Origin of the sequence: Streptomyces tritici, from assembly GCF_048500665.1 — a bacterium.
In the GTDB taxonomy this organism is placed as follows: domain Bacteria; phylum Actinomycetota; class Actinomycetes; order Streptomycetales; family Streptomycetaceae; genus Streptomyces; species Streptomyces tritici.
This window is the reverse complement of sequence record NZ_CP183183.1, coordinates 4,489,284-4,543,991: the sequence shown is the minus strand read 5'-3', so window position 1 is coordinate 4,543,991 and position 54,708 is coordinate 4,489,284. Positions and strand designations below refer to the sequence as shown.

The following is a 54,708-nucleotide window of genomic DNA, read 5'->3' as shown; positions in this document are numbered from 1 at the left end:
GGTCAGCGCCCTGCGCGCGGAGGGGCTGCCGGACACCGTCGAGCACGGCGACCGGGGCCGCCGGTACATCGTGACGCTGGAGGACGGGCCGCCGCTCGACGTCACCGTCGTCGACCGCGAGCAGCAGGCGCACGGCTTCTTCTACCGGGTCTGGCGGCGGCTGACGCTGCGCGCCATCAGCACCCGCCGCTCGATCGTCTCGCTGCGCCAGGCCCTGGAGCAGGAGGCGCTGCTCGCGTACGCGGCGATCGCCGCCGGGGCGAACGCGCCCAAGCTGATCGCCACCTCCGAGCTCGGCCCGGACGCCGTGATGCTCGTGTACGAGCACCTCGGCGGACGGCCGCTGGACTCGCTGGAGGACAAGGAGGTCACCGACGAGCTGGTGCTCGGCGCCTGGCGCCAGGTGAAGGCCCTCCAGTCGCGCCGGATCGCGCACCGCAGGCTCGCGGGCGACGCGATTCTGGTGGATCGTTCCGGCAAGGTGATCCTGACGGATCTGAGCGGCGGGGAGATCGCCGCCGGCGATCTGGTGCTGCGGATGGACATCGCGCAGCTGCTCACCACCCTCGGTCTGCGGGTGGGCGCGGAGCGCGTGGTCGCCGCCGCCGTGGAGGTCCTCGGGCCGGACGCGGTCGCCGACTGTCTGCCGCTGCTGCAGCCGATCGCCCTGACCCGGTCCACCCGCGCGGAGCTGCGCCGACTGGCGCGGGAACGGTCGAAGCGGGAGCGCGAGGCGGTCCTGGAGGCGTCCGAGGCGGCGAAGCGGGCCCGGGCGGAGAGCGCCGCGGCGGCCGGTGCGCCGGCGGGCGGGTCGACGAAGGCGGACCGGAAGGCCGTACGGGCCGAGAAGCAGGCCGACAAGCGGGCCGAGAAGCGGGCTCTGGACACCGCGCTCGACGGGGCCCGCGAGGAGGATCTGCTGGCGCAGATCCGGCAGCAGGTGCTGCTGATCCGGCCGCAGGCGCCGGTGGAGCCGGTGCGCCTGGAGCGGATCAAGCCGCGGACGCTGGTGAGCCTGATCGCGGGCGCGGTCGCCGCGTACTTCCTGCTCTCGCAGATCGCCCGGACGCCGCTGTCCACGATCGCCGAGGCGAACTGGGGCTGGGTGGCCGCGGCGGTGCTGTTCTCCGCGCTGAGCTACATCGCCGCGGCGATGAGCCTGCTGGGCTTCGTGCCGGAGCGGGTGTCGTTCGCGAGGACGGTGGTGGCGCAGGTCGCCGGCTCGTTCGTGAAGATCGTCGCCCCGGCGGCGGTCGGCGGCGTGGCGCTGAACACCCGCTTCCTGCAGCGGTCCGGGGTGCGGCCCGGGCTCGCGGTGGCGAGCGTCGGGGCCTCGCAGCTGTTCGGGCTCGGGGCGCACATCCTGCTGCTGCTGGCCTTCGGCTATCTGACCGGCACGGAGAAGTCGCAGTCGTTCACCCCGTCCCGGACGGTGATCGCGGGTCTGCTGACGGTGGCGGTGCTGGTCCTGGTGGTGACGGCGATCCCGTTCATGCGGAAGTTCGTCTCGACGCGGGTGCGGTCGCTGTTCGCGGGCGTGGTGCCGCGCATGCTGGACGTGCTCCAGCGGCCGATGAAGCTGGTCACCGGCATCGGCGGGATGCTGCTCCTGACGGGCATGTTCGTGCTCTGCCTGGACGCGTCGATCCGGGCGTTCGGGCAGGGCGAGGCGGAGACGCTGAGCTTCGCGAGCGTCGCGGTGGTGTTCCTCGCGGGCAACGCGCTGGGCTCGGCGGCGCCGACGCCGGGTGGTGTCGGGGCGGTGGAGGGCGCGCTGACGTTCGGTCTGGCGGCGGTGGGCCTGCCGCTGCATGTGGCGACACCGGCGGTGCTGCTGTTCCGTCTGCTGACGTTGTGGCTGCCGGTGCTGCCGGGGTGGCTCTGCTTCAACTGGCTGACGAAGAAGGGGGCGCTGTAGCTCCGCGGGGCCGGTTGTCGCGTGCGGGTGGCCTGGGGCCCTGCCACCCGGTTGGGCCATCGCGCGCGCGGCGCCGGGCGGGGCGGACCACGATGGGTTCATGGTCCATGCAGCCCGTCGCGTCGTTCTGACCGCCGCCGCCTCCGTCGTCGCGCTGTTCGTCGCCGGGTGCTCGGACGGCGGTGGCGAGCCGGACGGCGACGGGCCGAGCGCCTCCGCCTCCGCGATGGCCGAACTGGCCGCGCAGAAGCTGGAGTGGGCGGTGTGCCCGCCCCCGTCGGCCGCCGAGGGCGGCGGGCCCGCGCCCTCGCCGCTGCCCGGCGGGGCCCGCTGGGAGTGCGCCTTCATGGACGTACCGCTCGACTACGCCGACCCCGGCGGCGAGACCATCGAACTGGCGCTGATCCGCGCCGAGGCGCGCGACCCCGCGCAGCGGATCGGCTCGCTGGTGTTCAACTTCGGCGGGCCCGGCGGCTCCGGGGTCACCGCCCTGCCGTCCTTCGGCGAGAAGTTCGACTCCCTGCGGGCCCGCTACGACCTCGTCTCCTTCGACCCGCGCGGCGTCGGCCGCAGCGAACCCGTGGAGTGCCTCGACGACCGCGAGCTCGACGCGTACTACGCCGTGGACGGCACGCCCGACGACGCCGCCGAGCAGTCCGCCCTCGCCGAGAACCAGAAGAAGTACGCGGCCGCCTGCGAGGACGACTCCGGCCCCGCGCTCCCCCACGTCGGCACCGAGAACGCGGCCCGCGACATGGACCTGATGCGCCAGGTCCTCGGCGACGACAAGCTGCACTACTTCGGTATCTCGTACGGCACCGAACTCGGCGGCGTCTACGCCCACCTGTTCCCGAAGAACGTCGGCCGCGCGGTCCTCGACGCGGTCGTCGACCCGAACGCGGGCACCCTCGACGGGGCCCTCGGCCAGGCGCGGGGCTTCCAGCTGGCCCTGGACAACTTCGCGAAGGACTGCCTGGCGCGCGGCGACGACTGCACCCTGCCCGGCTCCACCGTCGCCGAGATCGAGGCGTTCATCACCGGGCTGCTCGCCGAGCTCGACAAGAAGCCCATCGAGGGCCTCGGCGACCGCAAACTGACCCAGACGCAGGCCACGAACGGCATCGCGCAGGCCCTGTACTCCAAGGAGTACTGGCCCTACCTGGAGCAGGGCCTGGACGAGGCCGACGCGGGCCGCGGCGGGCTGCTGCTCGCCCTGTCGGACTCGATGAACGGCCGCAACGAGCAGGGCCAGTACAGCAACATCCAGGCGGCCAACGCGGCCATCAACTGCGTGGACTTCAAGGAGCGCTACAGCCTCGACCAGGCGAAGGCGAAGGTGCCCGAGTTCCGCAAGGCGTCCCCCGTGTTCGGGGACTTCATGGCCTGGGCGCTGTCGACCTGCTCCCAGTGGCCGGTGCCCGGCACCTTCGACCACCCGGACGTCTCGGCCCCCGGCGCTCCCCCGATCCTCGTCATCGGCACCACCGGCGACCCGGCCACCCCGTACGAGGGCGCCCGCGCCATGGTCGAGGCGCTCGGCGAGGGCGTCGGCGTGGAGATGACGTACCAGGGCGAGGGCCACGGCGCGTACACCAGCGGCAGCGCCTGCGTGAAGCGCACGACCGACGCGTACCTCCTGAACGGCCGTGTCCCCGCCGCTGGTACCGTCTGCCGCTAGTCATCCGCACGGGGGTTCGGGGGTCGTACGACACATGTCCACACGGGTACGGATACGGGCCGCGGCGCTGGGCGCCGCCGCGCTGCTGCTGGCCGGCTGTACGGGCGGCGGTGACGACAAGGCGGCGAGCGACCCGTCGACCGCGCCGTCGACCGCCGCGAGCGGGCCCGCGTCGCCCGCCGGGACGGCCCTGCCCGCCGCGCTCACCGGGCAGCGCCCCGACTGGCGGTCCTGCCCCGCCCCCGAGGGCGGCCGGAAGCCCGGCCGGGACTGGCGCTGCGCCGACGTGACGGTGCCGCTGGACTACAAGAAGCCGGACGGCGCGACGATGACGGTGGCGCTGATCCGCAAGGAGGCCCGGGACAAGGACCGCCGGCTCGGCTCGCTGCTGTTCAACTTCGGCGGCCCGGGCGCCTCGGGCGTGGAGATCCTGCCCCGCGCCGCCGTCCAGTACGGCGAGCTGAACGAGCGGTACGACCTGGTGGGCTTCGACCCGCGGGGCGTCGGCCGCAGCGGCGCGGTGGTCTGCCGGGACGACAAGGAGACCGCGAAGTCCGAGGCGGAGACGGACGTCACCCCGGACACCCCGGCCGAGGAGGCCGCGTTCCTCGCGGACGGCAGCGCGTTCGGCGCGGGCTGCGCCCGCCGCTCGGGGAAGACGATCGCGCACACCACCACGAGCAACACCGCCCGCGACCTGGACCTGGTCCGCCAGGTGCTCGGGGACGCGAAGCTGCACTACTTCGGCATGTCGTACGGCACCGAGCTCGGCGGCACCTACGCGCACCTGTTCCCGAAGAACGTGGGCCGTCTGGTGCTCGACGCGGTCGTCGACCCGACCGCCGACAACGTGGGCCACGCCCGCAACCAGACCATCGGCTTCCAGCGCGCCCTGGAGAGCTACCTGAAGGGGCGGGGCGAGTCCCCGAAGGCCGGCACGGCCCGGATCGCGGCCCTGCTCGACCGCCTCGACCGCCGCCCGCTGCCGGTCGGCGGGCGCAGGCTGACCGACGGGCTCGCCGTCACCGGCATCGTGATGCCGCTGTACTCCAAGGAGAGCTGGCCGCTGCTGACGTCCGCGCTGAGCAAGGCGGAGAACGGCGACGGCTCCGAGCTGCTGCGGCTCGCCGACCACTACAACGACCGCGAGGAGAACGGGCACTACGGCACCCAGTCGCACGCCCAGCGGGCGATCTCCTGCGCCGACTCCGCCGAGCGTCCGACGGCGGACCAGGCGCGGGCGCTGCTGCCGGAGTTCCGGAAGCTGTCGCCGGTGTTCGGCCCGTTCCTGGCCTGGGACACGGCCGGCTGGTGCGCGAACTGGCCGGTGAAGGGCGAGCGGACGACGCCGGTGGCGAGCGCCCCGGGCGCGGCGCCGATCCTGGTGGTCGGCACCACCAACGACCCGGCGACGCCCTACGAGGGCGCCGAGCGGATGGCGAAGGAGCTCGGGGCGGGCGTCGGCGTCCTGGTCGGCAACGAGGGCGACGGGCACGGCGCGTACGGCACCTCGTCCTGCGTGACGCGCATCGTCGACGCCTACCTGCTGGACGGCAAGGTCCCGAGGAACGGGCGCCGCTGCCGGTAGGGCAGCGGAAAGGCCCCGGACCTGACGGACAGGTCCGGGGCCTTCGCCTTGTGCAGACGTGTGCAGAGGTGCGGCCTAGTAGACCGGCTTCTCCGGCTCGATCTGGTGGACCCAGCCGATGACGCCGCCGCCGACGTGCACCGCGTCGGCGAAGCCCGCGGACTTCAGCACCGCGAGGACTTCCGCACTGCGGACACCCGTCTTGCAATGCAGGACGATCTTCCGGTCCTGCGGCAGGTCCTGGAGGGCGTTGCCCATCAGGAACTCGTTCTTCGGGATCAGACGGGCGCCGGGGATGGAGACGATCTCGTACTCGTTCGGCTCGCGGACGTCGATGATGTCGATGTTCTCGCCGTCGTCGATCCACTCCTTGAGCTGCTTCGGAGTGATCGTGGAGCCGAGCGCCGCCTCCTGTGCCTCCTCGGACACGACGCCGCAGAAGGCCTCGTAGTCGATGAGCTCGGTGACGGTCGGGTTCTCGCCGCAGACCGCGCAGTTCGGGTCCTTGCGGACCTTGACCTGGCGGTACTGCATCTCCAGGGCGTCGTAGATCATCAGCCGGCCGACCAGCGGCTCGCCGACGCCGGCCAGGACCTTGATGGCCTCGGTGACCTGGATGGAGCCGATGGACGCGCAGAGCACGCCCAGGACGCCGCCCTCGGCGCAGGACGGGACCATGCCCGGCGGCGGGGGCTCCGGGTAGAGGCAGCGGTAGCAGGGGCCGTACTCGGACCAGAAGACGGACGCCTGGCCGTCGAAGCGGTAGATGGAGCCCCAGACGTACGGCTTGTTCAGCAGCACGCACGCGTCGTTGACGAGGTAGCGCGTGGCGAAGTTGTCCGTGCCGTCGACGATCAGGTCGTACTGGCTGAAGATGTCCATCACGTTGTCGGCCTCGAGCCGCTCCTCGTGCAGGACCACGTTCACGTACGGGTTGATGCCCAGGACCGAGTCCTTGGCGGACTCGGCCTTGGAGCGGCCGATGTCGGACTGGCTGTGGATGATCTGGCGCTGCAGGTTCGACTCGTCGACCTCGTCGAACTCCACGATGCCGAGGGTGCCGACACCGGCCGCGGCCAGGTACATGAGGGCCGGCGAACCGAGGCCACCGGCGCCCACACAGAGCACCTTGGCGTTCTTCAGCCGCTTCTGCCCGTCCATCCCCACGTCGGGGATGATCAGGTGGCGGGAGTACCTGCGGACCTCGTCTACGGTGAGCTCGGCAGCCGGCTCGACCAGGGGTGGCAGCGACACGGGGACTCCGTTGGTCGGTATGTCAGTACGGTTGTTCCTCCCGTAACACTGCCACGCGACTTCTCATTCCGAGACACCTGGTCCGATCCGCGAGACGATTTCGTCCCAGTAGCCGGGCAGCGTCTGGAATGGATCGGTTTGTCCTCCACCGTTCGCGGCACGGTCACTGCGGTCGGTGAAGAAGATCGTCCCGGCCCCCTGCCAGCGGGCGATCCGCATCGCCTCGTCGAGGTGACTGCGCGGCACCCCGTGGACGAGGTGCACGAACCGCTGCGGCGGGTAGTCCGCGGTCCACTCGGCCACCTGCGACCAGCGGTAGTCCGCCCACGGCCCGCAGAAGGTGACGAGCTGGTCGGCCGCCTCGGCGTAGCCCGGGTACGGGTGGCTGCCGTGCCCGAGGACCAGATGGGCCGCTCCGTCGAGCACCGCCTCCAGGGTGGCGGTGGTGCGCCGCACCTCGGGCAGGTCGATCCGGTCCGTGGGACAGCGGTCCAGGTAGTAGCCGTCCACCTTGTACCAGTCGAGGTAGCGGTGGGCGTCCGAGACGAGTTCGCCGAAGTCCCGCGAGCCGTGCCGCATGTCCACGTGGCCGAGGACCCGGACCCCCGCGTTCCGCAGCCGCCCGGCGGCCTCCAGACAGTGCGGGTCGGGCCGGTCCCCCGGACCGCCGGCCACGTTGAGCACCGCCCAGTGCAGCGGGGTGCCCGGGCGGGTCAGCTCGGCCCACTCCACCGGGGCGAGCAGCGGGTGCGCGTAGCCGGGGACGCCGACGCCGGTCTCGCTCAGCGCCCCGGCGACACCGGCGCGGGTCGTCAGATGCGGCATGCCGCCTCCATCCAGATGTCGGCCAGGGACTCCTCGAGGTTGATCCGCGGCCGCCAGCCGAGCCGGTCGCGGGCGGTGCGCACGTCGGCCTGCTGCCAGGGGCCGCAGCCGTCGGGGTACGGGTACGGCGGCCCGGCGACGTGGTGCTCGGCCGCCAGGGCCCCGGCCTCGGTGCGGGGCGCGCCGATGACCGGCCGGTTCGGCGGGACGTCGAGCTCGTGCAGGGCTCCGGTGTAGCCGGCCACCCGGGCGAGCACGGCGGCGGCGTCGCGGAGCCGGACGGCGCGCCCGGTGCCGATGTTGACGACGCCCTGCGCGGCGGAGAGCGAGGCGGCGTGGACGGCGCGGGCCACGTCCCGTACGTCGACGAAGTCGCGCTGCACGCCGAGCCCGGCCAGCTTCAGCTCCGCGTCGCCGGACTGCATCGCCCGCCGCATCGCCTCGGCGAGCCGGCCCAGCGGCGAGCCGGCCGGGGTGCCGGGGCCGACCGGCGAGAAGACCCGCAGCACCACCGCGTCGAGGCCGGAGCCGAGGACCAGTTCGGTGGCGGCCAGCTTGGACACGCCGTAGGGGCCGCCGGGCCGGGGCACCGCCTCCTCGGCGGTGGACGAGCCGGGCTGGGAGGGCCCGTACTCCGAGGCGCAGCCGAGCTGCACCAGGCGGGCCCCGCAGCCGCTGCGGCGCAGGGCCTCGCAGACGGTGGCGACGGCGACCGTGTTGTGCCGGGTCAGTTCGCGGGCCCCGCCACGCGTGGCCCCGGCGCAGTTGACGACCACGCCGGGGTGGACGGCGTCCAGGAACCGGGTGAGCGCGCCGGGGCTGCCCCCGGCGAGGTCGAACCGGACGTCGGCGTCGTCGCCCCGGCCCAGCGCGGTGAGGTGCACCGCGGGGTCGGCGAGCAGCCGGTCGGCGACGAACCGGCCGAGGAAGCCGTTGGCTCCGAGCAGCAGCACCCTCATCGCGCGGCCCCTTCGTGCCGACCGGCCGGTGCAGGGGGTTGGGGCGTCATCTGTGGTGTCTCCTTGGGATGCGTGTGTCGCGGTGGGTACGCCCGCGGCGTCGGCTCCGCGGGTGCGCCCGTGGGGTCGGGTCAGGCGGTGGCGTCGGCGTGGGCCGAGGCGCGGCAGAGGGCGACGGCGGCGTGGGCCAGGAGGCCCAGCGCGGCTGCGCCGCAGACGAGGGCGGGGACCGCGCCGGGGCCCCCGGTGGCGAGGGCGGCGCGGACGGGTACGGCCAGCGGGTCGAGGCCCGGCAGCCGGGCGGCGAGCACGCTCGCCAGGGCGAGGGCCTCGGCGGCGCCCGCGGCGGCGAGCCCGGCCGCGGCCGCGCGGGCCCGACCGTGGACGGCGAGCAGCCGCGCGAGCAGCAGCAGGGCGCCGAGGGCGACGGCGGCGTACGGGGCTCCGGCGGCGGCCGTCAGGGCGGTGAGCACGGCGAGGTGGAGCCCGACCGCGGCGAGCAGCAGGGGCCGGACGCCGTACGCGAAGTCGTCCAGGCCGCGGCTGGCGGCGAGCCGGCGGCGGGCCCGCACGGCGAACAGCCGGGCGCACCAGGCGGCGGGGGCGACGGAGACCGCGAGGACGAGGAGCGGGGCGGGGGCGAGCGGCCAGGGCTCGTCGGGGCCTCCGGCGGCCAGGGCGGCGAGGAGTCCGTCGCCGCCGAGGGCGTAGGCCAGCAGCCAGACCGTCCAGAGGGCGGCGGCCCGGCTCCCGCGGGCGGGCGCGGCGCGCAGCGGCCCGCGCCGCACGGCGGCGAGCAGCGCCGCGCCGAGGGCGAGCGCGGCGACGACGCCGACGGCGAGGCGCGCGGGTCCGTGGGTGAGGACGAGCCCGCCGCCCGCGACGAGGGCGACCGCCCCGGGGGCGAGCACCAGCCCGGCCCAGTGGGAGACGGGCTCGGCGGGTACGGCGGGGGCGGTGCCGGCGGGCGCCTCGCCGCGCGGGACCCGCGCGTACAGCTCCTCGGCCAGCGAGAACACGTCGCGGTGGCGGAACCGGGCCGCGGTGCGGTCGGTGACGCCGTGGACCTCCAGCCCGGCCGCGATCTCCAGCGGGTCGACGGCCTGCTCGACGAGCTCGCGGTGCCGGTGCAGCAGGCTCTTCACGGGGTCGGTGGCCCCGCGCCGGGGGGCGCGCGCGGCGGCGGGAGCGGCCGCCGTGGCGGGCGGCTCGGCTTCGGCGGTCCGGGGGGCGGGGGCGCGCATGGGGGTGGCTCCTTCAGGCATCGGCGCTCACCGCGTGGTCGTCGGCGGAGGCGCTGCGGCTGGTCCAGTGGCCCGGGACGGACGCCTCGGCGGGGTGGGCGAAGGGGACGCCGTCGGCGGTGCGCCGCCGTACCGGGGAGTGGGAGAGCAGTTCCAGGTAGATGCCGCGGAAGGCGGCGAGATTCTGCTCCACGGTGAAGAGTTCGAGCGCGCGGGCGCGGGCGGCGGCGCCGAGCCTGCGGCGCCGTTCGGGGTCGCGCAGCAGGGCGAGGCAGGCGTCGGCGAGGGCGCGCGGGTTGCGCGGCGGGACGACGAGGCCGGTGCCGCCGATGACCTCGACGACGGCGCCGACGTCGGTGGAGACCGTGGCGCGTGCGCAGAGCATGGCCTCGACGAGGGTGAGCGGGAAGCCCTCGACGACGCTGGAGAGCACGACGACCACGCCGCCGGCGTAGGCGTCGGCGAGGCCGGGGGCCTCGGGTCCGCCGAGTTCCTCGAAGGAGACCGGGTTGTCGCCGACGGCGTACTCGTCGGCGGCCTCGTCCGGGAAGAGCTGGGCGGCGAGCGCCCGGCAGTGCGCGAGGTAGCTGTCGGCGCCGGGCTCCCGGGTGGGCACGGCCACGATCCGCAGCCGGGCGTCGGGCTGTTCGCGCCGGACCTCGGCGAAGGCGTGCAGCAGGGCGATGAGGTCCTTGGCGGGCTCGACGCGGCCGACCCAGACCAGGGTCGCGGGGTCGGCGCCCTCCTCGTCCTCGCTCACCTCGGTGAACCGGCCGGCCGCCATGCCGGGGTAGACGGTGCGCAGCTTGGCGCGGTCGGCGCCGCACCGTTCCTGCCAGCGCCGGGCGTGGGTGTTGCCGGGGGTGAGCAGCGCGGCCTGCCGGTAGATCTCGGCGGCGAGCCGTCCGTGGAAGGCGGCGAGCAGGGCGCGTACGGGCGCGGCGACGCCCGCCGTGGAGGCGGCGAGGTACTGGGCGCGGAGCTGGACGCCGTACTCGGTGACCAGGAGCGGAGTGCCGAAGAAGCGTTTGGCCAACAGGCCGGGCAGCGCCGCCGATCCGCCGGAGGCGGCGTGGCAGAGGTCGGCCTCGCCGAGGGCGTCCTCGGTGTACCAGTCGAGCGAGAGCGGGCGCAGGGCGCGCTCGACGCGGTCGGCGAAGGCGAGGTGGCCGGGGAGGCCGGCGGCGCGGACGCCGCGGCGGGCGCCGGGGGCACGGCAGGCGGACTCCAGGATGCGCACGGCGGTCTCGGAGCGGAGGACGCCGGTCAGGCCCCCGTGGCGGGCGAGTTCGGCGAGTCCGTACAGGCCGTCGGCGAACTCGGCGGCCCCGGCGGTCTCGTCGGCGGCGCAGATCCCGGCGGCGAGCGCCCCGAAGTGCGCGGCGAAGAACCGTCGTTCGCGGCGGCCGAGGCGGCGGTCGTCGTCCCCGGCGCCCCACAGCGACGCGGTGCTGACCCGGCGGACCTGCTGCGGGAGGTCGACGAGGCCGCCGTCCTCCTGGCGGGCGCTGCGGGCGAGGGCGTAGACGTCGAACTCGTGCGGGCCGAGCCCGCGCACCAGCCGGTCGCACCAGAGCCTGGACTCACCCGTGGCGTACGGATAGCCACCCTCGGTGAGCAGTGCGATGCGCACGAAAACACACCCCCGATCTCCCTTGTGCACGGCCGCCGTTCATTCCGGCGACTCGCAGCGGGAAGAACGTAAGCGGATATGCCGGTGGCGCGACGGACGGTTGTCCGTCGCGCCACCGGAAGGGGTGAATGCACGTAACTTTCCCCCCGCCGTCGCGTTCCGTCGCGGTACGAGGCTCCGCGACTACGCTCCGTCAGGCCGTGGGGAGATCAACTCCCGGGGTGCACCCAGGGGTTGGGACGGCATCTGACGCCGTCGATGTCCAGGGACTTGGTCTGCTGCTGCATCACGGGCGCGAGGGCGCCGGGCGTGCGGCAGATGACATGGCCGTGGCCGAGCCGGTGGCCGACCTCGTGGTTGATGAGCATCTGCCGGTAGGCGTGCATGGCCTTCGGACCGAAGGTCTCGGAGCCCTGCGCCCAGCGGAAGGCGTTGATCATCACGCGCTGCGTGGAGGCGGAGTCGCAGGACACGTTGTCGATGGTGGTGTCCAGGCCGGACTTGGCGCACCAGACGCCGGTGGTGCCGGGGCTGGCCAGGGTGATGACGAACTCGGGGTCCCCGCTGGAGATCCGCTCGAAGGTCATCGCCCCGTCGCCGGCCCAGCTGCGCCGGTCGTTGAGCGTCTTCTGCACGGCCTGCGCGAACAGCGTGGCGTCGAGCCCGAGGCCCTTCTCGACGTCGATCCGGTAGCGGACCTTGCGGCCCTTGCCGGGGGCCCGGTCGAAGCCGGGCACGGCCTCGAAGTCCCCGGACGCCTTCAGCTTCGGGTCGATCGGGAACTGGCGGCTCATCAGCTGCTCGTACGTCGGCGGCACGGCCCTGACCGGGGCCTGCTGGGTGGGCGTGGCCCGGTCGTCCGAGCGGTCGGAGCGGACGCCGTCGGCGCCCTCGACGGCGCGCCCGGTCCCGCTGCCGGCCCGGTCGGCCAGGGAGCGGGTGTCCGGGTCGACGACCTGGCCGGCGACGACGACGGCGAGCACGGTGGTGACGGCGGCGGCCGCGACGCCGGCGAAGGTGCGGCCCGCCCGGCCGCCCTTCCTGTCCTGCGGCTCCGCGGTCTCCTCGGCCGCCTCCAGGGGCTCGGCCGGTACGTCGTCGAAGGCGGCGACGTCCTCGCGGAGGCGCTCGTGCCGCTGTCCCGGTATGAACGGAGCGCCCTGCGCGGCGGCCCGTCCGTCGGCGGGCCGGCGGGGCACGCCCTGCCAGTCGCCGTAGCGCTCGGGCCGGGCTGCGCCCTCGGGGTGCTGGGGATGCCCGCCGCGCACCTCGGCGCCGGGGGCGTTGCCGTACGGACCGGGCGGCCGGCCGTACTGGGGAGTGCCGTGCGCGGGAGTCCCGTACTGCGGGGTGCCGTACGGGGGTGTCCCGTACTGCGGGGTGCCGTGCGGCGGGGTCTCGGTGGCCGTGCCGGCGGCGCGGCGGCGGCGTCCTGTGCCGGGGCCGGGCCTCGGCGCCTCCGGCTCCACGGGTTTGGGCGCGGGCGCGGGGCCCTTGCGACTATGTCGTCCCACCCCGGGTCAGCTCCCGCCCTCGTCGTCGTCGATCAGCTCGCGGATCGCCGCCGCGACCGTCTCCGGGTACTCCATCATGGCCACGTGTCCGGCGTCCGGCAGGGTCAGCAGCCTAGACCCGCGGAAGGCCGCGGCGGCCCTCCGGGCCATCCGGTACGAGACGAGCTGGTCTCGTCCGCCGTAGACGAGGAGCGTCGGGGCGAGCACCCGCTCGGCCTGCCGCCACAGTCCGTGCTGGCCGCCGAGGGTGTAGGCGTCCACGATGCCGCGGGCCGAGCGGGCCATGGCGTCCCAGAAGTACGGGAGTTCGAGGCGTCGCTCCATCTCCTCCACGGCGTGTCGCAGGCCGTCGGGCGTCACCCGTCCGGGGTCCCCGTAACAGAGCGCGAGTACTCCTCGTACGCGCTGTTCGGGCGTCCAGTCCCGGGTGAGCCGGGCGAAGAGCGTGGCCACGCCCGGCAGGGCGAGCAGCGCCGTCGGCCTCCTCGTACGCGCTGTTCGGGCGTCCAGTCCCGGGTGAGCCGGGCGAAGAGCGTGGCCACGCCCGGCAGGGCGAGCAGCGCCGTCGGCCAGGCGCCGCGCTGGGCGCGCAGCTCGGGCAGGGCGGGCGAGACCAGGGTGAGGGTGCGCACCAGGTCGGGGCGGACCGCGGCGACCCGGGTGGCGGCCGCGCCGCCGAGCGAGTTGCCGATGAGGTGGACCGGGCCGCGGCCGGCCGCGTCGAGGTAGCGGATGACGGCGCGGGCGTGGCCGGTGACCGAGTAGTTGCCGTCGTCCGGCGGCGGCGAGTCGCCGAAGCCGGGCAGGTCCACGGCCTCGCCGTCCACCTTGTCGGCGAGCAGCGGCATCAGCGTGGACCAGTTCTGCGAGGAGCCGCCGAGGCCGTGCACGTACAGCGCGGGCGGCAGGCCCTCGCGCAGACCGGGGCGGGCCCGGACGGTGAGCGTGAGTCCGGGCAGCGCGACGGAGCGCAGCTCCTCGCCCTCGGCGACCCGGACCGTCCGGGCGCGCGCGCCGGGCGCGACGGTCCGGGTTTCCGGCAGCTCGGTCGAAGACATGGCAGCGATATTACGAGACGATCACGCCGGGCCGCGTGTGTGTGGCGTCACAGGTTCGGCCCGCCGCCGCGTGCGGCCGACCGCCCATGCTCCTAGGCTCGGAGGAAAGGGATCCATCGGCCACCCGAGAGGAACCTGATGACCGTCGACCCGTCCGAACCCGAAACGTTCGCCGAGGATGCAGAGGAAGCTGAGGCCGAAGTGCTCGACGAGGAGATCCCGGAGGCGGACGCCGCCGAACAGCACACGGAACTGCAGCAGCGTTCCGACGACCGGCTCACCCACATCGACCACGACCGCGCCAGCGAGGGCGACGCGGCCGAGCAGGCGCGCGTCGTGACCCTGGACGAGGACGACTACCGCTGATTTGTTCGACTTGTCGTTGTTCAACATTGAATAGGCGACTGTCCTGGGCGTCCGGTCCGTGAAATTGTGAGTCCGCACCGCGCACAGCCGGGTTACCGAAACGTACGATGGCGGGCGCGACGCCACAGTGCGTAGGGATCGAACTTGGGAGGCGGCGTGAGCGCCATCGAGCAGACAGAGGCGGCGCGCCCGCGGGGCACGCGCCTGCCGCGCCGAGCCCGACGGAACCAGCTCCTCGGGGCCGCCCAGGAGGTCTTCGTCGCGCAGGGCTACCACTCGGCGGCGATGGACGACATCGCCGAGCGCGCGGGCGTCAGCAAGCCGGTGCTCTACCAGCACTTCCCGGGCAAGCTGGAGCTCTACCTGGCGCTGCTCGACCAGCACTGCGAGGCGCTCCTGCAGTCCGTGCGCACGGCGCTCGCCTCCACGACGGACAACAAGCTGCGCGTCGCCGCGACGATGGACGCCTACTTCGCGTACGTGGAGGACGAGGGCGGCGCGTTCCGTCTCGTCTTCGAGTCCGACCTGACCAACGAGCCCGCGGTGCGCGAGCGCGTGGACCGGGTCAGCCTGCAGTGCGCCGAGGCGATCTCGGAGGTCATCGCCGAGGACACCGGCCTGTCGAAGGACGAGTCGATGCTGCTCGCGGTCGGCCTCGGCGGGGTGTCGCAGGTGGTCGCCCGGTACTGGCTGAACAGCGGGTCGGGCATTCCGCGCGACAAGGCCGTGCAGCTGCTGACCTCGCTGGCCTGGCGGGGCATCGCCGGCTTCCCGCTGCACGGCGCGGAGCAGCACCTGAGCGCCGAGGGCCACTGACACACGGCCGGGCCGGTGCGTGGCCGGTACGTGTTCGCTCCTGGCGTTCTCGGAGCGACCGTGGCGGATCCCCTCACCGGGCTAATCTGTGCAGCGTACGGCGCGGGGAGTCGCGCACCACTGACCGTTCGGAGGGACATAGCCGTGGAGGTCAAGATCGGCGTGCAGCACGCACCCCGGGAGATCGTTCTGGAGAGCGGGCAGTCCGCCGAGGAGGTCGAGCGCCTGGTGGCCGACGCGCTGGCCGGCAAGGCGCAGCTGCTCAGCCTGACGGACGAGAAGGGCCGCAAGGTCCTGGTCCCGGCGGACCGGATCGCGTACGTGGAGCTCGGCGAGCCCGCGACGCGGCGGGTGGGCTTCGGCGCGCTCTGAGCCGACGAGGTGACATGCGAAGGGCCCGGCGGGCGACCGCCGGGCCCTTTGTCGTGTGCACGTGCGCGAGGGGAGGATTGCCTTCCGGGCCGCCCGGGTAGGACGAGCGTTGACCGTTTTGCCCGCCCCGCCCCGCCCGCGAGGTGATTCGCCGTGATCCTGGAAGCCCTCGGAGCCGCCGTGCTCGGACTGGCCCTGGCCTGGGCAGCCGTGCACCGGATGCCCGACCGCCTCCCCGTCCGCGGGGCCGTGCTCACGACGGGTTCGCTCGGCGCCGTGTTCGGCGCCCTGCTGACCCACGGGGCGCTCGGCCCGGGACACGTCACGGCCGTGCTCGTGGGCGCCGTCGCCGTCGCGGCGGTGCTGCTGTCGCTGCTGCTGCGCCCGGCGAACCGCCGGCTGCGCCGCTCAGCCGCGGTGTGACGGGGAAGGCGCGCCCGGCGGCGCCGCGGGGCCTTCCCCCGGCACGTCGTCTACGCCGCGAGGCCCAGCGCCGCCATGCGCTTGGTGTGGGCCTCGGTGATGCGGGAGAACATCCGGCCGACCTCGGCCAGGTCGAAGCCGTCGGCCACCCCGCCGACCAGCATCGTCGACAGCGCGTCCCGCTCCGCGACCACGCGCTGCGCCTGCGAGAGCGCCTCGCCCATCAGCCGGCGCGCCCACAGCGCCAGACGGCCGCCGACCCGCGGATCGGCATCGATCGCGGCGCGGACCTTCTCGACGGCGAAGTTGCCGTGCCCGGTGTCGTCGAGCACCGAGAGCACCAGGGCGCGGGTGTCGGAGTCGAGCCGGACGGCGACCTCGCGGTAGAAGTCGCTGGCGATCGAGTCGCCCACGTACGCCTTGACCAGGCCCTCCAGCCAGTCCGACGGCGCGGTCTGGCGGTGGAAGTCGTCGAGCGCCTTCGCGAACGGCTCCATGGCCGCGGTCGGGTCCTCGTCGACGGCGGTGAGCCGGTTCCGCAGCTGCTCGAAGTGGTGGAACTCGGCGGAGGCCATCTTCGCCAGCTCCGCCTTGTCCGCCAGCGTCGGGGCGAGCTTGGCGTCCTCGGCGAGCCGCTCGAAGGCCGCGAGCTCGCCGTAGGCCAGCGCGCCGAGCAGGTCGACGACCGCGGCGCGGTACTGCGGCTCGGCGGAGGCGGTGGCCCAGTCCTGGGCGGCGATCCCGGTGAGTTCGGTGGCGTTCTCGGCGTTGTCAGGCGTCTCCATGGACGGCACAATAGCCCGCTGGCGGACCCGTGGAAGGTCCCCAATCCCCAGGTCAGTCACTGTGACCTCGCACTCCCCACGATTTCCCCCGACACGCCTGCGCGATTAGGGGGTACAGTGGTAAAGCGCCTGCTGAGTATGCAGACAAGTTTTCGCATGTTCGCTCGTACTCGGTGGGCCGGCTCATGAATGAGGATGCCCGGTCGGTGGCCCGGCTGGCTCCGACCCGACAGCCCTCCCAGCACACATGCGGGAGGGGCCCTCAGCGGCACGACGCTCGAGCGACGGCAGTGGTCCCGCGCCACCCGGCTGTGATCGCACCGATCCCGCCGGAAGTGATGCGGCACGGTACGACCCCCAGCGTTCGCCTCGCGCCGCGTCTCACAGAAGAGGCAGCACCCTGACTACCACGTTCCGAGAGCTCGGGATCCTTCCCGAGACCGCCGAGGCGCTCGAAGCCGTCGGCATCGTGAATCCCTTCCCGATCCAGGAGATGACGCTCCCGGTCGCCCTCTCCGGCACCGACGTCATCGGCCAGGCGAAGACCGGCACGGGCAAGACCCTCGGCTTCGGTCTGCCGATCCTGGAGCGCGTCACCGTCCCCGCCGACGTCGAGGCCGGCCGCGCGAAGCCCGAGCAGCTGACGGACGCGCCGCAGGCGCTCGTCGTCGTCCCGACCCGCGAGCTGTGCACCCAGGTCACCAACGACCTGCTCACCGCGGGCAAGGTCCGCAACGTGCGCGTCCTCGCCATCTACGGCGGCCGCGCGTACGAGCCCCAGGTCGAGGCGCTGAAGAAGGGCGTCGACGTCGTCGTCGGCACCCCCGGCCGTCTGCTCGACCTGGCCGGCCAGAAGAAGCTCGACCTGTCGCACGTCCGCGTCCTCGTCCTGGACGAGGCGGACGAGATGCTCGACCTGGGCTTCCTGCCCGACGTCGAGAAGATCATGGACATGCTTCCGGCGAAGCGCCAGACCATGCTGTTCTCGGCGACCATGCCGGGCGCGGTCATCGGCCTGGCCCGTCGCTACATGTCGCAGCCCACGCACATCCGCGCCACCTCGCCGGACGGCGAGGGCGCGACCGTCGCGAACATCACCCAGCGGGTGTACCGCGCGCACTCCATGGACAAGCCGGAGCTGGTCTCCCGCATCCTGCAGGCCCGCGGCCGCGGCCTGGCGATGATCTTCTGCCGTACCAAGCGCACGGCCGCCGACATCGCCGAGCAGCTGGAGCGGCGCGGCTTCGCGTCCGGCGCGGTCCACGGCGACCTCGGCCAGGGCGCCCGCGAGCAGGCGCTGCGCGCCTTCCGCAACGGCAAGGTCGACGTGCTGGTCTGCACCGACGTCGCCGCGCGCGGCATCGACGTCGAGGGCGTCACGCACGTCATCAACTACCAGACGCCCGAGGACGAGAAGACCTACCTGCACCGCATCGGCCGCACCGGCCGCGCGGGCAACACGGGCACCGCGATCACGCTGGTCGACTGGGACGACATCCCGCGCTGGCAGCTGATCAACAAGGCGCTGGAGCTGGACTTCCACGACCCGGTGGAGACGTACTCGACGTCCCCGCACCTGTACGCCGAGCTCGACATCCCCGAGGGCACCAAGGGCATCCTGCCGCGCACCGAGCGGACCCGCGCGGGTCTGGACGCGGAGGAGCTGGAGGACCTCGGCGAGCCGGGCGGCCGCCGCGGCCGTTCCGGCCGGGGTGACCGCGCCGAGCGGACCGAGGAGCGTCCGGCCCGTACGCGTACGCCGCGTCAGCGCCGCCGCACCCGTGGCGGCACGTCGCTGGACGAGGCCGCGGCCACCACGCCGGCCGTGGAGAGCACGAACGGCGCCGCGGGCGGCGCCCCGGCCGTGGACGGCGAGCAGCCGGCCGGGCCGCGCACGCCGCGCCGCCGTCGCCGGACGCGTTCCGGCGGCGGGGCGTCCGTTCCGGCCACCGCCACGCCGGTGACGGAGACCGCCGCCCCGGCGGCCGCCGCGCCCGTCGCGGAGGACCGGGCCCCGGCTCCGGTCGAGGTCCCCCAGCAGGAGTCCGCCGCCGCGCCGCGCCGCCGCCGTACGCGGGCGTCGGCCCCGGCCGGCGAGGGACGGGTCGCGGTGGCTCAGGCCCCCGTGGCCGAGGCTCCCGTGGCACCGCGCCGCCGTGCCCGCGTGGTGCGTCCGTCGACGGAGCCCGAGGTCGGTTTCCAGACCGTGGAGAGCGTCCTGGCCGCCAAGGCCGCGACGACGGCCCCGGCCGCCGCTCCGGTCGAGGAGGCGCCGAAGGCCGCGCCGCGCCGCCGTACCGTCAAGAAGGCCGCCGAGGCCCCGGTCACCGAGACGGCCGAGACCGTCGAGGAGACCAAGCCCCGCCGCCGCACCGTCAAGAAGGCCGCCGAGGCCCCCGTCACGGAGACCGCCGAGCCGGCCGCCGAGACCAAGCCCCGCCGCCGCACGGTCAAGAAGGCCGCCGAGGCCCCGGTCACCGAGACGGCCGAGACCGTCGAAGAGACCAAGCCCCGCCGCCGCACCGTCAAGAAGGCCGCCGAGGCCCCCGTCACGGAGACCGCCGAGCCGGCCGCCGAGACCAAGCCCCGCCGCCGCACGGTCAAGAAGGCCGCCGAGGCCCCGGTCACCGAGACGGCCGAGACCGTCGAGGAGACCAAGCCCCGCCGCCGCACCGTCAAGAAGGCCGCCGAGGCGCTGGTGGAGGCGGCGGCCGAGGCCGTCGCCGAGGCCAAGCCGCGCCGGCGCACGGCGAAGAAGGCCGTGGCGGCCGAGGCTCCGGACGCGTCCGAGCCGAAGACCCCGCGTCGCCGGACCACGAAGAAGGCCGCGGCCCAGCCGGAGAGCTGAGTCCCGCAGCCCGTGGCAGCACCGCGGCCCGGTCCCTTCCCAGGGGCCGGGCCGCGGTCGTTCCCGCGCCCGACCTGCGGATACAGTCGCCGTATGAGCAAGCCCCGCTCCCTGGACCTGCCTCCCAGGACCCGAGCCCGCCGGCTGACCACCGCACGCGGCGACTTCGCCGTGCTCGACACGGAGCCGCCGGGCGCGCGGCGCGGCACTGCCCTGCTGCTGCCCGGCTACACGGGCAGCAAGGAGGACTTCCTGGCCCTGCTCGGCCCGCTGAGCGAGGCCGGCTACCGGGTCGTCGCGGTCGACGGCCGGGGGCAGCACGAGACGCCGGGACCGCGCGGCCGGGCGGCGTACCGGCGCAGGGCCCTGGCGCTGGACGTGGTGGCGCAGGCGGCGGCGCTGGGCGACGGCCCGGTGCATCTGCTCGGCCACTCCTTCGGCGGCCTGGTGGCGCGGGCGGCGGCCTCGGCGGCGCCGGCCGCGTTCCGCTCGCTGACGCTGCTGTCCTCGGGCCCGGGCCGGGTCGCCCGGCCGCAGCGGGTCCGGGTCCTGGCGCTGCGCGGGGCGCTGGCGCTGCTGCCCAAGGAGCGGGTGTGGCGGGCGACCCGCTGGCTGGACAGCCGGGGCGAGGAGCCGGGGGTGACGGACCCGCCGGAGCTGGTGGCGTTCCTTCGGCGCCGCTGGATGCACACGCGGATCGCCCAACTGGCGGGCGCGGGGCGGCTGTTGCTCGGCAACCCGGACGGCACGGCGGAGCTGTCGGCGCTGGGCATGCCGCTGCACATCGCGTACGGCGCGGAGGAGATGGTCTGGCCGGTGCCGGACCTGGCGGCCGCGGCGGAGGCGACGGGGGCGGAGCACACGGTGGTGCCCGGCGCGGGCCACTCCCCCAACGTCTCGCATCCGGAGGAGCTGGCGGAGCGGCTGGCGGCGTTCTGGGCGATGGCGGAGCGGGTCGTACCGGTCGGTAGTTAGCCTGCCGAAAAATTTCTTTAGCGTAGGGAATGTTTGCGGGCGCAGGGTGGTTGTGACACGACGACACCCAGTTCTCCTCAGGAGGATCAACTCAGACGAAGGGAGAAGCCCATGCGCTTCGAAATCCTGCGACTCGACGACATCGACGGCACGCCCGTCGACCGCACGGTCGTGGACGCCGCCTCCGTCAACGGGATCGTGCAGCAGGCCGCCTCGATCGGCCAGCGCATCTGGATCCGGCCGGCCGACACCTCGGCCTCGTAACGCACGTACGCCGCGCACGGCATGACGCACCGCGCCCCCGCACGGACTCCGGTACTCCGGAATCCGTACGGGGGCGCAGTGGTGTGCGGGCGCGGGCGCTAGGCGCCCTGGATCACCTGGGTGACGCCGTTGATGATCTGCTGCACGGCGATGGCGGAGAGCATCATGCCGGCGAGCCGGGTGACGAGGACGACGCCGCCGTCCTTGATCAGGCGGATGATCACCAGCGAGTAGCGCATGGTGAGCCAGAGCACCACGTGCATGGCGACGATCGCGGACCAGACGGAGATCTGCGCGCCCGCGCCGTCGGCGTGCTGCACGGCGAGGATCACCGAGACGATCGCGCCCGGCCCGGCGAGCAGCGGCATGCCCAGCGGGACCAGGGCGACGTTGACGTCCTTGGTCTGCTTGGGCTCGTCGGTCTTGCCGGTGAGCAGGTCGAGCGCGATGAGCAGCAGGAGCAGACCGCCGGCGATCATCAGCGCCGGGACGGAGACGTGCAGGTAGGCCAGGATCTGCTGGCCGAGGATGCCGAAGACGGTGATGACGCCGAAGGCCACGGCGACGGCCTGCCAGGCCATCCGCCGCTGCACCTTGGCGGGCCGCCCGGAGGTCAGGGCGAGGAAGATCGGCGTGATCCCGGGGGGATCCATGATCACGAAGAGGGTCAGAAACAGCGAGCCGAAGACGGCGACGTCGAACACGGTGGTGGTGCCTTGCGGGAGGGGTGTACGTGAGCATGCGCGCGCCCTGGGGAGGACGCGGCCGGGGTGATGGGGATGAGCGGGGATCGGCGGTCCCGGGCGCGCGGGCGCACCGTACGGACGGACCGTACGGGCGGGAGCGCGCGGCCGGCGCCCGACACGCCCTGCGGGGCGTGGGGGCGGCGGGACGGGCCTTCAAGCCCGGGGGCCGCCGAGTGCCTGGGACTAGGCGCGTCCTCCGGTCCCGGGGACCGGGAAGGCGCCCGTGGCACGGCGGGTGATCTCGCCGTAGATCTCGGGGTCCGTGGTGAACTCGCCGAGGACGCAGGTCTTGCGGCTGCCGTGGTAGTCGCTGGAGCCGGTCGCGAGCAGCCCCAGCTCCCCGGCGAGGCCGTGCAGCCGCGCCCGGGTGGCCTCGTCGTGGTCCATGTGGTCGACCTCGATGCCGTCGAGGCCGGCGGCGGCGAGGCGGGCGATGGCGTCCTCGGGGACGACCTCGCCGCGCTTGACGGCGAGCGGGTGCGCGAAGACGGTGACGCCGCCGGCGGCCTTGACGAGGCGGATCGCGTCGAAGGGGTCGAGCTCGTGCTTCTCGACGTACGCGCGGCCGCCGTCGGCGAGCCAGTCGACCGTGAAGGCGCCGGAGACGTCCGGGACGACGCCCAGCTCGACGAGGGCCTCCGCGACGTGCGGGCGGCCCACGGAGCCGTCGCCGGCGATCCGGGCGACCTGCTCCCAGGTGACCGGCACGCCCAGCTCGCGGAGCTTGGCGACCATGGCGCGGGCGCGCGGCACGCGGTCGTCCCGGACGAGCTCGCGCTCGCGGGCCAGCTCGGGCTCGTCGGGGTCGAAGAGGTACGCGAGCATGTGCAGTCCGACGCCGTCGAGCCGGCAGGACAGCTCGGCGCCGGTGACGAGGGTGAGCCCCTCGGGCAGCGCGGCGAGGGCCTCGGCGTGTCCGCGGGTCGTGTCGTGGTCGGTCAGCGCGACGACGTCGAGACCGGCGGCGGCCGCGTTGCGCACGAGCTCGGCAGGGGTGTCCGTACCGTCGGAGGCCGTGGAGTGGGTGTGCAGATCGATGCGCACGGCGCGTGACTCCCACGGGGCTCGGGACGGACAGGGGACCGCTCCAGCATAACGGTCGAATCCACCCCGTCCGCCCATGCCGGAAGGCCCCCGGCGCCGGAGCGCGGGGGCGTGGGGACGGGGGGACGGGCCGCCGAGCCCGCCCGTCCCTCAGGACAGCAGCCGTGGCGTCAGGGCGCCGCACGGGAGGAGTTCGACCTCCGCGCCCGCGTCCCTGAGGTCGGTCAGGACCAGTTCGTCGTACATCAGCAGGCCCGACTGTTCGGGCCAGACGATGGCCCAGAGCCACATGCCGCGGGCCTCGCCCGCGAAGACGGCGCGGTCCGTCGGTGCGCCGTTGACGTGCCACAGCGGCGTCGGCCGGCCGGCGGCCAGGACCTTCGCCTGGGGTGGCTTGTCGACGTTCATGCCGGGGCCGGGGTCCGGCCCGTCCATGCCGGCGTAGCGCGCGCCGAGTCCGACGCCGAGTTCCTCCGCGACCAGCACCAGTTCGCCGATGCCGCCCAGCGGGCCGGGGCCGGAGCAGGCGACCGCGGTGGCGCGGCCTCCGCTCCTGTCGTCACCGGCGCTCGCGACCCCGGTGAACAGCCAGCCGACCGGCAGCGGCCACGGCATCCAGACCGGCACCTGGGCGCGGTGCACCGCGACCCCCAGGGCCTCCACACTGGGCGGGACCACCGGCTGGAGCGGGTGCACGGTTCCGTGCACGGCACACTGCCAGGAGTCGGCGAAGAGACCGGGCGCCCTGACCCGGCCACCACACTTCGGGCAACTGGGTTCGCCCCTCATAGGGCTCAACGGTGCTCCCCGGTCGGCGAGACGTCAAGGACGATCACCCTTCCGGAGTGCGGGAATCCGCCGAGTGACGTCATATCGCTCGCCCGTTCGAGGGATGACGGGGGCGGTCCGCCCCGCCGTCAGTCCAGCGTCACGGGCCGCCGCAGCGGGTCGCGCAGATCCGTCCCCTGCGCGAGCCAGCGCTCCTCCAGGGCCTGCGCCCCGTGCACCCGCTTCCACGCCGCCTCGTTCGGCGTCATCGGCAGCAGCGGCAGGAACCGCACGGGATCCATCGGCTCGTCCAGCTCCAGGTCCTCCACGAGCCCGCCCGGCTGCGCGACCAGCACGGAGGTGAACGGGGCCCCGGGCCACAGCGGTTCGCCCACGTCCAGCGAGGCGCCGGCGGCCACGACCACGCCCTCCACCTGCGGCGTGGCCGCCAGCACCGCCAGCGGCCGGAGCACCTTGTCGGTGTCCGCGAGCCCGGCCCGCACGGTCAGCACCAGTTCCGCCCGCGGCCCCTTCACCGGGTCGGCCAGCGTCGCCGTCGGGTCCGCCATCGGCTGCGCCGACATCCCCAGCGTCGCGTACCGCACCAGCCCGTCGTCGGCCGAGGTGAACCGGAGCACCTCGATCCGGTCCGTGCCGAGGAACGTCACCGCGGCCCGCGCGTCCGGTTCGCCGAGCGCCGTGAGCAACCGGGCCTCGACGAGAGCAAGAACTTCTCCCATGCGGCGAGCATAAAGCGCGTACGGAACGGGCAAAGGAAGGGATTGACCCTCTGTCGGCTGATAGTCTTGGCCGCTGGTCGGGTGTCCCGACTGCACGTCATCACGTCATCCCCCACGGGGGACCGGCCGGAGGAGGTGGGGCTGCGATGGATCGAAGTCGATCGGGTAGTACCAACCGCTCTTCCGCCCTGCCGCACCCGGGCCGCAGCGCCACCGTCGCCCCGGTGCGTCCCTCCCGCTGATATCGCGGGTCCCCCCGCGCCCCGTACGCGGGTACAGGCCACGGCCTGTCGCACGACGGAAGAGCATCTCGCCTTTGCCTGTCTGTAGCGAACGCCGTCACCGCGTCCCGAAGCGGTGCCGCCCGCTTTGCGGACGTAGGACCGGGCCCCGCAGCGCTCCCGCTCCTCGACGTCCTCATTCCGGGCAGTGCCACGTCTCGCCGACGGCCTCTCCGTGAAGGAGCCCGCCCATGTCGATGATCCGTGACCTGCGCGCAGCGGTCCGCCCGTCCCTGCGCACCTCCCTCCGCAAGACCGGTCCCACGTACGGCGCCGCCGCCACGCCCCCGCCGTACGACCCCACCCGCGACCCCTCCGCCTCCTCCGCCGTCGTCGACTGCGCCGTCTACCGCGACGGCCGCCGCGTCGAGGACCGCGCCTGCCTCACCCCGCGCGAGGCGATGCGCCGCGTACGGGACGGCGGCGGCTTCGCCTGGATCGGTCTGCACGAGCCGACGGAGGCCGAATTCGCGGGAATCGCTGCGGAGTTCGGGCTGCACCCGCTCGCCGTGGAGGACGCCGTCCACGCCCACCAGCGGCCGAAGCTGGAGCGGTACGACGACACGCTCTTCACCGTCTTCAAGACGATCCACTACGTCGAGCACGCCGAACTCACCGCCACCAGCGAGGTCGTGGAGACCGGCGAGGTGATGTGCTTCACCGGCCAGGACTTCGTCATCACCGTCCGGCACGGCGGCCAGGGCTCCCTGCGCAACCTGCGGCACCGCATGGAGGGCGAGCCGGAGCTGCTCGCCAAAGGGCCCTCCGCCGTCCTGCACGCCATCGCCGACCATGTCGTCGACGGCTACATCGCGGTCGCCGACGCGGTCGAACTCGACATCGACCAGATCGAGATCGACGTCTTCTCGCCGCCGGCCAAGGGCTCCCGGCGCGGCACCGACACCGGCCGGATCTACCAGCTCAAGCGCGAGGTCCTGGAGTTCAAGCGGGCGGTCTCGCCGCTGCTGCGCCCGATGCAGCTGCTGAGCGAGCGGCCGATGCGGCTGGTCGACCCGGACATCCAGAAGTACTTCCGCGACGTCGCCGACCACCTCGCGCGCGTCCAGGAGCAGGTCGTCGGCTTCGACGAGCTGCTGAACTCGATCCTCCAGGCCAATCTGGCGCAGGCGACGGTCACGCAGAACGAGGACATGCGCAAGATCACCTCGTGGGCGGCGATCATCGCCGTCCCGACGGCGGTCTGCGGCGTGTACGGCATGAACTTCGAGCACATGCCGGAGCTGAAGTGGGAGTACGGCTATCCGGCGGTGATGACCGGGATCGCGGTCGTCTGTTTCGCCATCCACCGCACGCTCAAGCGCAACGGCTGGCTGTAGCCGCCGCCGCCTCCTCCGCCCGGGGCGGGTCGCTAGGCTTCGTCCCATGACTGACGCGCTGCTCGGCCCCGCCCTCGTCGAGGAGGCCACGAAGAAGTCCGGCCTCATCTGGGTGAAGGGCTCGGCGCCGGCGCCCCGGGCCCTGTGGCACGTCTGGCACGACGGCGCCGCGCACGTCGTCGGCGACGGCCCGGGCGAGCAGCCGCTGCCCGGACTGGTCTCCGGGGGCACGGCCGAGGTGACCGTGCGCAGCAAGGACAAGGGCGGCCGGATCGTCGCCTGGACGGCGGCCGTCACGGAGCTCGCCCCGCGGTCGGAGGAATGGGACGCGGCCGTGGCCGAGCTGAAGGGCAAGCGGCTGAACGCGCCCGACGGCGAGGCGATGCCGGAGCGCTGGGCCCGCGAGTGCCGGGTGCTGCGGCTGACGCCGAGCGGGTCGAGCACCGACCTGCCGGACGGCTCGCTCGCCGCGGCGCCGCTGCCGACGGCCGCGACGACCCGCCGCGCGATCCCCGCCGGTCTGCCGAAGCTGCTGCTGAAGCGCCGCAAGCGGCGCTGAGCCGCCGCCGGGCCGGGTCTCCGGCCGTCAGGTCTTCGGGAGCTGCTTGCCGTAGTCGACGGTCTGCTCCTTCGCCGGCTCCGCCAGCGGGAAGTCCTTGTCCCACTCCGACAGCACCACCACGCCCGCTCCCCCGCCGCGCGCGAACTGCACGGGGTACGGCGTGCCGTCCAGGGAGACGTCGAGGGTGCCGCCCTCGCCCTGCTCGCCGCCCTTGACCTTGATCGTGCGGACGCCGCCGATGCGGTCCCGGTCGCCCTTGACGAGCTTGCCGTGCAGGCCCAGCAGCCCGTCGAGCAGCAGGTCCATGTCGGTGAAGCCGCGCAGCTGCTTGTACGAGGGGTCGCCCTGGGGAACCTTCACGTACTTGTCACGCAGTTTCCCCGCGGCCTCCTCGTCGGCCGGCCCGGGCGAGCCGCCCGGCTTGTCGTCGTGCGCCCAGAAGCCCGCGTCGGCCTTCAGGAACAGCGCCTCGCCGACCCGCAGCAGCTCGAAGGTGCTGTTCTTGGTGGTGACGGAGCCGGTCGCGCCGTTCTCCTTGAGCCGCATGTTGAGCTTGAACGTGCCGCCCTTGCTGACGAGCGTCCCCGAGAGCCGTACGGCCGCGGCCGCGTCCGCCGCCGACCTGGCCTTCTTCTCGATCGCCGCCGCGGAGAGCTTCCCGACCCCGTTGGTGCCCTGGTCCGGGTCCTCCGCGCATCCGCCGAGCAGCGCCGTCAGTCCGGCGCAGAGCACGACGGGGACGGCGGCCCTGCGGGTCCGCGTTGCCAGGGGGAGAGTGCTCACCGGCGCACTGCCTCTCGTCTGCCTGTGGAATTGCGTGTGGGGGGACGCCCGGACGCCTGCGGGGAAGGCGGGGCAGACCGCAGCGTACCTGTGCCGCTCGGGGCCCCCGGCAGGCAGCCGTACGGACTCGTTGCCGGAGCGCCATGGAACGGCACGGGCTAGCCTGAACCCGACATGGAGCAGCAATTCGGGACAAGAACGTGGAGGAGGCGCGCGGCATGGCGGGAGGCGCCCCCCGGATCTTCGTCTCGCACCTCTCCGGTTCCCCGGTCTTCGACCCCAACGGCGACCAGGTCGGCCGTGTGCGCGACCTCGTCGCCATGCTCCGCGTCGGCCGGCGGCCGCCGCGGCTGCTCGGCATGGTGGTGGAGGTGCTCAGCCGGCGCCGGATCTTCGTGCCGATGACCCGGATCACCGGCCTGGAGTCCGGGCAGGTGATCACCACGGGCGTGGTCAACATGCGCCGCTTCGAGCAGCGCCCGACCGAGCGCCTGGTCCTCGGCGAGCTGCTCGACCGCCGGGGCCGGCTGGTGGAGACCGGCGAGGAGGTCACCGTCCTCGACGTCGCCATCCAGCAGCTGCCGGCCCGCCGCGACTGGGAGATCGACCGCGTCTTCGTCCGCAAGGGCAAGGGCGGGGTGCTCAGCCGCAAGGGCGAGACCCTGACGGTCGAATGGTCGGCGGTCAGCGGCTTCTCCCTGGAGGAGGACGCGCAGGGCGCGGAGAGCCTGGTCGCGACCTTCGAGCGGATGCGGCCCGCCGACCTCGCCAACGTGCTGCACCACCTCTCCCCCAAGCGGCGCGCCGAGGTGGCCGCCGCGCTCGACGACGACCGGCTCGCCGACGTCCTGGAGGAGCTGCCCGAGGACGACCAGATCGAGATCCTCGGCAAGCTCCAGGAGGAGCGCGCCGCGGACGTCCTGGAGGCGATGGACCCCGACGACGCGGCCGACCTGCTCTCCGAACTGCCCGAGGAGGACAAGGAGCGGCTGCTCACGCTGATGCGCCCGGACGACGCGGCGGACGTGCGGCGCCTGATGTCGTACGAGGAGCGGACCGCGGGCGGCCTGATGACCACCGAGCCGATCGTCCTGCGCCCCGACGCCACCGTCGCGGACGCGCTGGCGCGGGTGCGCCAGCAGGACCTCTCCCCCGCGCTCGCCGCCCAGGTGTACGTGTGCCGGCCGCCGGACGAGACGCCGACCGGCAAGTTCCTGGGCACCGTGCACTTCCAGCGGCTGCTGCGGGACCCGCCGTTCACGCTGGTCGGCGCGCTGGTGGACAACGACCTGCCGCCGCTCGCGCCGGACACCCCGCTGCCCGCGGTGACGGGCTACCTGGCCGCGTACAACCTGGTCGCCGCGCCGGTCGTGGACGAGAGCGGCTCGCTGCTCGGCGCGGTCACGGTCGACGACGTCCTGGACCACCTGCTGCCGGAGGACTGGCGCGAGACGGACTTCCTCGCCGCGGAGGGGGTCGGGCGTGGCTGACCGGGACCGGGGACGCGAGTGGGAGCGCGAGCGGGCCGAACGGGCCGAGCGGGACCGGGAGCGCGCCGAGCGGGAACGGGAGCGCACCATGCCCCGGATCCGGCTCGACCTGCCGCGGGAGCGGCCGCTGCGGCTCTTCCCGGAGTACGACCCGGAGGCCTTCGGCCGGCTCTCGGAGCGGATCGCCCGCTTCCTGGGCACCGGGCGGTTCCTGGTCTGGATGACCCTGACGATCATCGTCTGGGTGCTGTGGAACGTGTTCGCCCCGGCGTCGCTGCGGTTCGACGAGTACCCGTTCATCTTCCTGACCCTGGCCCTGTCGCTGCAGGCCTCGTACGCCGCGCCGCTGATCCTGCTGGCGCAGAACCGGCAGGACGACCGGGACCGGGTCAACCTGGAGCAGGACCGCAAGCAGAACGAGCGGTCGATCGCGGACACCGAGTTCCTGACCCGCGAGATCGCGGCGCTGCGGATGGGCCTGGGCGAGGTGGCGACCCGCGACTGGATCCGCTCCGAGCTGCAGGACCTGCTCAAGGAGCTGGAGGACCGCGGGGAGGAGCGGCGCGGCGAGAAGCGGGATCTATTCCCGGGGGACGGCGACCGGCGGAGTGACGTAACCGACCGCTGACGGCCTTTCCAGGGCCGGTGGTCCGCGCCGTACCATCGTCGGTATGGCTACGGAAGACGCGGTGCTCGAAGCACTGGCGACGGTGAACGACCCCGAGATCAACAAACCGATCACCGAGCTCGGCATGGTGAAGTCGGTGGAGATCGCCGACGACGGCAAGGTCGCCGTGACGGTCTACCTCACGGTCTCCGGCTGCCCGATGCGCGACACGATCACCCAGCGGGTGTCGGAGGCCGTCTCCCGCGTGGAGGGCGTCACCGGTGTCGACGTCTCGCTCGACGTGATGAGCGACGAGCAGCGCAAGGAGCTGGCGGCGGCGCTGCGCGGCACGACCGCGGAGCGCGAGGTGCCCTTCGCCAAGCCCGGTTCGCTGACCCGCGTGTACGCGGTCGCCTCCGGCAAGGGCGGCGTCGGCAAGTCCTCCGTGACCGTGAACCTCGCCGCGGCGATGGCCGCGGACGGCCTGAAGGTCGGTGTCGTCGACGCCGACATCTACGGCCACAGCGTGCCGCGGATGCTGGGCGCGGACGGGCGTCCGACCCAGGTCGAGAACATGATCATGCCGCCGTCGGCGAACGGCGTGAAGGTGATCTCCATCGGCATGTTCACCCCCGGCAACGCGCCGGTGGTGTGGCGCGGCCCGATGCTGCACCGCGCGCTGCAGCAGTTCCTCGCCGACGTGTACTGGGGCGACCTGGACGTGCTGCTGCTCGACCTGCCGCCGGGCACGGGCGACATCGCGATCTCCGTGGCGCAGCTCGTGCCGAACGCCGAGATCCTGGTCGTCACCACCCCGCAGCAGGCCGCGGCGGAGGTCGCGGAGCGGGCCGGTTCGATCGCCGTGCAGACGCACCAGAAGATCGTCGGTGTCGTCGAGAACATGTCCGGGCTGCCGTGCCCGCACTGCGACGAGATGGTCGACGTGTTCGGCACGGGCGGCGGCCAGAAGGTCGCGGACGGCCTGACGCGGACCACGGGCGCGACCGTCCCGGTCCTCGGCTCCATCCCGATCGACGTCCGGCTGCGCGAGGGCGGCGACGAGGGCAAGCCGGTCGTGCTGTCCGACCCGGAGTCCCCGGCGGGCTCCGCGCTGCGGGCCATCGCCGGCAAGCTGGGCGGCCGCCAGCGGGGCCTGGCGGGCATGAGCCTGGGCATCACGCCGCGCAACAAGTTCTGACGCGTCCGCGGACGCGGAAGGGGCGCCCCGGGTCCTCCGGGGCGCCCCTTCGTCGTCGTACGGCGCCGTCAGGCGTACGGCTTCGTCGTCGTGCCGGTGCCGTCAGGCGTACGCGCCGAGGTCCTTCACCTGGGAGAAGCCGAGGCCGTACGCGCTCATCCCGCGCCCGTACGCCCCCAGGTGCACGCCCGCGGACGTCGTGCCCGCCAGCACCCAGCCGAACTCGGACTCGCGGTAGTGGAACGGCATCGGCACCCCGTCGACCGGCAGCGACAGCGAGGACCACTCGGGCCCCTCCAGGTCGTCCGCCAGCTCGAACGCGGCCTCGGTCTGCTGCTCCAGCCAGTCGTCCCGCAGCGTGTGGTCCAGCTGGCCGGGCCACGTGTACGCCAGCAGGCCGGAGCCGGCCAGCCAGGCGGCCGAGGACACCGTCGTGGCGTCCAGGACCCCCGTACCGTCGCCGGAGCGCCGTACCGGGCTCGCGGCGACCGTCACGACCACCGCGAAGCGCTCCTTCTCCGCGCCCCCGGCGTCCGTCTTTATCGTCGGCTCGTCACCGTGGCCCAGCGAACCGTGCTGGACGGTCCCGTCGGCGGCCGTGCCGACCTGCATCAGCCAGCGCGGCCCGGTGAAGGCCTCGTCGAGCCCGTACCAGGCGAACGGGGCGCGCAGGAAGCCCTCGGCCGTACGCCGGGCCGCGGGCACTCCCTCCACCCGACTCGTCGTCTCCATCTCCGGCCGCCTCCTCGATCGTTCGCGTCCGCATCGACGGACGACAGTCGAGGATATCCACCCCGCTCCGGCTGCCCGGGATTTGGCGGCCGAAGGGCGGGGTGTCAGGTGGCGTCGGGGTCGAACGAGGGACGCCCGCCGGCCTCGGGGGCGTCGTTCCTCTTCACCAGGTCCGGCTTCGAGCCGTTCACTGCGGGCACGGACGAGGGCTCCGGCACGGTGTCGCGGCCGTTGACCGCGTCGGCGACCTCGTTCATCTCCTTGCGGAGGTCGAAGGTGTCCCGGAGCTCCTTGAACTCGCTGAGCTCCCCGCCCTCCTTCGACAGCTGCTTGCGCAGGTACGTCTTGGGGTTCAGGTCCTCGAACTCGAAGTCCTTGAACTCGGGGCCCAGCTCGTTGCGGATGTCCTGCTTGGCGGTCTCGGAGAAGCTCCGGACCTTGCGGATGAAGCCGGCGACGTCCTGGATGACCTTGGGCAGCTTGTCCGGCCCGAAAATGAGCACGGCGAGGACAACGAGCGTGGCGAGCTCGAGTATGCCGATGTCGTTGAACACCTTGCTGCTCCTTCAGGAGGTCCGGGCCCGATCCAAGGTACCCGCCGAACCCGACGGCGCGGTACCTCGTGCCTGCCGCCGCGATGGCCGCCGCATGGCCATCAGGAATCCTGCGCGGAACCGAGGGTCAACGTGCGGGTCTGCTCGTCGCCGCCGCGGACCACGGTGAGGGTGAGCCGGTCGCCGGGCCGGTGGGCGCGGATCTTCACGATCAACTCCTCGCCGTTGTGGACGCGTTGTCCGTCGACCTTCGTGATGACGTCGCCGGGCCGGATGCCGGCCTTGGCGGCGGGGCCGCCGGGAGTGACGGACGGGGTGTTGTCCTTGCCCTTGTCCCCGACGCGCGCGCCGTCGCCGTCGTACTGCATGTCGAGGCTCACACCGATGACGGGGTGGGTGGCCTTGCCGGTGTTGATCAGCTCCTCGGCGACGCGCTTGCCCTGGTTGATCGGGATGGCGAAGCCGAGGCCGATGGAGCCGGACTGGCCGCTGGTCGGGTTCTCCCCGTTGCCGGCCGCCCTTATGGCGCTGTTGATGCCGATGACCTGCGCCTTTGAGTCGAGCAGCGGGCCGCCGGAGTTGCCGGGGTTGATGGGGGCGTCGGTCTGGAGGGCGTCGACGTAGCTGATGTCGCTGCCGTCGCCCTTCTCGCCGCCGGCGGTGATCGGGCGCTCCTTGGCGCTGATGATGCCGGAGGTGACCGTGTTCTGGAGGTCGAAGGGCGCGCCGATGGCGACGACCGGGTCGCCGACGCGGACGTTGTCGGAGTTGCCGAGCGGAAGGGGCTTGAGGTTCTCGACGCCCTTGACCCGGACGACGGCGAGGTCGTAGCCGCTGTCCTTGCCGACGAGGGTGGCCTCGGCGGTCTCGCCGCTGCTGAAGGTGACGGAGATGTCGCCGGAGCTGCCGGCCGGGTCGACGACGTGGTTGTTGGTGAGGATGTGGCCCTTGTTGTCGAGGACGAAGCCGGTGCCGGTGCCGGCGGAGCCGCCGCCCTTCACGTGGAGGGTGACGACGCCGGGCAGCGCCCGCGCGGCGATGCCGGCGACGCTGTCGGGGGCGCGGCCGATGTCCTGGGCCTCGGCCTGCGGGAGCTCGACGGTGGTGAGCCCGCCGGTGCGCTCGATGTACGCGCCGACGCCGCCGCCGAGGATGCCGGCGGCCAGCACGAGCGCGAGCACGCCGGCGCAGCCGACGCTGCGGCGCTTCCCCTTCCCCTCCGGGACCGGCGCCGCGGCCCCGGGCGCGCCCCAGGGGTCGTACTGCGCCCAGGGCGACGCGGGGGCGGCCGGTGCGGGCGCCGCCATCGCGGCGGGCGCGGGCGCAGGGGCCTGCATGGGGGCGGGCGCGGGGGCGGGCATCGGCGCGCCCTGCGGCGGCACGGGCCGCTGCACGGGCGGCGCGGGCGCCCAGGGCCCGGGCCCGCCGTAGGGCGGGGTGCTGTACTCGTCCGGCTGATGCAACGGCTGCCCGGCCCCCCGATACCCGTCACCGCCCGCGGCGGGGGCGGGCGCGGGCTGCGGGACGTCGGCGGCGGGCGCGGGGGCCGGGTGCGGGACGTCGGTGGCGGGCGCGGGCGCGGGGGCCGGGTGCGGGACGTCGGTGGCCGGGTGCGGGAGCTCGGCGGCGGGCTCGGCAGCCGGGTGCGGGACCTCGGCGGCCGGGACCGGGGCGGGGTCCGGCTGCGGGGCCGCGTCGGCGGGTGCGGCGCCCGCGTGCGGGGCGTCGACCGGTGCGGGCGCGGCCTGCTCGGGCGCGGGCTGTGCCGGCGCGGGCGCGGCCTGCTCGGGCGCGGGCTGTGCCGGCCCGGCCTGCGCGCTGCCGTCGGCGGACGGCGCGGGCTCCGGAGCGTCGGCGTTCGGCTGCGGGGGTGCGTCGGCCGGGGCCGTCGGTCCCACGGGGGCTGCCTGGTGAGCCGCGGCGGCCGGGGCCGAGGTGGGGGGCTCCTGATGCGTGCTCGGGGTGGGGGCGGCGAGGGTGAAGTCGCCGTCCCCGTCGGGGGCCTGTGCCGGCTCCGGGTGGGGCGGTATCACCGGGTCCGGCTCGGTGCCCTGTTCGGCCTTGTGCGCCGGGCGGCTCCACCACTTCGGCTTCCGGCCGGTGGTCTTCCCGTCTTCCATGCTCTCCCCGTCACAGCGTGTCCTGTCCCTGCCCCGAGGATTCAATCAGGTTCGGCTCAACGCCGGGACGGGAGCGGGTCGCTCGGCTGCGTCGGCGCCGTCAGACGGCTCGGCTCGGGGGTGGCCGTCGGAGGGTACACCGGGGTGATCGCCGGTGGGATCGCCGAGCCCGTGGGCCGTATCAGCGGCGACAGCACCAGCAGCGGCGTGACCTGCGGCTGGAACTGGAGGTTCGACGCCGCGTTCAGCCGGGCGTCGTTGAGCCGGGCCGCGTGCAGCCGCGCCGCGATCGACGGATCGGCCTGCAGCCGCGCCGCGTTCACCAGCATCGGGGCGGGCCGCTCCGCCGAGCGCGCCCCGCGGTCCTCGGCGACGCTCTGCGCACCGCCGCCGCTCCGCGCCGGCCGTACCGCCGTGCCCGCGCCCTCGCCGCGCGCGTTCGCCTCGACCGCCGCCTCCAGCGGCAGCGCCCCGCCGAGAGCGATCGCCGCGAAGGAGACCGCGCTGGCCGCCGCGAAGGCGAACCGGCGCCCGCGCCCCGCGCGGTCCTGGCCGGGCCGGCCGACCTCGTGGATCCGGAAGCCCGCGCGCGGGTCGACGACGGCCGCCGTGGCGAACCCGGCGCCCGGCGGCAGTCGCCGCACGTCGAACCCGCCGCCGAGGCCCTCGATGCCATCGGCGCGCTCGGCGCGCGCGGGCCCGCCGCCGTCACCGCCCAGGCCGCCCGGTCCGCCGGGCAGTCCTTGAAGGCGCGCCAGAAGCCCCTCGGACGGGGGCGGCGGCGCGGCCTGCGCGAACACGTTCTTCAGGCTGCGCTGCGCATCGGCCTCGGCCTTGCACCGGGGGCAGGTCGCGAGATGCGCGAGCACCCGCTCGCGCGCGTCATGACCGAGCTCGCCGTCGACGAGCGCGGCGAGCCGGTCCCCGAGGTGGTGCTCCACGGGGGTGGGGCCGGAAGGACTGGAGCTGGTCACGCGGTTCCGCCCTCCCAGCCGACGGCGGCCGCCGCGGTGGCCGGGTAGGCCGCGTACGCGCGCTCCGCCCGGGCCTCGGGCGAGCGGTGCTGCAGCGCCTTGCGCAGGTGCGACCGGCCGCGGTGGATCCGGCTGCGGACCGTGCCCAGCTTCACGCCGAGCGTCGCGGCGATCTCCTCGTAGGAGAGGCCCTCGATGTCGCAGAGGACGACCGCGGCGCGGAACTCGGGCGCGAGCGTGTCCAGCGCCTGCTGCACGTCCGCGTCGAAGTGGGTGTCGTTGAACGCCTGCTGCGGGGACGGCTCGCGGCTCGGCAGCCGCTCCGCCGCGTCGTCGCCGAGCGCGTCGAACCGGATGCGCTGCTTGCGGCGCACCATGTCGAGGAACAGATTGGTGGTGATGCGGTGGAGCCAGCCCTCGAAGGTGCCCGGCGTGTACGTGGACAGCGAGCGGAAGACCCGGACGAAGACCTCCTGGGTGAGGTCCTCGGCGTCGTGCTGGTTGCCCGTCAGTCGGTAGGCGAGGCGGTAGACCCGACCACTGTGCGTGCTGACGATCTCCTCCCAGGTGGGCGGAGTCCACGCCTGCGCATCCGCGTCCGAGGCGAAGGTCGCGGTGATGGGGGCGGAGTCGTCGGTGCGGAAACGGTCGGCGGTCTCGGTCACGGATTTCGGCTCACCCGCCGACCTGAGAAGACGCCGAAGCACTCCTCCCCGATCCACAGGCGCAGCCGCACCTCCCCTGTCGGCTCTGGTGGTGTCCAGTGGAGCCCCTACCATAGCCACCTCGTCCGTTAGCTCCGGATAAGAATCTTTACGCGAATTTGGGATCGTGGCGCAGCTCGCCGCGTGTGATGCCATCCCGCTCCCCCCGTTCTCGCGCTTCCCTCCCTGCCCCTTGTCAACGCCCGGTCCCATCTGCGGGTTCCCGCGCGCAGCGGATACAGTCACCGTTGCGCCAACTACGGGGACAGGAGAGGGCCATTACCGCCAACCGGCAGACGAGCTGGGCGTTCGCCGACGCCTTTGTCGCCGAGGACGAAGCGCTGCGCTGGGCCCGTGACCGGGCCCGGGAGACAGGGCTGCCCTCGGTGTCGCCGTCTACCGGCGCCGCGCTGCGGCTGCTCGCCGCGACGGCGGACGCGAAGGCGGTGGCCGAGATCGGCACCGGGACGGGCGTGTCGGGGATCTACCTGCTGCAGGGGATGCGGCCGGACGGCGTCCTGACCACGGTGGACCTGGAGCCGGAGCGGCAGCAGTTCGCGAAGACGGCGTTCCGTGCGGCGGGGTTCGCCGGGAACCGGGCGCGGTTCATCCCGGGGCGGGCGCTGGACGTCCTGCCCCGGCTCGCGGACGGCGGATACGACCTGGTGTTCTGCGACGGCGACCGGCTGGAGTGCCTGGACTATCTCGCTGAATCGTTGCGCCTGCTGCGGCCCGGGGGCCTGGTGTGCTTCGAGGGCATGTTCGCCGAGGGCCGCACGGTCGACTCGGCGGCGCAGCCGGCGGAGGTGCTGCGGGTGCGGGAGCTGCTGCGCGCGATACGCGAGAGCCAGGAGCTGCTGCCGTCGCTGCTGCCCGTCGGCGACGGGCTCCTGTGCGCGGTGAGGCGGGGCTAGCACGGCGCCACCTGGCCCGTACGCCTGCGCCCGCGCAACCGCCCTACGAACCGGCACCGCCCCGGCGCGACCTCAAGGGGCCGTGCCGGGGCGGTGCGGAATCCGTAATGCCTTGTCGCGTCAGCCGACGACCTTCTTCAGCGCGTCGCCGAGCGCGTCGGCCTCGTCCGGGGTCAGCTCGACGACAAGCCGACCGCCGCCTTCGAGCGGAACGCGCATGACGATGCCCCGCCCCTCCTTGGTCACCTCGAGCGGGCCGTCGCCCGTCCGCGGCTTCATGGCCGCCATGCTCGTTCCCCTTCCTGAAACCAGCTCATCGTCGCCGACGGCTGCCCCGGGTGAGGAGCACGCGTCACCGGCATCGAACACATTGCTTCCAGGTCATTATCCCGCATCGACAGACCCGATGACCAACATCGGTCGGCATCGCTTAGGCAACGCGCTCTCGCAAAACCGCCCATTTCGGCGATCGGCCTGCGATACTTCGCCGCCGTGGCTCCCGGCCGGAACGTCGAATCTTTGACGCACCTCACATGTTCCGGGAGGGGGGACTCCGCCATGCTGGTCGGATCAGCGATCAACGATGACCGTGCGAAGGGGATCTTTCATGGCCGACACCGTCCTGTACGAGGTGAGCGACGGGCTCGCCACCATCACGCTCAACCGGCCCGAGGCCATGAACGCGATGAACGTGGCGGCGAAGGTCGCGCTCCGGGACGCGGCGGAGGCGGCCGCGGCGGATTCGGCCGTTCGGGCGGTGCTGCTGACGGCGACGGGGCGGGCGTTCTGCGTCGGACAGGACCTGAAGGAGCACGTGGGCCTGCTGATGTCGGACAAGGAGTCCGGCTCCACGGACACGATGAGCACGGTCCGGGAGCACTACAACCCGATCGTGCGGGCGCTGACCGGCATGAAGAAGCCGGTGGTGGCGGGCGTGAACGGCGTCGCGGCCGGGGCCGGCTTCGGCTTCGCGCTGGCGGCCGACTACCGGGTGGTGGCGGACACCGCGTCGTTCAACACGTCGTTCGCGGGCGTGGCGCTGACCGCCGACTCGGGCATGTCCTGGACGCTGCCGCGGCTGATCGGGGCGAGCCGGGCGTCGGACCTGCTGCTCTTCCCGCGGTCGATCTCGGCGCAGGAGGCGTACGAGCTGGGCATCGTGAACCGCCTGGTCCCCGCGGCGGACCTGGCCGCGGAGGCGCTGGCCGTCGCGCGCACCCTGGCGGAGGGCCCGACGGTCTCGTACGCGGCGCTGAAGGAGTCGCTGGCGTACGGCGCGGACCACTCGCTGGACGAGGCCCTGGACAAGGAGGACGAGCTCCAGTCGAAGGCGGGCGCGTCCGAGGACCACATGATCGCCGTCCGGGCCTTCCTGGCCAAGGAGAAGCCCCGGTACCTCGGTCGCTGACCCCTGCCGGACGGCGGCCTAGGGGGTGTCTCGTCGATCATGCCGGGCTCCCGGCCTGATCGACGAGACACCCCCTAGCGCATCGCGCAGTCCTGGAGGTGGTCGTTGACCAGGCCGCAGGCCTGCATCAGGGCGTAGGCCGTGGTCGGGCCGACGAAGCGGAGGCCCTCCTTCTTGAGGGCCTTCGACAGGGCCGTCGACTCCGGGGTCACCGCCGGGACGTCCGCCAGGGTGCGCGGGGCGGGGCGGTCCCCGGAGGGGGCGTGGTTCCAGATCAGGGTGTCGAGGTCGCCGGGGGCCCAGGTCGCGAGCAGTTTCGCGTTCGCCAGGGTCGCGTCGATCTTCGCGCGGTTGCGGATGATGCCCGCGTCCGCCAGCAGCCGCTCGCGGTCCGCCTCGCCGAACCGCGCCACCTCGGCGATCCGGAAGTCCGCGAAGGCCTTCCGGAAGCCCTCCCGGCGCCGCAGGATCGTGATCCACGACAGCCCGGACTGGAACGCCTCCAGGCACAGCCGCTCGAAGAGCGCGTCGTCGCCGCGGACCGCCCTGCCCCACTCCTCGTCGTGGTACGCGACGTAGTCCTCGGCCGACAGGCCCCAGGGGCAGCGGAGCCGGCCGTCCGGTCCGGCGATCGCCGTGCCGTCCGCCATCACTCCTCCTCCTGTGCGGGCTTCTCGAACAGGTCGGGGCGGGAGACGGCCTGGGCCTGCGCGCCCGCGAGCGCCGCCTCCAGCTCGGCGATCCGCGCGTCCCGCTCCGCGAGCTCGGCGCCCAGCCGGGCCAGGACGTCGTCCACGTCCGCCATCCGGTAGCCGCGGGCCGCCACCGGCAGCCGCAGCGCCTCGATGTCGGCCCGGCCCACCGGCCGCGTGGCCGGCAGCGGGTCCACCAGGCCCTCCGGCGCGGCCTCGGGCAGCACCTCACCGTCGCCGCCGCCGACCACCACCAGGGTGACCGCCGCGACGACCACGACCATCGCTACCGCCAAGAACCAGAACACAGCGCGCCTCTCCCGGTGTGGAATTCGTCCCGTGCCGATCGTGCCATGCGCCACCGACAGCTAGGGTCGCAGGCGAAGAGAGCCGAGGGACGAGGGAGGACAAAGGGGATGCTGCGCTTGGGGCGGCGGGAATTCGGGCCGCACGAGCCGGTGATCATGGCGATCGTCAACCGGACCCCGGATTCGTTCTACGACCAGGGCGCCACCTTCCGCGACGAGCCCGCCCTCGCCCGGGTCGAGCAGGCCGTCGCCGAGGGCGCCGCGATCATCGACATCGGCGGGGTCAAGGCCGGTCCGGGCGAGGAGGTCACCGCGGAGGAGGAGGCCCGCCGGACCGTCGGCTTCGTCGCCGAGGTGCGCCGGCGTCACCCGGACGTGGTGATCAGCGTCGACACCTGGCGGCACGAGGTGGGCGCCGCCGTCTGCGAGGCCGGCGCGGACCTGCTGAACGACGCCTGGGGCGGCGTCGACCCCAAGCTCGCGGAGGTCGCGGCGCGGTACGGGGCGGGGCTCGTGTGCACGCACGCGGGCGGGGCGGAGCCGCGTACCCGGCCGCACCGGGTCGAGTACGAGGACGTCATGGCCGACATCCTGCGCGTCACGCTGGGGCTGGCCGAGCGGGCCGTGGCGCTGGGCGTGCGGCGGGACGGCATCCTGATCGACCCGGGCCACGACTTCGGCAAGAACACCCGGCACAGCCTGGAGGCGACGCGCCGGCTCGGCGAGATGACGGAGACCGGGTGGCCGGTGCTCGTGTCGCTGTCCAACAAGGACTTCGTCGGCGAGTCCCTGGACCGGCCGGTCAAGGAGCGGGTGATCGGGACGCTGGCCACCACCGCGGTCTCCGCCTGGCTCGGGGCGCAGGTCTACCGCGTGCACGAGGTGGCCGAGACCCGGCAGGTCCTCGACATGGTCGCCGCCATCGCCGGCCACCGCGCCCCGGCCGTCGCCCGCCGCGGCCTCGCCTGAGCCGAGCCTGTTCCCCGCCTGATCCACGCCCGGCGGCCCGCCTCCCCCCGCTCGCGAGGCGGGCCGGCCCGGGCGCGGCCTACTCCGCCCGCGTCAGCCGGCAGACCCCGTCCTCGCAGGAGCGCTTCAGGCGGCCGCGGCTGATCGTCTGGGCCAGGCCGACCGCCCAGCACGTCGGGCAGCCGCGGAAGGCGAGCAGGCTGAGCGGGGCCGCCAGCAGCACCAGCGGGCCGAGCGAAGGGACCAGGGCGAGCGGGCCGGCGATCAGCGCCAGACCCAGGGCCCCCCGAGCCAGGTGGCGCGGGACGGAGGCGCTGGAGTAGTCGCGCGGCTCCGGGGCGGTGCGTGCGGTCGTCACGTCCTCACTCTCCTTCTCGTACGGGTCGTACGGGCTCGGCCGGCGGCTCCAGGGCGCGCCGCAGCGCCGCGCGCGCCCGGTGCAGCCGCGATTTCATCGCGGCGGTGCTCAGGCCGAGCATGTCGGCGACGGTCCTGCCGGGCAGGCCCTGGACGTCCCGCAGGACCAGGACCTGCCGCAGCTCGCGGGGCAGCGCCCCGATCGCCGCCGCGATCCGCTCCGCCTCCAGGCGGTGCAGCACCGCCTCCTCGGCGGACGGTTCGGGGTCGGGCTCGGTCCGGTCCGGCGCCGGGGCGTCGCGGGCCGCGACGAGCAGCCGTACGTGCCGGAGGCACTCGTTGCGGACGATCCGGAACATCCAGGAGGCCAGCGCGCCCGTGGCCCGCAGGGTGCCGATCTTCCGGTACAGGATGATCAGCGCCTCCTGCGCCGCGTCCTCCGCGTCCTGCGGCGAGGCGCACAGCGACCGGGCGAACCGGCGCACGTGCGGCTGGGACTCCAGGACGACGGCGGTCAGCGAGCCGGTGTCGCCGTCCTGGGCGGCCTTGATGAGCCGGTCGTCCGGCCAGGTGAAGGGTCGGTTCATGGCTCGCTCAGCCCCGGCCCCTCCGGCGGCCCAGCAGGTGCCAGGCGCAGGCGCCCACGAGCAGCGCGCCGAGCACGGCGATTCCGGCGACCATCATGGTGCTCATTCTGGTGTTCTCCTCTCGTCCACCGGCCCGTGCGGCCGGTCACGGGGACAAGAGGGCGCCGGGCCCGGAAAGGATTCATCCTTCCCGGGCCCGATCCGCGCTTTCAGCGACCGGTCTCCTTCGAGAACCGGGTCAGCGGCCGGTCTCCTTCGAGACCAGCGCCACGGCCTCGTCCACGTCGTCGGTGACGTGGAACAGCAGCAGGTCCTTCTCCGAGGCCTTGCCGCCCGCCACCACCGAGTCCCGCAGCCAGTCGACCAGGCCCTTCCAGTACTCCGTCCCGAACAGGACGATCGGGAAGCGGGTCACCTTGCGGGTCTGGACGAGGGTCAGCGCCTCGAAGAGCTCGTCGAGGGTGCCGAGCCCGCCCGGGAGGACGACGAAGCCCTGCGCGTACTTCACGAACATCGTCTTGCGGACGAAGAAGTAGCGGAAGTTGACGCCGATGTCGACGTGCTGGTTGATGCCCTGCTCGAAGGGCAGCTCGATGCCGAGGCCGACGGAGATGCCCTTGGCCTCCCGCGCCCCCTTGTTCGCCGCCTCCATCGCGCCCGGGCCGCCGCCCGTGATCACCGCGAAGCCGGCCTCCACCAGCGCCCGGCCCAGCCGGACGCCCGCCTCGTACTCGGGCGAGTCCGGGCGCGTTCGGGCGGAGCCGAAGACGCTGATCGCGCTCGGCAGTTCCGCCAGGGCGCCGAAGCCCTCCACGAACTCCGACTGGATGCGCATGACCCGCCACGGATCGGTGTGCACCCACTCGGAGTCGCCCTCGGTGTCCAGCAGCCGCTGATCCGTGGTCCCCGGCACGATCTGCTCACGGCGCCGCAGCACCGGGCCCAGCCGCTGCTCCTCCGGCCTCGCCGCACCGCTCTCGGGCATACCCATGGCCTGCTCCCTCCACCGATGTTGCCGATGTTGTCCGGTCAGCCTAGGTCGCCGGAGGTGACAAAAAGCGAAATTCCGGCGGTCAGGCAGTCAGCCAGTCGCGGAGCCGCGCCTCGCAGTGCCTGATCTTGTCGACGAAGACGTGCTCGTCGCGCTTGTGCGCGTACAGCGGGTCACCGGGCCCGTAGTTGACCGCGGGCACACCGAGCGCGCTGAAGCGGGCCACGTCGGTCCAGCCGAACTTGGGCCGGGCGGCCCCGCCGACGGCCTTCATGAACGCCTGGGCCGCGGGGTGCGAGAGTCCGGGGAGCGCACCCGGGCTGTGGTCGTCGACCACGAACTCGGTGACGCCGCAGTCCGCGAACACCTCCCGTACGTGCGCCTCCGCCTCGGCCATGGAGCGGTCGGGCGCGTAGCGGAAGTTGACGGTGACCGTGCAGGCGTCGGGGATGACGTTGGTGGCCACGCCGCCGTCGATGAGGACGGCGTTGAGGCCCTCGCGGTACTCCAGCCCGTCGATTACCCGCTTCTGCGGCTCGTACGCGGCGAGGCGGGCGAGGATCGGGGCGGCGGCGTGGATGGCGTTGGAGCCCATCCAGGAGCGCGCGGAGTGGGCGCGCTCGCCCTCCGTGCGCAGGTGGACCCGGAGCGTGCCCTGGCAGCCGCCCTCGACCTCGCCGAGGCTGGGCTCCAGGAGGATCGCGAAGTCGCCCTCCAGCCAGTCGGGATGGGCCTCGGCCACGTGCCCGAGGCCGTTGAGGTGGCCGGCGACCTCCTCGTTGTCGTAGAAGACGAAGGTGAGGTCGCGGTTGGGCGCGGGAACGGTCGCGGCGATACGGAGCTGGACGGCGACGCCGGACTTCATGTCGCTGGTGCCGCAGCCCCACAGGATGCCGTTCTCGTCGAGGCGGGAGGGCACGTTGTCGGCGATCGGGACGGTGTCGATGTGGCCGGCGAGGACGACGCGCTCGGCGTGGCCGAGGTTCGTGCGCGCGACGACGTTGTTGCCGTGCCGGTCGACGGTGAGGTGCGGCAGCCCGCGCAGGGCCTGCTCGACGGCGTCCGCCAGCGGCTTCTCCGTCCCGCTGACGGAGGGGAAGTCGACGAGCGCGGCGGTGAGGGCGGGGCCGTCGAGGGCGAGGTCCAGGGCGGGGTACGAGGTGCCGGTCTGCATGCGGTCGACCCTAACGCCCGCCGCCGCGGAGCCTCCCGCGGTTTCCGGCGGCGGTCGGGCGGTGCTCGGGCGGTGGTCGTGCGGTGCGCGTGCGGTGACGCGGACGGGGTGGCCGGGCCGTAACCGGACTCCAGTACGGTGACCCCGTGCCCGAGTCCGCCCCCGCTTCCGCCTCGTCCGGTCGCCCGCCCCGTCGCCGCGGCCGTCTCGCCCGTTTCACGGCCGCGACCGCCGTGCTGCTCGGGCTGGCCGCCTACGTCTCCGTCCACTACGTGACGGGCGGGAAGGGCGCGCCCCGGTGCAGCGTGGGCACGGGCCAGAACACGTACGCGTTCACGCCGGAGCAGGCGTCGAACGCGGCGACGATCTCCGCGGTCGGCACCACGCGTGGCCTGCCCGAGCGGGCGGTGACCATCGCGCTGGCGACGGCGCTGCAGGAGTCGGCGCTGCGCAACATCTCGCACGGCGACCGCGATTCGCTGGGCCTGTTCCAGCAGCGGCCGTCGATGGGCTGGGGCACGCCGGAGCAGATCCTCGACCCGGTCTACTCGTCGGGGAAGTTCTACGAGCACCTGGAGGACGTGCCGGGCTACTCGCGGCTGCCGCTGACGGTGGCCGCGCAGAAGGTGCAGCGCAGCGGTTACCCGCAGGCGTACGCGAAGCACGAGCCGGACGCGACGCTGCTGGCGGCGGCGCTGACGGGGCGCTCGGGCCCGTCCCTGTCGTGCACGGCCCGCCCGTCGGACGGCCGCGCCGGCGACCCGGCGAAGGTGCGGGACGAGCTGGTGCGGGCCTTCGGCAAGGACCTGGCCCCGAAGCTCCTGGTGCGCGCGGGCGGGGGCCGCAACGCGGCCGGCGCACCGGCCGCGACGCTCGTGTCGGTGCCGGTCCGCGAGACGTCGGTCCCGGCGGAGCAGCGGGGCTGGGAGCTCGCCAACTGGGCGGTGGCCCGTGCGGAGTCCCTGCGCATCGAGGAGGTCGCGTACGCGGGCCGCGTCTGGCGCGCCGCCGACGTCTCCGGCACGTGGACGAAGGCCGCCTCCGGCGACACGACCGCCGGTACGGTCCACATCCGCGTCGCGCAGTAGCGCCGGGCCTCCGGCGCGGGCGGCCCGGGCGGCGCCTCAGACCTCGCCGAGGAAGCCCGGGTGGGCGGGGCCGAGCTGTCCGGCCGTGTCGGCGGCGAAGCCGAGGACTTCGCGCATGGGGACCGGGCTGCGGCTGGTGGCGGCGAGGTCCGCACGGGCCTCCACGGACCACAGGGGCGGGTAGACCGTGATGCCCTGGGCGAGGGTCAGGGCCGCCGCCTCCTCGCGCCAGCCGGGCCAGCGCAGGCCGGTGTAGAACTCCTCCGTGCCGCCGTCGAGCAGCCAGGCGAGCCAGCCGGAGTGGCCGGTGCCGAGGGACTCCCAGGCGAGGGTGTCGGGCGCGAAGTACGTCATCTCGCCCGGCTCGCCGGGGCGTCCGGCGGCGGCGGGGTGCGCGCCGTTGAGGGCGAAGACGCCGCCGAGGACGTCGTGGGCGACGACCAGGCCCGTCGCGGGGTACCAGGCGGGCTCGAACGTCTCCGGGAAGGCGTTGGCCCGGGCCAGGCTCGGCAGGACCTTGCCGCCGCCGAACACGCGCAGCCAGCCGCCGTCCAGGAGCAGGCCGCCGGTGCGCAGCGCCACCGCGCCCAGCGTCGAGCGGGCGGTGACCTGCATCTGGAGCAGCGAGCGGTGGGCCTCCGCCGGGTCCGGGGGCAGCACCTCGACCGGTACGGAGCCCGCCTCGATCCACGCCTGGAGTTCCGGCCACGCCGGGTCGGCCACATCGGTGAGTTCGTCGAGCGTCCGCATGCGGAGATCGTCGCATCCTTCAGGGCGGGCATCCGTGCGAGGGGTCGCCCCTGCGGGGTATTCCGGTCGGCCGGCCGGTCCGCCGCCGACGGCGTCCCCGGCGGGGCTGCGCGGGCGGGCGCGGAGCCTTGCCGCGCAACCAGGAAAACGGTTCCTCTCCGGGGGCTCCGACCAGGCGCTTCGCCCGGGTTTCGCACCGTCGGATTATGCGACGCGTTACCAAGTCTTTACATTGCGTCGCCGCAACCTCTCCCTCCCCCGCCGCGGTTGTCTGGGCGTCAACCTCGTCCCCTCCGTCGAAGGAGCAACATGTCCCTCCCCCTGAGCCGTCGGATCGCCCGCGCCGCACTGCTTGTCGCGGCGGGAGCCGCTCCCGTGGTCGGTGCGGCCGGCGTCGCGGGCGCCGCGGAGCTGCCCGTGGCCGGTGGGCTGTCCGGGCTGACGCAGCTCGACCCGAGCAGCGCCTCCTCGGCCGTCGACACCGTCGGCAAGACCGGTGAGGTCGCCACGCCGCTCGCCAAGGAGGCCGCCGGCGACGCGACCGGCGGTGCCGGAAAGCTCGTCGACGGCGCCGGCGACAAGCTTCCGACCGACAAGCTGCCCACGCAGGGCCTGCCCACCGAGGGTCTGCCGACGTCCGGCCTGCCCACGAACGGCCTGCTCGGCGGCTGACCCGCGCCGGCACCCGCGAAGGGCCCGGGAGGCATCGCCTCCCGGGCCCTTCCGGCTACCCGAGCACCGTCTCCCACGGGTCGTGCGCGCTGAACACCGTCACCTCGTCCCCGTGGTCGCGGCGCAGCGCCCGCAGCCGGTCCCGCGTCGCGAGCCGCGCCCCGGCGCCCGTCTGGGCGCCCTCCTGGACCGGTTCGAACGCCGGGTGCGCGAGCGGCGGCGTCGCCTCGATCTCGCCGCGGTGCATGTACGCGTCCCCCGCGTGCAGCTGCCACCGCCCCGCGCCGTCCCGCACCGCCACGCCCGCGTGGCCCGCCGAATGCCCCGGCAGCCCCACGAGCAGCAGCTCGCACTCCAGCCCCCGCGGGCGCGCCACGTCCCCGAAGCCGAACCACGCGCGCCCGTCCGGCACGGCCGGCGTCAGCAGCGGCCCGTGCGCCCGGTGGGCCGGTACGAAGCGGTCGAGCGTGTGCCGGTGGTACGGGTCCGCCGGGTCGGTGTACGCGCGGTGCTCGGCGGGGTGCAGGTGCACCCGCGCCCAGGGGAAGTCCGGCAGCCCGCCGGTGTGGTCGCGGTGCAGGTGCGTGAGCACGATGTGCCGCACGTCCCCCGGCGCGTACCCGAGTCGCTCGACCTGCCGCAGCGCGGGCTCCCGCGGGTCGCAGGCCGGCTGCGCGTACGCCGCCCAGTCCGCGCCCAGCCGTCCTCCGGGATCCTCCAGGTCGGCGGTGCCGAGGCCGGTGTCGACGAGCACGAGCCCGTCCGCGTCGGTCTCGATCAGCAGGCAGCGGCAGACCGCGGCGCGGGCGCCGCCTTCCGCGCCGAGGGGCGGAATCTCGCGCAGGGAACCGCAGTTGAGGTGGTGGATACGCATGACCGGGACGTTAGGAAGGGCTGTCGTGACTCACCAAACGGTTGGCCACGGGCGACCGCAGACCGCGGAGCCCCACGACGCCCCGGAACCCGACGCCCCAGAACCCCACGACGCCGTGGAGCGCCACGCCCCGGAGCCCCGCGCCGGCGCGCTCGCCGACTGTCCCGACGACGCCCTCGTGCCGCCCGGCCCGGGCCGGGCCCCGGACTGCCCCGTGGACGTGACGCTCGCCGCGCTGGCCGGCCGGTGGACGCCGCTGGTGCTGCGGGAGTTCCTGCGGCGGGAGCGGGCCGCGTACTCGGAGCTGGCCGCCGCCCTGCCCGCCCTCTCGGACAAGGTCCTGTCCGACCGGCTGGCGCAGCTGACCCGCGCGGGCGTGATCGAGCGCCACCGCAGCCCCGGCTGGCCCCCACGGGTCCGGTACGTCCTGACCGCGCGGGGCCGCGCCCTGGAGCCGGTGGTGCACAGCATGTGGGAGTGGGGCGCGGCGGGCGATCCCGCGCGCCCCGACTACCCCGGCCCTACGCCCCCAGGCGCTTGACGGCCGCCGCCACGCGCTCGTCGGTCGCCGTGAAGGCGACGCGGACGAAGCGCTCCCCGGCCGTGCCGTAGAAGTCGCCCGGCGCGACGAGGATGCCGAGGTCCGCGAGGTACGCCACCGTGTCCCAGCACGGCTCGTCCCGCGTGGCCCAGAGGTACAGGCTGGCCTCGCTGTGCTCGATCCGGAAGCCGTGCGCCTCCAGCGCCGCCCGCAGGGCCGAGCGCCGGGCCGCGTACCGCTCGCGCTGCTCGGCCACGTGCGCGTCGTCGCCGAGCGCCGCCACCGTCGCCGCCTGCACCGGCGCGGGCGTCATCATCCCGCCGTGCTTGCGGATCTGCAGCAGCTCGCCGAGGACGGCCGCGTCACCGGCGACGAACGCCGCCCGGTAGCCCGCCAGGTTGGAGCGCTTGGAGAGGGAGTGGACGGCGACGATGCCCTCGTACGAGCCCCCGCACACGTCCGGGTGCAGCACCGACACCGGGTCGGCCTCCCAGCCCAGCTCCAGGTAGCACTCGTCGGAGAAGACCAGCACGCCGTGCTCGCGGGCCCACGCGACGATCCGCGTGAGCTCGTCCTTCGGCAGCACCTTCCCGGTCGGGTTGGACGGGGAGTTGAGCCACAGCAGCCGCAGGCCCTCGGGGTCGAGCTCCGTCGGGTCGTCGTAGACCACCGGCTCCGCGCCGCACAGCCGCGCCCCGACCTCGTACGTCGGGTAGGCGAGCCTCGGGTACGCCACCTTGTCGCCCGCGCCGAGCCCGAGCTGCGTCGGCAGCCAGGCCACCAGTTCCTTCGAGCCGACCACCGGCAGCACGTTCCCGTGCCCGAAGCCGACCGCGCCGAGCCGCCGCTCGCACCAGCCGCTGATCGCGTCGCGCAGCGCGGGCGTGCCCCACACGGTCGGGTAGCCGGGCGAGTCCGCGGCCGCGACCAGGGCCTGCTGGATCAGCTCCGGCACCGGGTCGACGGGCGTGCCGACGGACAGGTCGACGAGGCCGTCGGGGTGCGCCAGGGCGGTCTTCTTGTACGGCTCCAGCTTGTCCCAGGGAAAGACGGGCAGTCGGGACGAAACAGACGGAACGGCGGACACGGTGCTCACTTTCTCCTACGGACGGAACCGCGAAAACGCCACGGCCCCGCACGGCGGACACACCGTACGGGACCGAGGGCGCGCGATCAGCGCTGATCAGCCGTTCTGCGGCGGCAGAGCGGCGATGAAGGGGTGGTCGCGCTCGATGAGGCCGAGCTTCGAGGCGCCACCGGGCGAACCGAGGTCGTCGAAGAACTCGACGTTCGCCTTGTAGTAGTCCTTCCACTCCTCGGGAGTGTCGTCCTCGTAGAAGATCGCCTCGACCGGGCAGACCGGCTCACAGGCCCCGCAGTCGACGCATTCGTCCGGGTGGATGTACAAGGACCGCTGGCCCTCGTAGATGCAGTCGACGGGGCACTCCTCGATGCACGCCTTGTCCTTGACGTCGACACAAGGCTGCGCGATGACGTAGGTCACGCTGTCGTTCCTCCTCGGTAGGGCTGGCTCTGCGCGGGAGCGCGGCGTCGTCGATGCCCGCCCCTAGTATCTCCGTTCTTGGAGACGATCCGAACAGGAGGGGCGGGGAGAGCCGTGGAATTCACCGGCGGAGGGCTGCTCAAGGTCCGCATTACCGGCTCTGACGTGGGCAAACGCGTCTCCGTCCGGTATGCGACACACGCTTCGGGGACCGGGGCGGCGTTCGCTGACGCGGTGGGCGTTCTCGCATCCTGGGACGCGGGTGTGCTCGTGATCACACGCAGGACCGGCGAGAGCGTCCGCATCGCGGAATCCGCCCTGGTCGCGGGCAAGGTGGTCCCTCCGGCGCCGGCCCGCCGACGGGGTCCGGCGGCCTCCTTCGAGGAGCTGGCGCGGGTCACCGCGCGCGCCTGGGAGCCGGTGGAGAGCGAGGCGCTCGGCGGGTGGACGCTGCGGGCCGCCGCGGGGTTCACCCGGCGCGCCAACTCGGCACTGCCGCTCGGCGATCCGGGCCTGCCGCTGGACGACGCCCTTGAGCGCGTACGGGACTGGTACGCGGCCCGCGGCCTGCCGGCGTACGTGCAGGCGGCGACGGGCGCGGCGGGCACGCAGGAGCTGCTCTGCGCCGAGCTGGAGCGGCGCGGATGGACGCGGGAGATGTCCGCGCAGGTCCAGACGGGCGGGCTCGCGCCCGTCGCCGACCTGGACGCCGACGTCTCCGCCGTGCGGCTGGACCGCGGCCTCGACGAGCAGTGGCTCCGGCGCTACCAGCGGTTCGGTGTGCCCGGACCCCATGTGCTGCAGGTACTGCACAGCGGCCCGAGTGTGTGGTTCGCGTCCGTACCGGGCACGGGTTCCATACCGGCGGCGATCGGGCGGTGTGTGGTCGACGGCCGCTGGGCCGGGTTCATGGCGGTGGAGGTCGACCCCGAGCACCGCCGGAAGGGCCTGGCCACGGCGGTGATGACGGCACTGGCCCGGCGGGCGCTGGACGAGGGCGCCTCGGCGGCCTGGCTCCAGGTGGAGTCGGAGAACGGCGGCGCGCGGGCCATGTACGCGGGGATGGGCTTCGAGGTCCATCACCACTACCACCACTACCGGGCGGGCGAGGACGGTCGGGGGTGAGCCGGTGACCGACTGGGGTCAGGAGTTCGCGGCGGAGGCCCGGACCGAGCGTCCGGACCTCACCCGGCTGTGCCTGCTGCTGGGCGCGGCCTGCGACCCGCTCGCCACGCAGCAGGACCTCGACGACGCGGACGTGGAGCTGGACCGGCTCGCCGGGCTGCTGCCGTACGGGACGCGCTCCCCGCGAGCCTGGGCGGCGGCGCTCGCCGGACTCCTCGGCGGCCGGGAGGGCTTCCACGGCGTGCCGGCGGACTACGAGCGCCTGGAGTCCTCGCTGCTGCACCACGTCCTGCGGCGGCGGCGCGGGCTGCCGATCCTGCTGTCGGTGATCTGGCTGGAGGTGGCCCGGCGGGCCCACGCGCCGGTGTACGGGGTCGCCCTGCCCGGCCACTTCGTCGTCGGCCTCGGCGACCCGCTCGCGCCGCTGGAGGACCAGGTCCTGGCGGACCCGTTCGCCGCAGGCCGCGAGCTGACGGCGCGGGACGCGGAACTGCTCGTGGCGGGGGCGACGGGCGAGACCCTGGACCCGTCCATGCTGCAGCCGGCCGACCCACTGGACATCGTCCGCCGCATCCTCAACAACATCCGCGCCTGGGCCGCGCCGCGCCCCGAGCGCTCGGACCTCGCCCTGATCGCCCTGGACCTGCAGCTCCTGCTGCCCTCCCACCCCGCCCGCCTGCGCTACGAACGCGCGGAACTCCTCGTCCAGCGCGGCGAGTTCCTGGAGGGCGCGGCGGAGATGGAGTCCTACGCGGACGTCGTCGCCGCCGTCGAGCCCACGATCGCGGACCGCCTCCGCACCCGCGCGAAGGCGGCCCGGGCGATGCTGAACTAGGGGCGCGCCGAGCCGAGTGCGCTGCCGGGGCTAGACGCGCGCCTACGCCCGGTGGGCGCGGATCAGGAGGGCGAGTTGGCGGCCCGCGACCTGGAGGGGTTCCTCGGTGCGGGTGACCTGGGCGGTGACCTCGGCGCCTTCCAGGGCGGAGATGACGGTGCTCGCCAGTTCGCGGGCGCTCTGGACGGGGAGGCCGCCGCGCAGGAGCTTGTCCTGGACCAGCTGCTCCCAGTCGCGGAGGGCGTCGGCGCAGGCCTGCTGGATCTCCGAGTCGGTGCCGAGCGTCTCCAGGGCCGCCGCCGTGACCGGGCAGCCGTCGGTCCAGCCCGACGCGCGCAGCTCTTCGGCCAGTCGCCGGGCGCAGGCCGTCACCGCCTCCGCGGGGTCGTCGTCACTGTCCAGCGCCTCCCGCAGGAGCGTCGCGAACTCCTCGCCGCTGTGCCGGATCGCGGCGACGGCCACGGTCTCCTTGCCGCCCGGGAAGAAGTGGTAGACGGAGCCGAGGGTGGCCTGCGCCTCCTGGGCGATCTGCTTGATTCCCGTGCCGACGTAGCCCTGCCGCTGCAGGAGGCGTGCGGCGGCGACGACGATCCGGTCCCGTGTGCTGCTGGTCTGCATGCCGCCACAGTAGCGGGCCACTGAGTAGAGCGCTCGTTCTAGAGCTGTGGTACGTTCCTCCCGTGCTCTAAATAGAGCGTTCGTTTTAGCGAAGGGATCCCCTCATGCGCAGCACCCGGCAGTCCGTCACCGTCATCGGCCTCGGCCCCATGGGGCAGGCCATGGCCGGGGCGTTCCTCGACCGCGGCTACGACGTCACCCTCTGGAACCGCACCGCCTCCCGCGCCGACGCCCTGGTCGCCCGCGGCGCGGTGCTCGCGCCCAGCGTGAAGGACGCCGTCGCCGCCAACGAGCTGGTGATCCTGAGCCTCACCGACTACGACGCCGTGTACGCCACGCTCGGGCCCGCCGAGGCCGCGCTGAGCGGCCGGGTCCTGGTCAACCTCGGCTCCGACACCCCCGAGAAGGCCCGGGCCGCGGCCCGCTGGGCCGCCGAGCGCGGCGCCGTCCACCTGACCGGCGGCATCACCGTGCCGCCCTCCGGGATCGGCAAGGCCGAGTCGTCGACCTTCTACAGCGGCCCGCGCGAGGTCTTCGACCGGCACCGGCCCGCGCTCGAAGTCATCACCGGGCGCTCCGACCACCGGGGCGAGGACCCGGGGCTCGCCGCGCTCATGTACCAGATCGGCATGGTCATGTTCTGGACGTCCATGCTGAGCTACTGGCAGGCCGTCGCCCTCGCCGACGCCCACGGCATGAAGGCGGCGGACATCCTGCCGCACGCCGTGGAGACCGCGAACTCCCTGCCGGGCTTCTTCGCGTTCTACGCCGACCGCATCGACGCCGGCGTGCACACCGGCGACGTGGACCGCCTCGCCATGGGCAAGGCGAGCGTCGAGCACGTCCTGCGCACCAACGCCGACGCGGGCGTCGACACCGCGCTCCCGGCCCTCCTCGTCGACGCCTTCCGGCACGGCATGGACGCCGGCCACGCGGCGGACAGCTTCTCCAGCCTCGTCGAGCTGCTGAAGAAGCCCGCGGCGTGAACCCGGGCGGGCGACGGCGGGCCTCAGCTGCTCGTCGTCGCCAGCTTCGCCGCGAAGCCGAGGAACAGGGCTCCCGCCCCCGACGTGAGCCCCGCCGACAGCTTCCGGCGGCGGCGGAAGTGGGCTGCCAGGTACGTGCCGCCGAGGATCAGCGCGGAGACGTACGCGACGCTGATGGCCTGGTAGACGAGCGCGAGCAGCGCGAACGACAGGCCCGGGTGCGGGTAGGCAGGGTCGACGAACTGCACGAAGAACGAGACGAAGAACAGGATCGCCTTCGGGTTCAGGACGGTGATCACCACCGAGCGCCGGAACAGCCCGCCCGTCGGCGGCTCGCCCGCGGCCGTCGGCTCCTGCGCGTCCCGCTCGCCGCGCCGGCGCCACATCGCCCACGCCGCGCGGATCATGCCGACGGCGATCCAGGTCAGATACCCGGCCCCCGCGTACGTGACCACGGCGAACAGCAGCGCGTTGGCCTGCAGCAGCGAGGCGAGCCCCGCCGCCGTCGCCGCCATCAGCAGGGTCTCCCCCAGGAACACCCCGGCCGCGGCCCGCCATCCGGCCCGTACGCCGAGCCGGGCCGCGACCGCCAGCGTGAAAAGGGAACTCGGCCCCGGCAGCAGAATGATCAGCAGCGCCCCCAGAGCGTAGGTGGGCAGATTCTCCACTCCCGGCATCCCGGCCCCTTCGGCTCGCCCGCCGGCCCCGGCGGCCGGCCGTCCCGCCCCAGAAGATCCCGAACCCCCAGAGCGGGCAAGGCAATTACCGGCACTCCCGACCTAGGCCCTTGGTGCGGGTGCGGACGGGGCCACAGCCCGATCCGGTACGGCACGGGCCGCGGATAGCTTCCGGGCATGCGTATCGGACTTCTTGGCACAGGAAATGTCGCCCGCGCTCTGGCCCACGGCTGGAAGGGCGCCGGACACGACGTCCTTCTCGGTTCGCGCCGGCCCGAGGAGCGGACGGACCTCGGACTCCCCGTGGCGAGCCTGGAGGAGACCGTCACCCACGCGGACGTCCTCGTCAACGCGACCCCGGGCAACGTCTCCCTGGACCTGCTGCGTTCCCTCGGCGCGCGGGCGCTGGCCGGCACCCTCCTCATCGACGTCGGCGTCGGTCTCTCCGACGACTACACCGAGCTCTCCCACCCCAACAGCAGCCTGGGCGAACAGATCCAGGAGGCGTTCCCCCTCACCCCCGTCGTCAAGACGCTGTGCACCATGGACTCCACCGCCATGACCGCCCCGGGCGCGCTCGACGGCGCCAGCACCGTCTTCCTCTCCGGCGACGACGCGGAGGCCAAGCGGACCACCGGCCGCCTGCTCACCGACCTCGGCTGGCCGGAATCGTCCCAGCTCGACATCGGCGGCATCACCACCGCCCGCGGCCAGGAGCACTTCGCCTTCCTGTTCATGGGCATCGCGGGCGGCCTCGGCAGCCACACCTTCAACATCAAGGTCGTGCCCCGCCGGGACTGAGGCCCGCTCCCGCCGTCAGGCCGCGCGCACCTCGCGGCGGTAACCGCCCGGGGCCTGCCCGTACTCGCGCTTGAAGGCCTTGGCGAAGGCGTACTCGGAGCCGTAACCGGTGCGCGCGGCCACGGTGGACAAGGGGGCCTCGGACTCCCGCAGGAGCCGTGCGGCGGTCGTCATGCGCCAGCGGGTCAGGTACGCCATGGGCGGCTCGCCGACCAGGTCGTTGAACCGGCGGGCGAAAGCCGCACGGGACAGGCCCGCTCGGTCGGCCAGCGACTCCACGGTCCACTGGGCGTCCGGCTTCGCGTGGATCGCCGCCAGGGCCGGCGCGACCGCCGTGTCCCCGAGCGCGGCGGCCCAGCCCTTGGCCTGCACGGCCGGACGTTCCTCCAGCCAGGCGCGCAGGATGTACAGGAGCAGCGAGTCGATCAGCGCGGGCACGATGCCGGCCGAGCCGGGCCGCGGCTGTTCCAGCTCGGTGCGCAACAGCTGTATGGCAGCGGCGAGTTCGGGGTGCCGGAGAGGGTCCGCGGGCAGGTGGATGATCTCCGGCAACTGCCGTACGAGAGGGTGCGGGCGGGCCTGGTCGAGGTGGTAGTTCCCGCACAGCAGGTTGGTGCGGGGGCCGTCGCCGCCGACGGTGACCGTGCCGAGCGGGGAGCCCGGACTGAACTGGGACTCCCGCTCGACCTCGGCCGGGGTGTCGGGATGGTCGGCCAGGATGTGCCCGCGCCCGTCCCGCAGGAAGACCACGTCGCCCGGACCCAGCGGGAGGGACGGCTGCGGCGCCGCGTCCTCCAGCGGGACGAGCCAGCACGTACCCGACAGCACCACATGGAACCCCGCGCCGGCCACCGGGGGCAGCCGCAGCCCGAAGGGCGCCCGTCCGGTGGTCCGGACGGACACGGGCCGACCGGTGCGCATCGAGGCCAGCACCTCGGTGAGGATGTCCAACTCCCGCCCCTCTTCCCGGCTTTCCCCGATCGTCCTCCGCCGCACTCTAACCCGCCCCGCTCAGGCCACGGTCAGGACGACCTTGCCGCGCGTGCGGCCCGAACCGACCAGCTCATGGGCCTTCGCCGCGTCTTCCAGCGGGAGCGTCGCGGAGACGTGCGGGCGGATGCGGCCGGCGTCGATCAGGGCCGCGATCGCCTCCAAGGAGGCGTAGTCCGGCTCGACCGAGATCCCGGCGAAGCGGCGGTCCTCCTTCTCGACGCGGGCGGCGAGCTCGGTGTTCCAGTGCTCCATGATGCTCACCAGGGTGCCGCCGGGCTTCAGGACGCTCAGCGCGCGCTCGCCCTCGGAGCTGGAGTCGAAGACGACGTCGACGTCCTTGACCGCTTCGGTGTAGTCGGTGGTGCGGTAGTCGATGATCTCGTCCGCCCCGAGGTCGCGGACGAAATCGTGGTTCGCCGCGCTCGTCAGCGCTATGACGTGCGCCCCGCGCGCCTTGGCGATCTGCACCGCGAAGTGCCCGACACCACCGGCCGCCCGGTGGACCAGCACCCGCTGCCCCTCGGCGACCCCCGCCGCGTCGACCAGGCCCTGCCAGGCCGTGAGGGCGGCGAGCGGCACGGCGGCGGCCTGCACGTGGTCGAGCGTCGCGGGCTTGCGGGCCACCTGCCGCGAGGGCACGGCCACGTACTCGGCGTAGCCGGTGGCGGCGCGCGGGAAGAACGG

57 protein-coding genes and 1 pseudogene (2 of these 58 running past the window's edge) are annotated in these 54,708 nt (G+C 73.9%); 25 read left to right on the top strand and 33 right to left on the bottom strand.

From position 1 onward, the window contains the following. The 3 genes from ACNJ93_RS21260 to ACNJ93_RS21250 form a co-directional block, all read left to right on the top strand. Positions 1-1,918 carry the 3' portion of a lysylphosphatidylglycerol synthase transmembrane domain-containing protein gene (locus ACNJ93_RS21260; RefSeq protein ID WP_418959009.1) on the top strand. It extends 761 nt beyond the left edge of the window, so the window shows 1,918 of its 2,679 coding nt (coding positions 762-2,679); the start codon falls outside the window, past its left edge; it ends in the stop codon at positions 1,916-1,918. 100 nt (positions 1,919-2,018) lie between these two features. Further along, a complete protein-coding gene (locus ACNJ93_RS21255) occupies positions 2,019-3,596 on the top strand; it encodes an alpha/beta hydrolase (protein WP_418959008.1) in 1,578 nt (525 codons plus the stop codon). Positions 3,597-3,630: 34 nt separating this feature from the next. Then, entirely contained in the window at positions 3,631-5,184 is a 1,554-nt protein-coding gene (locus ACNJ93_RS21250; RefSeq protein ID WP_418959007.1) for an alpha/beta hydrolase, read from the top strand. 75 nt (positions 5,185-5,259) lie between these two features. Here ACNJ93_RS21250 and moeZ read toward each other — a convergent pair whose 3' ends face one another. From moeZ to ACNJ93_RS21215, 7 genes and pseudogenes are all read right to left on the bottom strand, one after another. Next, on the bottom strand, positions 5,260-6,438 hold the full coding sequence (gene moeZ, locus ACNJ93_RS21245) for an adenylyltransferase/sulfurtransferase MoeZ (RefSeq protein WP_418959006.1): 1,179 nt from the start codon (positions 6,436-6,438) through the stop codon (positions 5,260-5,262). Positions 6,439-6,501: 63 nt separating this feature from the next. After that, positions 6,502-7,263: a spherulation-specific family 4 protein gene (locus ACNJ93_RS21240; RefSeq protein ID WP_418959005.1), complete on the bottom strand. Its 762-nt coding sequence runs from the start codon at positions 7,261-7,263 to the stop codon at positions 6,502-6,504. Continuing rightward, positions 7,251-8,222 carry an NAD-dependent epimerase/dehydratase family protein gene (locus tag ACNJ93_RS21235; protein WP_418959004.1) on the bottom strand — a complete coding sequence of 324 codons (972 nt, stop codon included), beginning with the start codon at positions 8,220-8,222 and terminating at the stop codon, positions 7,251-7,253. Before ACNJ93_RS21235 ends, ACNJ93_RS21240 begins: the two co-directional genes overlap by 13 nt. A gap of 131 nt (positions 8,223-8,353) precedes the next feature. Further along, entirely contained in the window at positions 8,354-9,466 is a 1,113-nt protein-coding gene (locus tag ACNJ93_RS21230; RefSeq protein WP_418959003.1) for a hypothetical protein, read from the bottom strand. Between the two features lie 13 nt (positions 9,467-9,479). Next, positions 9,480-11,099: a DUF3492 domain-containing protein gene (locus tag ACNJ93_RS21225; protein ID WP_418959002.1), complete on the bottom strand. Its 1,620-nt coding sequence runs from the start codon at positions 11,097-11,099 to the stop codon at positions 9,480-9,482. A gap of 209 nt (positions 11,100-11,308) precedes the next feature. Beyond that, positions 11,309-12,613 (bottom strand): DUF3152 domain-containing protein, encoded by a 1,305-nt coding sequence (locus tag ACNJ93_RS21220; RefSeq protein ID WP_418959001.1) that lies wholly within the window; start codon positions 12,611-12,613, stop codon positions 11,309-11,311. Positions 12,614-12,619: 6 nt separating this feature from the next. Next, positions 12,620-13,671, bottom strand: a pseudogene (locus ACNJ93_RS21215) (alpha/beta fold hydrolase). Between the two features lie 138 nt (positions 13,672-13,809). Here ACNJ93_RS21215 and ACNJ93_RS21210 point away from each other — a divergent pair. The 4 genes from ACNJ93_RS21210 to ACNJ93_RS21195 all read left to right on the top strand — a co-directional run bounded on the left by ACNJ93_RS21210 (position 13,810) and on the right by ACNJ93_RS21195 (position 15,648). Further along, the gene (locus ACNJ93_RS21210) at positions 13,810-14,037 is read left to right on the top strand and encodes a hypothetical protein (protein WP_418959000.1); all 228 of its coding nucleotides are present in this window, start codon (positions 13,810-13,812) and stop codon (positions 14,035-14,037) included. 156 nt (positions 14,038-14,193) lie between these two features. Further along, positions 14,194-14,853: a TetR/AcrR family transcriptional regulator gene (locus tag ACNJ93_RS21205; protein WP_418958999.1), complete on the top strand. Its 660-nt coding sequence runs from the start codon at positions 14,194-14,196 to the stop codon at positions 14,851-14,853. Positions 14,854-14,997: 144 nt separating this feature from the next. Then, positions 14,998-15,225 carry a DUF3107 domain-containing protein gene (locus tag ACNJ93_RS21200; protein WP_418958998.1) on the top strand — a complete coding sequence of 76 codons (228 nt, stop codon included), beginning with the start codon at positions 14,998-15,000 and terminating at the stop codon, positions 15,223-15,225. Between the two features lie 153 nt (positions 15,226-15,378). Then, positions 15,379-15,648, top strand: coding sequence for a hypothetical protein (locus ACNJ93_RS21195; RefSeq protein ID WP_418958997.1), 270 nt, complete (start codon positions 15,379-15,381; stop codon positions 15,646-15,648). A 50-nt stretch (positions 15,649-15,698) separates the two neighbouring features. Here ACNJ93_RS21195 and ACNJ93_RS21190 read toward each other — a convergent pair whose 3' ends face one another. After that, positions 15,699-16,433, bottom strand: coding sequence for a ferritin-like fold-containing protein (locus ACNJ93_RS21190; RefSeq protein WP_418958996.1), 735 nt, complete (start codon positions 16,431-16,433; stop codon positions 15,699-15,701). 493 nt (positions 16,434-16,926) lie between these two features. Between ACNJ93_RS21190 and ACNJ93_RS21185 the strand changes: the two genes are divergently transcribed. From ACNJ93_RS21185 to ACNJ93_RS21175, 3 genes are all read left to right on the top strand, one after another. Further along, the gene (locus ACNJ93_RS21185; protein ID WP_418958995.1) at positions 16,927-19,281 is read left to right on the top strand and encodes a DEAD/DEAH box helicase; all 2,355 of its coding nucleotides are present in this window, start codon (positions 16,927-16,929) and stop codon (positions 19,279-19,281) included. Between the two features lie 93 nt (positions 19,282-19,374). Continuing rightward, a complete protein-coding gene (locus tag ACNJ93_RS21180) occupies positions 19,375-20,256 on the top strand; it encodes an alpha/beta fold hydrolase (RefSeq protein WP_418958994.1) in 882 nt (293 codons plus the stop codon). 111 nt (positions 20,257-20,367) lie between these two features. Further along, positions 20,368-20,520 (top strand): hypothetical protein, encoded by a 153-nt coding sequence (locus tag ACNJ93_RS21175; protein ID WP_418958993.1) that lies wholly within the window; start codon positions 20,368-20,370, stop codon positions 20,518-20,520. A 98-nt stretch (positions 20,521-20,618) separates the two neighbouring features. Here the strand turns inward: ACNJ93_RS21175 and ACNJ93_RS21170 are convergent, their stop codons facing one another. From ACNJ93_RS21170 to ACNJ93_RS21155, 4 genes are all read right to left on the bottom strand, one after another. Continuing rightward, positions 20,619-21,224 (bottom strand): MarC family protein, encoded by a 606-nt coding sequence (locus ACNJ93_RS21170; protein ID WP_418958992.1) that lies wholly within the window; start codon positions 21,222-21,224, stop codon positions 20,619-20,621. A gap of 225 nt (positions 21,225-21,449) precedes the next feature. After that, positions 21,450-22,310, bottom strand: coding sequence for a PHP domain-containing protein (locus ACNJ93_RS21165; RefSeq protein ID WP_418958991.1), 861 nt, complete (start codon positions 22,308-22,310; stop codon positions 21,450-21,452). Between the two features lie 150 nt (positions 22,311-22,460). Further along, positions 22,461-23,099, bottom strand: coding sequence for a DUF6758 family protein (locus ACNJ93_RS21160; protein ID WP_418958990.1), 639 nt, complete (start codon positions 23,097-23,099; stop codon positions 22,461-22,463). Positions 23,100-23,227: 128 nt separating this feature from the next. Then, positions 23,228-23,818 carry a suppressor of fused domain protein gene (locus tag ACNJ93_RS21155; protein ID WP_418958989.1) on the bottom strand — a complete coding sequence of 197 codons (591 nt, stop codon included), beginning with the start codon at positions 23,816-23,818 and terminating at the stop codon, positions 23,228-23,230. Between the two features lie 472 nt (positions 23,819-24,290). Here ACNJ93_RS21155 and ACNJ93_RS21150 point away from each other — a divergent pair, with 472 nt between their 5' ends. Together ACNJ93_RS21150 and ACNJ93_RS21145 are read left to right on the top strand one after the other, a co-directional pair. After that, entirely contained in the window at positions 24,291-25,436 is a 1,146-nt protein-coding gene (locus tag ACNJ93_RS21150; RefSeq protein ID WP_418958988.1) for a magnesium and cobalt transport protein CorA, read from the top strand. Between the two features lie 46 nt (positions 25,437-25,482). Then, positions 25,483-25,995, top strand: coding sequence for a hypothetical protein (locus ACNJ93_RS21145; protein ID WP_418958987.1), 513 nt, complete (start codon positions 25,483-25,485; stop codon positions 25,993-25,995). Between the two features lie 27 nt (positions 25,996-26,022). Here ACNJ93_RS21145 and ACNJ93_RS21140 read toward each other — a convergent pair whose 3' ends face one another. Further along, positions 26,023-26,781 carry a hypothetical protein gene (locus ACNJ93_RS21140; protein WP_418958986.1) on the bottom strand — a complete coding sequence of 253 codons (759 nt, stop codon included), beginning with the start codon at positions 26,779-26,781 and terminating at the stop codon, positions 26,023-26,025. A gap of 218 nt (positions 26,782-26,999) precedes the next feature. On the opposite strand from ACNJ93_RS21140, the gene ACNJ93_RS21135 reads away from it, so the two are divergent. From ACNJ93_RS21135 to ACNJ93_RS21125, 3 genes are all read left to right on the top strand, one after another. After that, the gene (locus ACNJ93_RS21135) at positions 27,000-28,271 is read left to right on the top strand and encodes a magnesium transporter MgtE N-terminal domain-containing protein (protein WP_418958985.1); all 1,272 of its coding nucleotides are present in this window, start codon (positions 27,000-27,002) and stop codon (positions 28,269-28,271) included. Between the two features lie 88 nt (positions 28,272-28,359). After that, positions 28,360-28,899, top strand: a complete 540-nt coding sequence (locus tag ACNJ93_RS21130; RefSeq protein ID WP_418961477.1) for a DUF1003 domain-containing protein — start codon at positions 28,360-28,362, stop codon at positions 28,897-28,899. A gap of 43 nt (positions 28,900-28,942) precedes the next feature. Then, complete coding sequence (locus ACNJ93_RS21125; protein WP_418958984.1) at positions 28,943-30,076, top strand: Mrp/NBP35 family ATP-binding protein; 1,134 nt, start codon at positions 28,943-28,945, stop codon at positions 30,074-30,076. A 102-nt stretch (positions 30,077-30,178) separates the two neighbouring features. On the opposite strand, the gene ACNJ93_RS21120 is transcribed toward ACNJ93_RS21125, so the two are convergent. The 5 genes from ACNJ93_RS21120 to sigE form a co-directional block, all read right to left on the bottom strand. Then, a complete protein-coding gene (locus ACNJ93_RS21120) occupies positions 30,179-30,808 on the bottom strand; it encodes a hypothetical protein (protein WP_418958983.1) in 630 nt (209 codons plus the stop codon). Between the two features lie 104 nt (positions 30,809-30,912). Continuing rightward, entirely contained in the window at positions 30,913-31,362 is a 450-nt protein-coding gene (locus ACNJ93_RS21115; protein WP_418958982.1) for a sec-independent translocase, read from the bottom strand. A 101-nt stretch (positions 31,363-31,463) separates the two neighbouring features. Beyond that, on the bottom strand, positions 31,464-33,482 hold the full coding sequence (locus ACNJ93_RS21110) for a S1C family serine protease (RefSeq protein WP_418958981.1): 2,019 nt from the start codon (positions 33,480-33,482) through the stop codon (positions 31,464-31,466). A 56-nt stretch (positions 33,483-33,538) separates the two neighbouring features. Beyond that, positions 33,539-34,456, bottom strand: coding sequence for a zf-HC2 domain-containing protein (locus tag ACNJ93_RS21105; protein WP_418958980.1), 918 nt, complete (start codon positions 34,454-34,456; stop codon positions 33,539-33,541). Then, on the bottom strand, positions 34,453-35,235 hold the full coding sequence (gene sigE, locus ACNJ93_RS21100) for an RNA polymerase sigma factor SigE (protein WP_418958979.1): 783 nt from the start codon (positions 35,233-35,235) through the stop codon (positions 34,453-34,455). Before sigE ends, ACNJ93_RS21105 begins: the two co-directional genes overlap by 4 nt. 173 nt (positions 35,236-35,408) lie before the next feature. Here sigE and ACNJ93_RS21095 point away from each other — a divergent pair, with 173 nt between their 5' ends. Next, positions 35,409-36,074, top strand: coding sequence for an O-methyltransferase (locus ACNJ93_RS21095; protein WP_418958978.1), 666 nt, complete (start codon positions 35,409-35,411; stop codon positions 36,072-36,074). Between the two features lie 120 nt (positions 36,075-36,194). Here ACNJ93_RS21095 and ACNJ93_RS21090 read toward each other — a convergent pair whose 3' ends face one another. Then, a complete protein-coding gene (locus tag ACNJ93_RS21090; protein WP_003966491.1) occupies positions 36,195-36,362 on the bottom strand; it encodes a DUF3117 domain-containing protein in 168 nt (55 codons plus the stop codon). Positions 36,363-36,681: 319 nt separating this feature from the next. Here ACNJ93_RS21090 and ACNJ93_RS21085 point away from each other — a divergent pair, with 319 nt between their 5' ends. Beyond that, positions 36,682-37,482 carry an enoyl-CoA hydratase/isomerase family protein gene (locus ACNJ93_RS21085; protein ID WP_418958977.1) on the top strand — a complete coding sequence of 267 codons (801 nt, stop codon included), beginning with the start codon at positions 36,682-36,684 and terminating at the stop codon, positions 37,480-37,482. Positions 37,483-37,556: 74 nt separating this feature from the next. Here the strand turns inward: ACNJ93_RS21085 and ACNJ93_RS21080 are convergent, their stop codons facing one another. Together ACNJ93_RS21080 and ACNJ93_RS21075 are read right to left on the bottom strand one after the other, a co-directional pair. Then, positions 37,557-38,132 (bottom strand): DNA-3-methyladenine glycosylase I, encoded by a 576-nt coding sequence (locus ACNJ93_RS21080; protein ID WP_418958976.1) that lies wholly within the window; start codon positions 38,130-38,132, stop codon positions 37,557-37,559. Continuing rightward, complete coding sequence (locus ACNJ93_RS21075; protein WP_418958975.1) at positions 38,132-38,482, bottom strand: hypothetical protein; 351 nt, start codon at positions 38,480-38,482, stop codon at positions 38,132-38,134. The genes ACNJ93_RS21080 and ACNJ93_RS21075 overlap by 1 nt, the downstream gene beginning before the upstream one ends. Before the next feature lie 108 nt (positions 38,483-38,590). Between ACNJ93_RS21075 and folP the strand changes: the two genes are divergently transcribed. Further along, complete coding sequence (gene folP, locus ACNJ93_RS21070; protein WP_418958974.1) at positions 38,591-39,451, top strand: dihydropteroate synthase; 861 nt, start codon at positions 38,591-38,593, stop codon at positions 39,449-39,451. A 79-nt stretch (positions 39,452-39,530) separates the two neighbouring features. Here folP and ACNJ93_RS21065 read toward each other — a convergent pair whose 3' ends face one another. The 4 genes from ACNJ93_RS21065 to dapE form a co-directional block, all read right to left on the bottom strand. Continuing rightward, positions 39,531-39,809, bottom strand: a complete 279-nt coding sequence (locus ACNJ93_RS21065; RefSeq protein ID WP_418958973.1) for a hypothetical protein — start codon at positions 39,807-39,809, stop codon at positions 39,531-39,533. A 4-nt stretch (positions 39,810-39,813) separates the two neighbouring features. Then, entirely contained in the window at positions 39,814-40,395 is a 582-nt protein-coding gene (locus ACNJ93_RS21060) for an RNA polymerase sigma factor (RefSeq protein ID WP_418958972.1), read from the bottom strand. A gap of 238 nt (positions 40,396-40,633) precedes the next feature. Next, entirely contained in the window at positions 40,634-41,386 is a 753-nt protein-coding gene (locus ACNJ93_RS21055; RefSeq protein WP_418958971.1) for a TIGR00730 family Rossman fold protein, read from the bottom strand. A gap of 82 nt (positions 41,387-41,468) precedes the next feature. Beyond that, on the bottom strand, positions 41,469-42,560 hold the full coding sequence (gene dapE, locus ACNJ93_RS21050; RefSeq protein ID WP_418958970.1) for a succinyl-diaminopimelate desuccinylase: 1,092 nt from the start codon (positions 42,558-42,560) through the stop codon (positions 41,469-41,471). Between the two features lie 146 nt (positions 42,561-42,706). Here dapE and ACNJ93_RS21045 point away from each other — a divergent pair, with 146 nt between their 5' ends. Further along, positions 42,707-43,648, top strand: coding sequence for a hypothetical protein (locus tag ACNJ93_RS21045; RefSeq protein WP_418958969.1), 942 nt, complete (start codon positions 42,707-42,709; stop codon positions 43,646-43,648). A gap of 36 nt (positions 43,649-43,684) precedes the next feature. Here ACNJ93_RS21045 and ACNJ93_RS21040 read toward each other — a convergent pair whose 3' ends face one another. After that, the gene (locus ACNJ93_RS21040; RefSeq protein ID WP_418958968.1) at positions 43,685-44,398 is read right to left on the bottom strand and encodes a DUF2625 family protein; all 714 of its coding nucleotides are present in this window, start codon (positions 44,396-44,398) and stop codon (positions 43,685-43,687) included. A 309-nt stretch (positions 44,399-44,707) separates the two neighbouring features. Here ACNJ93_RS21040 and ACNJ93_RS21035 point away from each other — a divergent pair, with 309 nt between their 5' ends. After that, a complete protein-coding gene (locus ACNJ93_RS21035) occupies positions 44,708-45,070 on the top strand; it encodes an ATP-binding protein (protein ID WP_418958967.1) in 363 nt (120 codons plus the stop codon). 55 nt (positions 45,071-45,125) lie between these two features. Here the strand turns inward: ACNJ93_RS21035 and ACNJ93_RS21030 are convergent, their stop codons facing one another. Further along, positions 45,126-45,944 (bottom strand): MBL fold metallo-hydrolase, encoded by an 819-nt coding sequence (locus ACNJ93_RS21030; protein WP_418958966.1) that lies wholly within the window; start codon positions 45,942-45,944, stop codon positions 45,126-45,128. 25 nt (positions 45,945-45,969) lie between these two features. On the opposite strand from ACNJ93_RS21030, the gene ACNJ93_RS21025 reads away from it, so the two are divergent. Continuing rightward, positions 45,970-46,485 (top strand): winged helix-turn-helix transcriptional regulator, encoded by a 516-nt coding sequence (locus tag ACNJ93_RS21025; protein WP_418958965.1) that lies wholly within the window; start codon positions 45,970-45,972, stop codon positions 46,483-46,485. Here ACNJ93_RS21025 and ACNJ93_RS21020 read toward each other — a convergent pair. Beyond that, positions 46,466-47,572, bottom strand: coding sequence for a bifunctional succinyldiaminopimelate transaminase/glutamate-prephenate aminotransferase (locus ACNJ93_RS21020; RefSeq protein WP_418961476.1), 1,107 nt, complete (start codon positions 47,570-47,572; stop codon positions 46,466-46,468). The genes ACNJ93_RS21025 and ACNJ93_RS21020 overlap by 20 nt on opposite strands. 96 nt (positions 47,573-47,668) lie before the next feature. Further along, positions 47,669-47,989, bottom strand: a complete 321-nt coding sequence (fdxA, locus tag ACNJ93_RS21015; RefSeq protein WP_031078476.1) for a ferredoxin — start codon at positions 47,987-47,989, stop codon at positions 47,669-47,671. A gap of 114 nt (positions 47,990-48,103) precedes the next feature. Between fdxA and ACNJ93_RS21010 the strand changes: the two genes are divergently transcribed. Both ACNJ93_RS21010 and ACNJ93_RS21005 read left to right on the top strand, forming a co-directional pair. Next, positions 48,104-49,114, top strand: a complete 1,011-nt coding sequence (locus tag ACNJ93_RS21010) for a GNAT family N-acetyltransferase (RefSeq protein WP_418958964.1) — start codon at positions 48,104-48,106, stop codon at positions 49,112-49,114. Between the two features lie 4 nt (positions 49,115-49,118). After that, positions 49,119-49,949 carry a transglutaminase-like domain-containing protein gene (locus tag ACNJ93_RS21005; protein ID WP_418958963.1) on the top strand — a complete coding sequence of 277 codons (831 nt, stop codon included), beginning with the start codon at positions 49,119-49,121 and terminating at the stop codon, positions 49,947-49,949. A 42-nt stretch (positions 49,950-49,991) separates the two neighbouring features. On the opposite strand, the gene ACNJ93_RS21000 is transcribed toward ACNJ93_RS21005, so the two are convergent. Further along, positions 49,992-50,567 carry a TetR/AcrR family transcriptional regulator gene (locus ACNJ93_RS21000; RefSeq protein ID WP_418958962.1) on the bottom strand — a complete coding sequence of 192 codons (576 nt, stop codon included), beginning with the start codon at positions 50,565-50,567 and terminating at the stop codon, positions 49,992-49,994. A gap of 104 nt (positions 50,568-50,671) precedes the next feature. Here ACNJ93_RS21000 and ACNJ93_RS20995 point away from each other — a divergent pair, with 104 nt between their 5' ends. Then, entirely contained in the window at positions 50,672-51,553 is an 882-nt protein-coding gene (locus ACNJ93_RS20995) for an NAD(P)-dependent oxidoreductase (RefSeq protein ID WP_418958961.1), read from the top strand. 23 nt (positions 51,554-51,576) lie between these two features. On the opposite strand, the gene leuE is transcribed toward ACNJ93_RS20995, so the two are convergent. Further along, positions 51,577-52,230 (bottom strand): leucine efflux protein LeuE, encoded by a 654-nt coding sequence (leuE, locus tag ACNJ93_RS20990; protein WP_418958960.1) that lies wholly within the window; start codon positions 52,228-52,230, stop codon positions 51,577-51,579. A 177-nt stretch (positions 52,231-52,407) separates the two neighbouring features. Between leuE and ACNJ93_RS20985 the strand changes: the two genes are divergently transcribed. Further along, a complete protein-coding gene (locus tag ACNJ93_RS20985; RefSeq protein WP_418958959.1) occupies positions 52,408-53,031 on the top strand; it encodes an NADPH-dependent F420 reductase in 624 nt (207 codons plus the stop codon). 15 nt (positions 53,032-53,046) lie between these two features. Here ACNJ93_RS20985 and ACNJ93_RS20980 read toward each other — a convergent pair whose 3' ends face one another. Further along, positions 53,047-53,982 (bottom strand): AraC family transcriptional regulator, encoded by a 936-nt coding sequence (locus ACNJ93_RS20980; protein ID WP_418958958.1) that lies wholly within the window; start codon positions 53,980-53,982, stop codon positions 53,047-53,049. A gap of 60 nt (positions 53,983-54,042) precedes the next feature. Continuing rightward, positions 54,043-54,708, bottom strand: the 3' portion of a protein-coding gene (locus ACNJ93_RS20975) for an NADP-dependent oxidoreductase (protein WP_418958957.1). The gene runs 261 nt beyond the window's last position; the window shows 666 of its 927 coding nt (coding positions 262-927); the start codon falls outside the window, past its right edge; it ends in the stop codon at positions 54,043-54,045.

Excerpts from the sequence above, each read along its gene's own strand:
- ACNJ93_RS21130 (WP_418961477.1), top strand. The coding sequence starts at position 28,360 with ATGCCCCGGATCCGGCTCGACCTGCCGCGGGAGCGGCCGCTGCGGCTC.
- ACNJ93_RS21150 (WP_418958988.1), top strand. The coding sequence starts at position 24,291 with ATGTCGATGATCCGTGACCTGCGCGCAGCGGTCCGCCCGTCCCTGCGC.
- ACNJ93_RS21090 (WP_003966491.1), bottom strand. The coding sequence starts at position 36,362 with ATGGCGGCCATGAAGCCGCGGACGGGCGACGGCCCGCTCGAGGTGACC.
- ACNJ93_RS21035 (WP_418958967.1), top strand. The coding sequence starts at position 44,708 with ATGTCCCTCCCCCTGAGCCGTCGGATCGCCCGCGCCGCACTGCTTGTC.
- ACNJ93_RS20995 (WP_418958961.1), top strand. The coding sequence starts at position 50,672 with ATGCGCAGCACCCGGCAGTCCGTCACCGTCATCGGCCTCGGCCCCATG.
- ACNJ93_RS21180 (WP_418958994.1), top strand. The coding sequence starts at position 19,375 with ATGAGCAAGCCCCGCTCCCTGGACCTGCCTCCCAGGACCCGAGCCCGC.
- ACNJ93_RS21000 (WP_418958962.1), bottom strand. The coding sequence starts at position 50,567 with ATGCAGACCAGCAGCACACGGGACCGGATCGTCGTCGCCGCCGCACGC.
- ACNJ93_RS21160 (WP_418958990.1), bottom strand. The coding sequence starts at position 23,099 with ATGAGGGGCGAACCCAGTTGCCCGAAGTGTGGTGGCCGGGTCAGGGCG.
- ACNJ93_RS21125 (WP_418958984.1), top strand. The coding sequence starts at position 28,943 with ATGGCTACGGAAGACGCGGTGCTCGAAGCACTGGCGACGGTGAACGAC.
- ACNJ93_RS21145 (WP_418958987.1), top strand. The coding sequence starts at position 25,483 with ATGACTGACGCGCTGCTCGGCCCCGCCCTCGTCGAGGAGGCCACGAAG.
- ACNJ93_RS21040 (WP_418958968.1), bottom strand. The coding sequence starts at position 44,398 with ATGCGGACGCTCGACGAACTCACCGATGTGGCCGACCCGGCGTGGCCG.
- ACNJ93_RS21175 (WP_418958993.1), top strand. The coding sequence starts at position 20,368 with ATGCGCTTCGAAATCCTGCGACTCGACGACATCGACGGCACGCCCGTC.
- ACNJ93_RS21240 (WP_418959005.1), bottom strand. The coding sequence starts at position 7,263 with ATGCCGCATCTGACGACCCGCGCCGGTGTCGCCGGGGCGCTGAGCGAG.
- leuE (WP_418958960.1), bottom strand. The coding sequence starts at position 52,230 with ATGCCGGGAGTGGAGAATCTGCCCACCTACGCTCTGGGGGCGCTGCTG.
- ACNJ93_RS21190 (WP_418958996.1), bottom strand. The coding sequence starts at position 16,433 with ATGGAGACGCCTGACAACGCCGAGAACGCCACCGAACTCACCGGGATC.
- ACNJ93_RS21055 (WP_418958971.1), bottom strand. The coding sequence starts at position 41,386 with ATGGGTATGCCCGAGAGCGGTGCGGCGAGGCCGGAGGAGCAGCGGCTG.
- ACNJ93_RS21250 (WP_418959007.1), top strand. The coding sequence starts at position 3,631 with ATGTCCACACGGGTACGGATACGGGCCGCGGCGCTGGGCGCCGCCGCG.
- ACNJ93_RS21060 (WP_418958972.1), bottom strand. The coding sequence starts at position 40,395 with ATGAACCGACCCTTCACCTGGCCGGACGACCGGCTCATCAAGGCCGCC.
- folP (WP_418958974.1), top strand. The coding sequence starts at position 38,591 with ATGCTGCGCTTGGGGCGGCGGGAATTCGGGCCGCACGAGCCGGTGATC.
- ACNJ93_RS20985 (WP_418958959.1), top strand. The coding sequence starts at position 52,408 with ATGCGTATCGGACTTCTTGGCACAGGAAATGTCGCCCGCGCTCTGGCC.
- sigE (WP_418958979.1), bottom strand. The coding sequence starts at position 35,235 with ATGGTAGGGGCTCCACTGGACACCACCAGAGCCGACAGGGGAGGTGCG.
- ACNJ93_RS21135 (WP_418958985.1), top strand. The coding sequence starts at position 27,000 with ATGGCGGGAGGCGCCCCCCGGATCTTCGTCTCGCACCTCTCCGGTTCC.
- ACNJ93_RS21255 (WP_418959008.1), top strand. The coding sequence starts at position 2,019 with ATGGTCCATGCAGCCCGTCGCGTCGTTCTGACCGCCGCCGCCTCCGTC.
- ACNJ93_RS21030 (WP_418958966.1), bottom strand. The coding sequence starts at position 45,944 with ATGCGTATCCACCACCTCAACTGCGGTTCCCTGCGCGAGATTCCGCCC.
- ACNJ93_RS21085 (WP_418958977.1), top strand. The coding sequence starts at position 36,682 with ATGGCCGACACCGTCCTGTACGAGGTGAGCGACGGGCTCGCCACCATC.
- ACNJ93_RS21185 (WP_418958995.1), top strand. The coding sequence starts at position 16,927 with ATGACGCTCCCGGTCGCCCTCTCCGGCACCGACGTCATCGGCCAGGCG.
- ACNJ93_RS21155 (WP_418958989.1), bottom strand. The coding sequence starts at position 23,818 with ATGGGAGAAGTTCTTGCTCTCGTCGAGGCCCGGTTGCTCACGGCGCTC.
- ACNJ93_RS21080 (WP_418958976.1), bottom strand. The coding sequence starts at position 38,132 with ATGGCGGACGGCACGGCGATCGCCGGACCGGACGGCCGGCTCCGCTGC.
- dapE (WP_418958970.1), bottom strand. The coding sequence starts at position 42,560 with ATGCAGACCGGCACCTCGTACCCCGCCCTGGACCTCGCCCTCGACGGC.
- ACNJ93_RS21210 (WP_418959000.1), top strand. The coding sequence starts at position 13,810 with ATGACCGTCGACCCGTCCGAACCCGAAACGTTCGCCGAGGATGCAGAG.
- ACNJ93_RS21230 (WP_418959003.1), bottom strand. The coding sequence starts at position 9,466 with ATGCGCGCCCCCGCCCCCCGGACCGCCGAAGCCGAGCCGCCCGCCACG.
- ACNJ93_RS21110 (WP_418958981.1), bottom strand. The coding sequence starts at position 33,482 with ATGGAAGACGGGAAGACCACCGGCCGGAAGCCGAAGTGGTGGAGCCGC.
- ACNJ93_RS21120 (WP_418958983.1), bottom strand. The coding sequence starts at position 30,808 with ATGGAGACGACGAGTCGGGTGGAGGGAGTGCCCGCGGCCCGGCGTACG.
- ACNJ93_RS21235 (WP_418959004.1), bottom strand. The coding sequence starts at position 8,222 with ATGAGGGTGCTGCTGCTCGGAGCCAACGGCTTCCTCGGCCGGTTCGTC.